Source organism: Streptomyces sp. NPDC053427 (assembly GCF_044544985.1).
Taxonomy (GTDB): domain Bacteria; phylum Actinomycetota; class Actinomycetes; order Streptomycetales; family Streptomycetaceae; genus Streptomyces.
In genome coordinates, this window is record NZ_JBITYA010000002.1 from 752,991 (window position 1) to 797,505 (window position 44,515).

Consider the following 44,515-nt stretch of genomic DNA (forward strand, 5'->3'; position numbering starts at 1 on the left):
TCCCATTGCGCCCTGGGAACTGCCCGCGCCCCCAGGGAATCACGGGAAACTATCCCGCATTTCGGCATAGCAAAACGAACATGTGGGACATATCCCTTAGAGTGAGTCCCGGCGATCTTGATCTTGGAGCTGGAGACCGCGGCAACCGTGAGACCGATCATCAGGCGCCTGGCCGCCCCCGGGCTCGCGGCGCTGCTGTCGATGGGGGCGTACTGTCTGGCGCTGGCGCTCCACGGCGGCTACCCGTTCGGGGGGCGCTCGCGCGCCGTCAACGACCTGGGCAATCAGTTCGTTCCGTTCCACGCCCGGCTGTGGGATCTGCTGCACGGCACCACCAGCGGCGATCTGTTCTTCAACTGGAGCAGCGGGTACGGCGTCCCGTTCCTGGCCGACTTCCTGACGTATCTGATGAATCCGTTCTCGTGGCTGGTCGGGCTCTTCCCGCGCCATCTGGTCGAATTCCCGGTCTTTTTGGTGACGTTGCTGAGCATCGGGCTCGGCGCGGCGCTGATGACCGTCTTCCTCGGGCGGCTGCGGCCGGGGCCGGGGCTGCTGCGGGCGCCGCTCGCGGTGGGCTACGGGCTGTGCGCCTGGGTGCTGCGCGACGGGTTCGCCGATCCGATGTGGATGTGGGGGCTGGTCTCGCTGCCGATGACCGGGATCGCGGCGGACTGGTGCCTGCACCGGCGGCGCTGGGTGGCGGGCACGCTGCTCGTCGCGCTCGCCTGGGCGGGCAATTTCTATACGGCGGCGATGGCGAGCCTCGCGACGGCGCTCGTGCTGCTGCTGCGGCTGGCGCTGGCGTCCGGGACGCCGGTCCGCGACCGGCTGCGGTCGCTGGGGCGGGCCGTCTCGATGGCGGCGGTGGGCATCGCGCTGGCGGCGCCCGCGCTGACCGTGACCCTGGAGGCGAGCCGGGCGGCGCAGCCCGCGCCCGCGGTGTCCTACCCCGGACCGCCGCAACTGCTCGACCAGTTGGCGCAGCTGCTGCCGGGCGGCGGGCGGGGCGCCCAGGAGCTCCCGGACGTCTTCGTCGGGATGCCGGGGCTACTGCTGGTAGCGGCGTTCCCGTTGGTGCGGGCCGTGCCGGTCAGGGCGCGGGTGGGGTGGTGCGTCCTGGCGGCGGCGGTGGCCGGTTCGTTCGTGTGGGAGCCGACGATCCTGCTGTGGCACGGGTTCGCGCTGCCGAACGGGAGTCCGTTCCGGGCCGCCTTCGTCCTCAGCGGGATCCTCGTCATGATCGCCTGGCTGGCGCTGGCGCACCGGCCGCGGGCCGGGGAACTGGCCGGGGGTGCGGCGCTGGTGGCGCTGCTCGCCTGGGCGTGCCGGGACCGGCCCTCGGTCGGTACCCCCACCTGGGTTCTGCTGGCGGGCGGCGGCGGTGTCGTGCTGGGCGCGCTGCTCGCGCTGGCGGCCGCCCGCCGCCGCGCCGTCCCGGGCGCCGTAGGGACCGTTGCGCCCGCCGCGCTGGCCTGCGCCGTGCTGTTCGGCTCGACCTATGCGGCGTACTCCCTCGCGGCCCTGCGGGACGAGATCGCCTGGTTCCGGCCGAAGGCCACGCTGGGCCCGCGGGCGCTCGCCGCCCGGCAGGGGCTCGCGGCCCGCGACGACTGGCCCCGTTCGCGCAGCGACCCCGGCCCGCACGAGTTCGCCGACAACGATCCGCTGCTGATCGGCGGCGAGGGCGGCTCGTACTACAGCAGCTACGTGCCGGCCGCGACCGCCCGTACGCTGCGCGGCCTGGGCGCCGGCTGGTACATCAACGGGCGGCACACGCTCAGCCTCGAGGACCCGGTGGGGCGCGCCCTGATAGGGGTCAGCAGCTATCTGGCGCCGCGCGGCCCCGGCCGGTTCGCCGTCCGGCCCGCCGCTCCCGGTCCGTTGCTGACCGTACGCGGCGACATCGCGTCGGCCGGTCCGGGCGAGCGCCGGACGGACGGATCCGGCAGGCCCCGGGCGGCACGTGCCGAGAGCGTCTTCGCCCGCCAGGAGCGCGCCCTGGGCGCCAAGGTCTACGAGGTCCCCGCCCTGGCCCCCGCCGCAGGCCCCGCTCCCGTGCGCACCCTCGGCGGCTGGACGCTGCCCGCCGCCGGACCCCCCGCGCCGGGCGGCGGCCCCGACGATCCCTACGGCCCCGGCACCACCTTCACCGCCCGCTGCACCCCGGGCGGCACCGCCGTCTGGTACGCCCCGTGGTTCTACGGGAAGGTCAGCGCCCTGGGCGGGTGGAGCTGGGCGATCGGGCGGCGCGACGGCACCACCGCGAACCCGGTCCGCACCCTGGGTGCCGTGCCCGCCGACGGCACGCTGTCGGTCCGCTTCGCCGGACCCGGCCGGCAACATGTCCCCGAACACCCCATCGGCTGCCTCCCCCCTCGCGGACTGTCCGCCGCGGTGGCCGCCCGGCGCGCCGGCGGCCCCGTCAAATGGAACACCAGCGGCCATGGTCTGGTTGCCGAGCTGCCGCCGGGCAGCTCGGGCAGCGCGCTGTTCGCTCTTCCGGCGGTGCCCGGGTGGGGCTGTTCGGTGGACGGCGGGCCGTCGCGCGGGGCGGGTTCGTTCGCCGGTCTGCTGGCCGTGCCGCTGGGCTCCGGCGCCTCGCGGCTGTCGTGCGTGTACACCCCTCCGGGCCTGGTACCAGGGCTGGCGGCGAGCGGGGCGGGCGTGCTGGCGCTGGCCGCGGTGGCCCTCCTCGCCCCCCTGCGCAGACGCCGCGACGCACCGTTCGACGCGTCGCCCCAAATCGTGACAATCCACCAGATTTGCCAGAATCATCCCTCGGGGGACGGCGACCGGGCCGCCCCCTGACCCTCGGCGGAACACCGGCGAAAAGGCGCGCCCATGAAGCTCTCCATCGTCGTCCCCTGCTACAACGAAGAGGCCGTCATAAGCCGGTTCGACGACCAGGTCCGCTCGGTCCTCGGCGGACTCGCCGTCGAGTACGAGCTGTGCTACGTGGACGACGGCAGCGGGGACGGCACCCTGCCCCGGCTCCGCGACCTCGCGCAGCGGTACCCCCGCACCACCCGCTATCTCTCCTTCAGCCGCAACTTCGGCAAGGAACCGGCCATGCTGGCCGGCCTCAAGGAGGCCACCGGCGACGCCGTGATCATCATGGATGCCGACCTCCAGCATCCGCCCGAGCTGATCGAGAAGATGCTCGACCTCTACCAGCTCGGCCACGACCAGGTCATCGCCCGGCGCAGCCGGGACGGCGACAAACGGCTGCGCACCGCCCTCAGCCGGTTCTACTACCGCGCCGTCAACACCTGGGTGGACGTCGAACTCGCCGACGGCGTCGGCGACTTCCGGCTGCTGTCCCGCACCGCCGTGGACGCGCTGGTCTCGCTGCCGGAGTACAACCGCTTCTCCAAGGGCCTGTTCTCCTGGATCGGCTTCGACACCATCACCTTCGACTACCGCAATGCCGCCCGGGAGGCCGGGGAGACCAAGTGGCGCCTGGGCGGCCTGGTCAACTACGGCATCGACGGCATGCTCTCGTTCAACTGCCGTCCGCTGCGGGCGGCCATCTACACCGGGCTGAGTCTGGCCTCGCTCGCCGCGCTCTACACGCTGTGGGTGATCGGCGCCGCCCTCGCCGGCGGCATCACCGCACCGGGCTATGTGACGCTGGTGGCGATCATCGTGGGCCTGGGCGGAGTCCACATGGTGATGCTCGGGCTGATCGGCGAGTACATCGGGCGGATCTACTACGAGACCAAGCGGCGGCCGCACTTCCTGGTCAAGGAGGCCGACGGGGCGACGCGCCCGCGCACCCGGGCCAACGGGACGGCGGCCCCTCCGCGCACCCCGGCGGACGCCGCCACCGCCACCATCGCCGCCCCGTCCCAGGCCGGCTGATGCCGCTGCGCATCCGGCGGGCGCTCCCGGCGGTCCCCGAGTGGGGCCAGATAGTCCGCTTCGTCGTCGTCGGCGGGGTCAACACCCTCACCTTCTACGCCTGTTATCTGCCGCTGCACCGCGCGCTGCCCTACTTCGCGGCGTACACCGTCGGCTTCCTGGCCGGTATGACCTGCTCGTTCTTCCTGAACACCTACTTCACCTACCGCACCCGGCCGACCTGGAAGAAGTTCCTGCTCTTCCCGCTGACCCAGGTCACCAACTATGTGACGCAGAGCGTGGGGCTGGTGGTGCTGGTGAGCTGGCTGGGAGTGAACAGCAAGGTGGCACCGCTGGCGGCGGCGCTGCTGGCGATCCCGTTCACCTTCCTGGTCTCGCGGCGGATACTGCTGCCGGGCCGCCGGTCCGGTCAGTCCGCGCCCCGCCGCCCCCGCGAACCGGTCTGAGCCCGGGGCTCCGCCCGCTCCCAGGCCCCGAAGGGCGCGCCCGGCCCGGCCGCCCGCTGCCGGGCCGCGTACAGCCGGCCGTCGTTGCCGAGCGCCACCACCACCGCGCGGCCCGCGGCGTCCTCGGCGACCCCGGCCGCCCCCGAATGCGGCACCCGCCCCGTGTGCCAGGGCCCCGGGACGTCCCGCGCCGTCGCGGCCCGCACCCCGCCCGCGTCGTCCCGCGCCGCGAGCACCATCCGGTCGCCGGCGCCGCCCGGCGCCGCGGCCACCCGGCCGTAGCCGCCGACCGGTGCGCACTGCGCCGCCACCCGCCAGCTGCCGATCCGCTTGCGCCGCTCGGCGATCAGCACCTGCGCGGTACCCACCCGGCGGAAGAGCGCGCGCACCGCGCCGTCCTCCAGGGGGACCAGGCTGACCGGCCCGGCGGCCTCCGGCAGCCCGGTGGCGGCACCCGGCCGCGGGAGCTGCCCGGCCTCCTTGGACACCCAGTGGTGGACGGTCCGGCCGCTCGGCGCGACCAAATGGATCATCCCGTCGGAGTCCACACAGGCGTCGATGCCGTCGTCGATGGCCGGTGAGACCTTGAGGGCGCCGACCGGGCCCTCCAGCCGCCGCCAGGGAGTCCACGGCCCGCCGTCCGGGCCGGCGCGGTGCGCCAGAGCGCCGTCCCAGGTCCGGACGAAGACATGCGCCGTGCCGTCCGGGGCCGCCACCGCCGCCGGGAAGCCGGTCTCCAGCGAGCGGACCGGGTCCGGGTCGGGGGAGCCCAGCGGCTCCCAGTGCGGGAAGAGGGGCGCGCCGTCGCGGGCGGTGCCGGCCTGGCGGGCGGTCAGCAGCTCACGGCGGTGGGCGGTGTTCCGGCCGGGCAGCACGGTGCGGGCGGCGAACAGCCGCAGGCTGCCGTCGGGATGCCGTACGGCATGGATCTGGCCCTCCAGCGGAGCGCCGCCGAGCAGGACGGGGCCGGTGAAGCGGCCGCTGCCCGGACCGGTCTCCGTCCAGCAGTGGGCCCGGCCGGCCAGCACCGCGAAGGCGGCGAGCCGGCCGTCCGCCATGGGCCGGAGCCAGGCGTTGGAGCCGGGCGCGCGCAGCCGGGTGCTGCGGGTCCAGTTGCGGGAGCCGCCGCGGTAGGCGCTGTCGCCCACCTTGCGGTCGCCGCAGCCCGCCGGATCGCCGCAGCGGCGGCCGCCGGACCAGCCGTAGACGGAGAGCAGCCGGGCCTTGCGGCGGGCCGCCTCGGGGTCGAGGTTGTGGGGCAGCGCGCCGAGTTCGTAGCCCAGGTAGTTCTCCACCACGGCCGGGGGGCGGTGCGCGCGTTCCCAGTAGCGGGCCAGCGCCGCCTGCGCGAAGTAGGCGGAGGCGGTGTGGTCCTGGTGGTCGAAGTAGCGCGGCCCGGCCAGCCGGGGGTCCGGGGCGGTGAGCGGGGCCGTGGGGCGGTGCACGGCGTGCGGGTCCAGGGTGCGCACCACCGAGGGCCGGACCCGTTCGAGTACCGCCGTCAGGGTGCGGACGACCTGGTCGCGGGTGTAGCGGTAGGCCGACGGTACGGGCGTGCCCGTGGGCCGCAGGGTGGGCAGGGTGCCGGCCGCCCCCAGCCAGAGGCCGCGCAGGCTGGCCGCGCGGGGCGCCGAGACGGCCCTGGCCTCGACGAGTTCCAGGAAGATCAGCTGGTTCTGCGGGGCCTCGCGCAGGGTGTGCAGCTCCACCTGGAAGCCCGGGAGCAGGGACATCGCCTCGAGGTCCCAGGGGCTGCCGGCGTCCCCGGTGGCCATCAGGGCGTGTGCGGCGCGCAGCCCGTTGGTGCGGGCGCGGGCGAAGGCGGGCCGGTCGTGCGGGACGCGGTCGGCGCCGGGGGTGTCCCGGCCGGCGTTGCGTCCGTCCGCCTCGCCGCCGGTGAGGCAGACGGTGACCGAGCGCGCGCCGCTGCGGATGGACTGCTCCAGGTTCGGGTTCATGAAGTAGAGCGCATCGTCCGCATGGGCGATGACGTGCAGAAATGTCTGGTTCTCGGCGGCCACCGGGGACCGCTCCGGGCGGGCGGGTCCGGCCGGCCGGGTGAGCCGCTCCCCCGGGGCGAGCCAGGGCCAGGCGCCCGCACCGGCCGTCGCGGCCAGCACACCACCGCCGGTCACCTGAAGCAGCCGGCGGCGGGATATACGGGGCGGGTGACCGGGCAATATCGGCTCTCCTCAATGAGCCCCATCCAAGGAAGATGACACTTACCCAGTATTTGGTTGCCTCGAGAATCCCGCGCGTTCGGAAAGTCACCACTTTCTTCGGGACGCACTGTGTTCTACAGAACTTTCAGGTTACGAAGACCAACCTTTTTGGGTGAACGGGAGTCGGATGACCGACAATGGAACCCGCCCTTTAGGGCTTTTTTGCGTTCTGTACTCAGCTCGTCACGAGGAGTAGTACCGCATGTCCGAGATAGTCCGCGACGCCGCCGCACCCCGCTTCAGCGTCATCGTCCCGTGCTTCAGAGTCCAGGGGTATCTGCGTGAATGCCTGGACTCCGTGCTGACGCAGGACTTCCCGGACTTCGAGCTGATCGCCGTCGACGACCGCTCGCCCGATGCCAGCGGCGCCATCCTGGACGAGTACGCCGCACTCGACGACCGCGTCCAGGTCCTGCATCTGCCGGAGAACGTCGGACTGGGCCTGGCCCGTAACGCCGGCCTGGAGAAGGTCACCGGCGACTACGTCCTCTTCCTCGACAGCGACGACACCCTCGTGCCCGGCGCGCTCGGCGCGCTCGCCGAGCGGCTGGCCGCCACCGAGGACCCGGAGATCCTGATCTTCGATTACGCGCGGACCTATTGGGACGGCTCGGCCCGGCGCAATGCGCTCGCCGACCTGCTCAGCGAATCCGGCGCCCCTTCCTTCTCGCTGGCCGACCGCCCCGAGATCCTCGATCTGCTGCAGATCGTCTGGAACAAGGCCTACCGCCGCGACTTCATCGAAGAGCACGGATTCGCATTCCCGGTCGGTTATTACGAGGACGCCCCGTGGACGTTCTGCACGCTGATCACCGCCGAGCGGATCGCCGTTCTGGACCGGGTCTGCCTGCACTACCGCCAGCGCCGCCAGGGCGGCAACATCCTGCGCACGACCAGCCGTAAGCACTTCGATGTCTTCGACCAGTACGGCCGGGTCTTCGGCTATCTCGACGCACATCCCGAACTCGCGCGCTGGCGCCCGCAGATGTTCCGGAAGATGATCGACCACTATCTGACCATCCTGGACAAGCCCGGACGACTGCCGCAGAACGCCACGGCCGAGTTCTTCCACCGTGCCGCCCGCGACTACCGCCTGCGACTGCCCGCCGGATTCGTGCGCCCCGCGGGCATCGCCGGCGGCAAGTACGCGCTGCTCGCCAAGGACGCCTACCCGGCGCTGGCCGGCCTCAAGGTCGCCGGCAAGGTGCAGCGCACGGTCCGCAAGCACGCGGGCAAGCGCGTGAAGCAGGCCAAGAAGAAGGCCATGGACCTGCGGTACCAGGCGCTGCTGCGGCAGCCGCTGGACGAGAACCTCGCGGTCTACTCCGCGTACTGGAACCGCCTGCCCGCCTGCAACCCCCTCGCGATCTACGAGAAGGCCAAGGAGCTGGCGCCGCAGGTGCACGGCGTCTGGGTCGTCAAGCAGAACATGGCCGACCAGGTCCCGGCCGGCGTCGATCACGTCGTGCTGAACTCGCCGCGCTACTGGGAGGTCGTGGCCCGCGCCAAGTACCTGGTCAACAACGTCAACTTCGCGGACGGCGTGGTCAAGCGCGAGGGCCAGGTCCACCTCCAGACCCACCACGGCACCCCGCTGAAGTCGATGGGCACCGACCAGAAGCGCTACCCGGCCGCCGCCAAGGGCATGAGCTTCCGCAAGCTGCTCGCCCGCGCCGACCGCTGGGACTACTCGCTCTCCGCCAACCAGCACACCACCGAGCAGTGGGAGCGCGTCTACCCCTGCAACTTCGCCTCGCTGGATGCCGGTTACCCCCGTAACGACGTCTACTACCGGGCCACCGCGGAGGACGTCCTCGCCCTCCGCGAGCGCCTGGGCATCGCCCCCGACAAGACCGCCGTCCTGTACGCGCCGACCATGCGCGACTACCAGGTCGGCTACGTCCCCCGCCTCGACCTGGAGAAGATCTCCCGCGAGCTGGGCGAGGACTTCGTCCTGCTGGTGCGCACCCACTACTTCTACGACCAGGACCCGGCCCTGCAGGCGCTCCAGGAGCGCGGCGCGCTGATCGACGTCTCCGGACACCCGGTCGTCGAGGAGCTGTGCCTGGCCGCCGACGCGCTGGTCACGGACTACTCGTCGATCATGTTCGACTACGCCAACCTCGACCGGCCGATCATCAACTACGCCGACGACTGGGACACCTACGTCCGCTCCCGCGGCGTCACCTTCGACCTGCTCTCGGGCAAGCCGGGCGACACCCCGGGCGTGATCGCCACCACCGAGGACGAGCTGATCGAGGCGTTCCGCAGCGGCCGCTGGGACGACGAGCGGGCCACCGCGCTGCGGGCCGCCTTCCGCGCGCGGTTCTGCCAGTGGGACGACGGGCACGCCGCCGAGCGCGTGGTGCGCCAGGTCTTCCTCGGCCAGGAGGCGGGCCCCGAGCCGGAGCCGCTGGACGAGCGCACCGTGGCGCCCCGGCCGCGCGCGGCGGCCGCCGCGGCCGGGCTGGTCAAGCTGCCGGCGCCGCGGAAGGCGGGGGACGACCGGGCACCCGGCACGGACGCCTCGGACGCCTCCGGCATCGAACTGGCGGGCTGACGACGGCCCTTGGTCCGCAGACGGAACGACCCCCCGGTCAGCTCGTGACCGGGGGGTCGTTTTCTCTCTTCGAACAGGAGGTACGGGCCGCCGTCCGTCCTCACTCCGCCCCGAGGGCCGCCGCCACCGACTGTGCCAGCGCGTCGAGATACCCCTCGGGCAGGTCGTCGCGGACGACCACCAGCCGCCAGTAGAGCGGCCCGGTCAGCAGGTCCAGCGCCAGCCCGCCGTCGACACCGGCCGGGATCTCCCCCCGCTCGACGGCCCGCGCCACCATCGCGGCGGCGACGCCCTGCTGGCTGTCGTGCAGGGCCGCCTTGAGCGCCTCGGCGAGCTCCGGGCTGCGGGCCGCCTCGGCCAGCAGGTCCGGGAGGATCTGCGAGGCCATCGGGTGCCGCAGCGCGCGGGCCGCGACCTCCAGCAGCATCCGGACGTCGCCGCGCAGCGACCCGGTGTCCGGCGTCGGCAGGCCCGCGGCGGCCACCGCGGAGACCACGTCCAGGACGAGATGCAGTTTGGAGCGCCAGCGCCGGTAGACCGCGGTCTTGCCGACGCCCGCCCGCCGCGCGATGCCCTCGATGGACATCCGGGCGAACCCGACCGCGGCCAGCTCCTCGAAGACCGCGGCGCGGATCGCGGCGGTCTTGTCCTCCCGCAGTACGGCGGCGCCGGCCGGCGTCCGGCGGCCCGTCGCACTGCCGTCCGGTACCTCGTCGTGTTCCCCGTTCTTTGCCATGGCTTGAGCATAGCGTCACGACGCTACGATTGCGTCTCGACGTGAAATCCCTTTAGTGTCGACAGCGTCGCGACGATACGGACCCGTTCCGTCGTTGCACGGCACCCGTTCCGCCGCCCCCGTACACAAGCGAAAGCGGCCCTCATGCCCCAGACCCTCGCCCCGCCGAGCCCGGCCCCGGCGCCCGCCCGGAAGCCCGGCCCCGGCGCATCCCCCGACCCCGAGCTGCGCGCCCTGGCCGAACGCCACGGCCTCGCGGTGAGCGGTGTCCGCCCGTCGCTTCCCGAGTACACCCGGCGGCTGTGGCGCCGGCGGCACTTCATCACCTCGTTCGCCACCGCCAAGCTCACCGCGATGTACACCACCGCCAAGCTCGGCCAGCTGTGGCAGGTGATCACCCCGCTGCTCAACGCCGGCGTCTACTACTTGATCTTCGGCGTGCTGCTGGACACGCGGAAGCACGTCCCCGACTTCATCCCGTTCCTGGTCACCGGCGTCTTCATCTTCACCTTCCTGCAGAACTCGGTGATGGCCGGAACGCGGGCGATCTCCGGCAACCTCGGCCTGGTGCGGGCGCTGCACTTCCCGCGCGCCTGCCTGCCGATCTCGTTCTGCCTGGCGCAGCTCCAGCAGCTGCTGTACTCCATGGGCGTGCTGGCGGTCATCCTGCTGTGCTTCGGGCAGCTGCCGACCTGGTCGTGGCTGCTGGTCGTCCCGGCGCTGACGCTGCAGTTCGTCTTCAACACGGGCCTGGCGATGATCATGGCGCGGCTGGGCGCGCGGACCCCGGACCTGGCGCAGCTGATGCCCTTCATCCTGCGGACCTGGATGTACGCGTCCGGCGTGATGTTCAGCATCAGCGTGATCCTCCAGGGCAAGCACCTCCCGAAGATCGTGGAGGTCCTGCTCAACGCCAACCCCGCCGCCGTCTACATCGACCTGGTGCGCTTCGCGCTGATCGACAGCTTCACCGAGCAGCAGCTGCCGCCGCATGTGTGGGCGTTCGCGGCCGGCTGGGCGCTGCTGGCGGGCGTCCTCGGCTATGTGTACTTCTGGCAGGCCGAGGAGCGGTACGGACGTGGCTGAGAACAACAACGGCGGCCGGCCGACGGCGCCCACCCAGGAGCGGGTACCGACCGTGATCGCCGACGATCTGCACATCGTCTACCGCGTCTACGGCACCGGCGCCGGCAAAGGCAGCGCCACCGCGGCGCTGAACCGCATCGTCCGCCGCAAGCCCTCGACGGGCGTGCGCGAGGTGCACGCCGTCAAGGGCGTCTCCTTCACCGCCTACCGCGGCGAGTCGATCGGCCTCATCGGCTCCAACGGCTCCGGCAAGTCGACGCTGCTCAAGGCGGTCGCCGGCCTGCTGCCCGCCGAGCGCGGCCAGGTCTACACGCACGGCCAGCCCTCGCTGCTGGGCGTGAACGCGGCCCTGATGAACGACCTGACCGGCGAGAAGAACGTCGTCCTCGGCGGTCTGGCGATGGGGATGTCCCGCGAGCAGGTGCGCGAGCGCTACGACGGCATCGTCGACTTCTCCGGCATCAACGAGAAGGGCGACTTCATCTCCCTTCCCATGCGCACCTACTCCTCCGGCATGGCGGCCCGGCTGCGGTTCTCCATCGCGGCGGCCAAGGACCACGATGTGCTGATGATCGACGAGGCGCTGGCCACCGGCGACCGCGCCTTCCAGAAGCGCTCCGAGGCCCGCATCCGCGAGCTGCGCGAGGAGGCCGGCACGGTCTTCCTGGTCAGCCACAACAACAAATCGATCCGGGACACCTGCGACCGGGTGCTGTGGCTGGAGCACGGCGAGCTCGTGATGGACGGCCCGACGGACGACGTGATCAAGGCGTACGAGGCGCACCGCTAGGCGGTGTCCGCAAGGTCCCGTCGTCCGCCCGGAGGGCGGGGCTCGCGGCGTCTGGTGCGTGCGATCGCAAGGCGGAGGGTCGTCCTCGTAGTGGGCTACGTGGACGATCCCGACAACGCAGCGAGCGTGCGTGCCAGACGCCGCGAGCCAGGCGGGACTTTGCGGACACCACCTAGGGCGGCCCGGGCGCGCGGAAACGGGGACGGCCCCGGAGCCTTGAGCTCCGGGGCCGTCCGCCGTGCCGTTACCGGGCGTCAGCTGTGCGTACGGAGCAGCGTACGCATGGTCCGCATGGCCACCGAGAGGTTCGCCAGGTCGAAGCCCTCCGACCCGTGGATCTCCTCCAGCGTGGCGCGGGCGCGGCTGAGGATCGCCGCGTTCGCCTCCTCCCAGGCCTTGAACCGCTGCTCGGGCGTCGAGGTGCCGTTGCCCACCGACAGCACATCCGAGGTCAGCGCCGCATGCGCCGCGAAGAGGTCCTCGCGGATGGAGGCGCGGGCCATCGACTGCCAGCGGTCGTTGCGCGGCAGCTCCAGGATGCGGTCCAGGAGCTGGTTGATCCGCAGCCGGTCGCCCAGGTCGTAGTAGACCTCGGCGACGGCCAGCGGCTCCTTGCCCGTACGGTCCGCGATCGCGACGATGTCCAGCGCCGGGAAGACGGAGGAGAACCCGGCCACCTGGACGGCCAGCGTCTCGGGCACTCCGCTGTCCGTCAGCTCGTCCCGGATCGTCTGGTACCACTCGACGTCGCTGCCCTGGAGCAGCTTCGGCAGCTCCGCCCAGACCTGGGCGACCCGCTCGCTGAAGAAGTCGATGGTCCCGGACAGCTCCAGCGGCTGCGGGCGGTTGTTGAGCAGCCAGCGGGTGCCGCGCTCGACCAGCCGCCGCGAGTGCAGGCGGATCCGGGTCTGGACATCGGCCGCGACGACATTGTCGAGCGCCTCGACGTCGTCCCAGACCTGGTTGAGCCGGAAGATCGCACGGGCCGCGGTGTGGGCCCGCACGACCTCTTCGAGGGAGGCGCCGGTCTCTTCCCGCATGCGGTGCAGGAAGCTCGTACCGCCGGTGTTGACGGTGTCGTTGACCATGACCGTCGTCACGATCTCGCGGCTCAGGGCGTGCCCGTCGACCTGCTCGGGGAAGCGGTCGTAGAGCGCCGAGGGGAAGTAGGCGTGCAGCAGCCGCTGGAGGTAGGGGTCATCCGGCAGCCCGGTCTGGATCAGCGCATCGGCCACCGTGATCTTGGTGTAGGCCAGGAGCACCGCGGTCTCGGGCTGGGTCAGGCCGCGCCCGGCGTTCAGCCGCTCGCGGATCTGCCGGTCGGTGGGCAGGAACTCCAGCGCCCGGTCGAGGTCGCCGTCGCGCACCAGGCGGCGCATGAAGCGCTGCTGGGCGTGGAGCATGCTGGAGGACTGGGCGAGGGCCAGTGCCAGCGCGGTGTTCTGCGCGTAGTTGTTGCGCAGCACCAGCTCGCCGACCTCGTCGGTCATCTCGGCCAGCAGCTTGTTGCGCTGCTTGACCGTCATATCGCCCTCGGCGACGACCGCGTTGAGCAGGATCTTGATGTTCACCTCGTGGTCGGAGGTGTCCACACCGGCGCTGTTGTCGATCGCATCGGTGTTGATCTTCCCGCCGGCGCCGGCGAACTCGATCCGGCCCAGCTGGGTCAGGCCCAGGTTGCCGCCCTCGCCGACGACCTTGACCCGCAGGTTCTCGCCGTCGACGCGGATGGCGTCGTTGGCCTTGTCGCCCACGTCGGCGTTGGACTCCGTCGAGGACTTCACATACGTGCCGATGCCGCCGTTCCACAGCAGATCGACCGGCGCCTTGAGGATGGCCCGCATCAGATCGGCCGGCGTCATCTTCTTCACGCCGGGCTCGATGCCGAGGGCGGCCCGCACCTGCGCGTTGATCGGGATGGACTTGGCCGAGCGCGGGTGGATGCCGCCGCCCTGCGAGAGCAGCTCGGTGTTGTAGTCCGCCCAGGACGAGCGGGGCAGCTCGAAGAGCCGGCGGCGCTCGGCGTACGAGGTCGCCGCGTCCGGGTTGGGGTCGATGAAGATGTGCCGGTGGTCGAAGGCGGCGACGAGGCGGATGTGCTCGCTGAGCAGCATGCCGTTGCCGAAGACGTCGCCGGACATGTCGCCGACGCCGACCACGGTGAAGTCCTGGGTCTGGGTGTCGTGGCCCAGCTCGCGGAAGTGCCGCTTGACCGATTCCCAGGCGCCGCGGGCGGTGATGCCCATGCCCTTGTGGTCGTAGCCGGCGCTGCCGCCGGAGGCGAAGGCGTCGCCGAGCCAGAATCCGTACGACTCGGCGACCTCGTTGGCGATGTCGGAGAACGTCGCCGTGCCCTTGTCGGCCGCGACCACCAGGTAGGTGTCGTCCTCGTCGTGCCGGACGACGTTCTTCGGCGGCACGACCTCGCCGCCGACCAGGTTGTCGGTGATGTCCAGCAAACCGGAGATGAAGGTCTTGTAGCTGGCGATGCCCTCGGCCAGCCAGGCGTCCCGGTCCACCGACGGGTCCGGCAGCTGCTTGCCGACGAAGCCGCCCTTGGCGCCGACCGGCACGATGACGGTGTTCTTGACCATCTGCGCCTTGACCAGGCCGAGGATCTCCGTACGGAAGTCCTCCCGGCGGTCCGACCAGCGCAGACCACCGCGGGCGACCTTGCCGAAGCGCAGGTGGACGCCCTCGACGCGCGGCGAGTACACCCAGATCTCGTACGCCGGGCGGGGCGCCGGCAGGTCCGGGATCGCCTGCGGGTCCAGCTTCATGGACAGGTAGGCGTGCGGCCGGCCCGCGCCGTCCTTCTGGTAGTGGTTGGTGCGCAGCGTCGCCTTGATGACGGTGAGGAAGGAGCGCAGGATGCGGTCCTCGTCCAGGGAGGCGACCTGGTCGAGTGCGGCGTCCAGCTCCTCCAGCAGGGCGTCGGTCAGCTCGGTGCCGGCCCGCTGGCGCTCGGGGGCCATCCGCGCCTCGAAGAGCGAGACCAGCAGCCGGGTGGTGTGGACGTTGTTGGAGAGGGTGTCCTCCATGTACGTCTGGCTGAAGGTCGCCCCGGCCTGCCGCAGGTACTTGGCGTACGCGCGCAGCACCATCGCCTGGCGCCAGTTGAGGCCGGCCTGGAGCACCAGCTTGTTGAAGTTGTCGCTCTCGGCGGCGCCCGTCCACACCGCGGTGAACGCCTCCTGGAAGCGCTCGCGGGCGTCGTCGCCGGCGACGTGCTCCGGCATCCGCAGGCCGAAGTCGTAGATCCAGGCGATGGTGCCGTCCGCGCGGCGCAGTTCGTGCGGGCGCTCGTCGACGACCTCGACGCCCAGGCGGTTCAGGCCCGGCAGCACCCGCGACAGCGAGACCGGCTCGCCCGTGCGGTAGATCTTGAAGCGGCGCTCGCCGGGGCCGGCGCCGACCGGCTCGTACAGGCTGACCGAGAAGTCGTTGCCGGGCTTGCCGGTGAGCTTCTCCAGGTGCTGGAGGTCGGCGACCGCGCTGCGCGGGGAGTTGTCGGCCTTGTAGCCCTCGGGGAAGGCGTGGCCGTAGCGGCGCAGCTGCTCGGCGGCGCGCTCCTCACCGCATTCGGCGGTCAGCGCCTCGGCGAAGCCGTCGGCCCAGGAGCGGGCGGCCTCCACCAGGCGGCTCTCGATGCGGTCCGCATCGGCGTCGGTGAGGTCGGGCAGGCTGGCACCGGGCTCGACGCGGACGACGAAGTGCAGTCGGGAGAGGATCGACTCGGTGTTCCACGCCGTGAAGTCGACGCTGGTGCCGCTCAGCTCCTCCTTCAGGATGTCGATCAGCCGCAGCCGGACGCCGGTGGTGTAGCGGTCGCGCGGCAGGTAGACCAGCGCGGAGTAGTAGCGGCCGTACTCGTCCTGGCGGAGGTAGAGCCGCAGCCGGCGGCGCTCTTGGAGGTAGAGCACGCTGGTGGCGATGGCCTGGAGCTGGTCGACCGGGGTCTGGAACAGCTCGTCGCGCGGGTAGGTCTCCAGGATCTGGAGCAGGTCGCGGCCGTCGTGGCTGTTCGGGGTGAACCCGGCGCCCTCGAGGACCTCGGTGACCTTGCGGCGGATGACCGGGACCCGGCGGACGGACTCGGTGTAGGCGGCCGACGAGAACAGGCCCAGGAAGCGCCGCTCTCCGACGACGTTGCCGTCCTTGTCGAACTTCTTGACGCCGACGTAGTCCAGGTACGAGGGGCGGTGCACGGTGGCCCGGCTGTTGGCCTTGGTCAGGATCAGCAGCTTGTGCTCGCGGGCCTTGGCGCGGGCATCGGCGGGCAGCCGGTTGAAGGACGGCGAGACGGGGTGGCCGATGTCGCTCTCGCGGTGCTTGGGGTCGGCGCGCAGGATGCCCAGGCCCGTGCCGGGCACGGCGGTCAGGACGTCCTCGTCCGCGCCGCCGTCGCCGGGCGCGGACGCCAGCTCGTACTCGCGGTAGCCCAGGAAGGTGAAGTGATCGTCGGACAGCCAGCGCAGCAGCTCCTGGGCCTCCTCGATCTCCTGCTCCCGCAGGTCGTCGGCGACCGGCTCGTCGGGCAGCTCGGTGGCGATGCGCAGCGAGGCGGCGCGCATCTTGTCCCAGTCCTCCACGGCCTCGCGGACATCGGAGAGCACCCGCAGCAGATCGGCGGTGATCTGCTTGAGGTCCTCCCGGTCGGTCTCGCGGTCCATCTCGACGTGGATCCACGACTCGGTCACCGCGTCGTGCGGCAGCTCGGCGCGCTTGCCGTTGGTGCCGTTGCCGCGCGTGTCGCCGTTGGCGTCGATGATCTCGATGAGCTTGCCCGTGACGTCCCGGCGGACGATCACCTGCGGGTGGATCACGACATGGATGCCGCGCCCCTGCCGCGAGAGCTCATTGGTCACCGAGTCGACGAGGAACGGCATGTCGTCCGTCACGACCTCGACGACGGAGTGGCTGCAGGTCCAGCCGTTCTCCTCGACGGTCGGGGTGTGCACCCGGACGTTCGCGGTGCCCTGCGGGCGCATCTCCGCCAGGCGGTAGTGCGAGAGCGCGGCACCGAAGACGTCAACCGGGTCACGGTCGGCGAGGTCCTCGGGGGCGGTGTGCAGGTAGTAGCGCTGGAGATATCCCGTCAGGGTCTCCGGGTCGAGGCCGCGTACCGGGAGATGTCCCCCGGCCGGGCTGTTTTCAGCGACCCGGGCGGCCCTGGCGAGCAGCTCGGTCTTGGCTTCGTCCAGCTTGGTCTGCATGTCCTCTGGCTCCTGTCGCGCGCCGTTGCGTGACGTCGTGGAAGAACTTTGTGGAAGCCGCACAACGCCGCCGCGACGCGGGGTGTCCTGTCGATGTCGACGCTATGCCGCAATGGGAGAAGGCCGTGCCGTGTTCGACGAGTTTTGTCACAGTCGACATGGGCCCTTGGCCGCAAAGACCAGCGACCGCCCGGTCACGGTGGTGTCCCGGGCGCACGGCGGGGGCCTCGATGCCCCCGCGGGTTATCGCGCTGATCACGGTGCAAGGCTATCGCTCCCGGCAGGGGTGCCGTCATGGGCCGTGTACGTACAAAACCCCACTCCGAACTTAGACCATCCGGACAACGTCTGGCCCGTCCGGATGTGCGATGGCACGACGCGCGGGGCACGACGCCCGCGCGGCACCGCCAGGGGGGAACGACGCCCGCCCGGCACCGCCGGCTACCCGGCGGCTGCGCCCCGCGCCAGCTCCGCGGCCGTCTCCACCGCCTCGGCGAGCGTGTCCACCACCGGCACCCCGGCGGCCTGCAGACTTCCGCGGCTGTGCGAGCCGCCGGTGTAGAGCACCGCATGCGCTCCAGCGTCCCGCGCGGCCACCGCGTCGTCCACCGCGTCACCGATCACGACCGTACGCCCCGGATCCACGTCCGTCAGCGCCGCCAGATGCCGCACCATGTGCGTGCTCTTGCCGCCGCCCGACGGTCCGGTCCTGCCGTCCACCCGCACAAAACGCGCCTCGATCCCGAAGCCGCGCACCAGCGGTATCAGCTCGTCGTGCCCGTACATGCTGAGAATCGACTGGCTGTGCCCGGCCGCCTGCCAGCCCTCCAGCAGCAGATCCACGCCCTCGGCCAGATCGCACCTGACCCGGTGCTCGCTGTAATGGCGGTGAAAGGCATCGTCCATCACCAGCCACTCGGCTTCCGTCGGCATCCGCCCCAGCAGCCGCTCGTAGAACCGCGGGATGGGCACGCAGTACAGCTCTCGGTACCGCTCCAGCGAGATCGGCTCCAGCCCGATCTCCGCGAAGGCGGAATTGGTCGCCCCGATCACCGCGTCGGTGTCGTGGAACAGCGTGCCGTTCCAGTCCCACACGATGTGCGACGCGCGCCGCGCCCCGTCACTCCTCATGTACGCCCCCTTGTGCGACCCCATGAAGAAAAAATACCTGCACCCACCGACAACGCCGCAGAACGGAGCGAGGGGGCGCCGGCACCTCAGCCGATCACGTGCGGGATCTCCTGCACCCCGAACCACATCAGGTCGTGGTCCTGCGCACCGTCCACCACGAACTGCGCGTCGTCATCGCCCTGATCCGCCGCGCCCAGCGCCGCCGCGGCCGCCGCGACATCCGCCTCGGCGTCGTCGGCGTCCACATGCACCGCCGCCGCCTTCGTCAGCGGCACCGGCCCGGCCAGCCGCACCTCGCCCAGCGCCGACTCGTCGAGCCCGCGGTCCGGATCCGCCACGGCCACGCCCTCCGGCACGTCCACGGCCACCACGACCCGCCGGCGCGCGACCTGCGGATTCCCGGCGAGCTGCCGCAGCGAGGCCTGGGCCGCACGGTTCAGCGCCGCGTACTCCAGCTCCTCGATGTCGTCCGAGACGTACCACTCGCGCAGCGCGGGCGTGACGGCGTACGCGTCCAGGGGCCCGGGACCGAGCTCACCGCTTCTGTGCGCCTCTGCGAGACCGGAAAGGGTCAGGGGGACATAGACGCGCATGGCAGTCGCTTCCGCTCGATTCGCTCGACTCTGGAGAATGCCCCGCCAGCATACGGGCGGGAGTCCCCCATCGGGTCGCCCGCATCGCCCCCGCGCCGCCCGCCGCGCGCCCCCACCGCGCCCCTCTCCCAAGGCCATTTTGCAAGCCCCCGACACGGACGGGTGAACTCTCCGGCCTCCGCTCGCCCGCCCGCTGCCGCCTTGCCGCCCGCCCCGCGCCGCCGATAGGAAATCCACCGAAGCTACCGCCGGGTAACCGATCGACCCGGCACAAGGGGGCACCACCATGACGGACACCGACCCGACCCGAACCGCCGGCGCACCCGCAGAACCCGGCCCCGGCCGGACGCCCCGCGACGCCGCCGCCACCCACGGCACGCCGCCCGCCGACCCGCCCGGTACCCGCGTCCCCCGGCCCCGCTCCGGGCGCGGCCCGGGCGCCGGTCCCGGTCCCGGGCGCGGCCGCGGCCCCGCACGCACCCGCCCCGGCAGCCCGTCGACCACCGGCCGCAGCACCCCGGGGCGCTCGCTCACCGGCCCCGCCGCCGCAGCCGCCGCAGCCACCGCCGCCGCCCGCCTGCCGACCGTCGGCGCCCAGCGCCGCGCGCACGAGCGGCGGCCGCACCACTGGTTCGCCCGTCAGCTGCTGCTCACCCTCAGCGGCCAGAGCCCCGTACACGCCCTGCTGGGCCACGCCCTGCCCGGCGCCTACGACCGGCTGGTCGAACTCGCCCCGCAGGCCCCGCTGCGCCCCCTCACCGCCCCGGGCCGCCGCGCGCCCCTCCCCGCCCTCCACACGTGCGGCCTGTGCCGGCCGTGCACCGGCGTCATCGAGGCATTCGCCCGCATCACAGCCGGCGACCGCCTCCGGGCCCTCGCCTTCCGCCTGGAACTGGGCGCCGACACCCGCTGGCGCTGTGCCGCCTTCGACATCGGCCCGACGCCGACGCCATGGGTCCCGGCGCCCCGCTCCTAGGGGGTGTCCGCAAAGTCCTGTCGTCCGCCCGGAGGGCGGGGCTGGCGGCGTCTGGTGCGTGCGATCGCAAGGCGGAGGGTCGTCCTCGTAGCGGGCTACGTGGACGATCCCGACAACGCAGCGAGCGTGCGTGCCAGGCGCCGCCAGCCAGGCGGGACTTTGCGGACACCACCTAGGCCGGAGCCGCACGACATCGGCCCGCACGGCACCGGCGCCGCGCAACGGAGCCCCGGCACGCAAAAGCGCCCCGGCCGTCACAGCCGGGGCGCCTCGTTCTGCGTGCCTACTTCTTCCGGCGGCGGCCGCCGCCCTTCTGCGCCTTGCGCCGCTCCGCCCGGGTCAGCCCATCGGCCTCGGAGCGGGCCGGGCCCTCGCCGTCCTCGTCGCTGATGAAGTCGCCCTCGATGACGCTGCCGTCGCCGTCCACCTTGGGCGCGGTGAAGTGCAGCCGGTCCGGACGCTGCGGGGCCTCCAGGCCCTTGGCGTGGATCTCGGGGCGGCCGGCGGCGGCCGGGACGACCTCCTGCTCGGCCTTCTCCAGAGAGGGCCGCTCGGCCGTCTCCTGGACCGGGACCTCCTCGACCTGCTGCTCAACCTGGACCTCCAGGTTGAACAGGTAGCCGACGGACTCCTCCTTGATGCCCTCCATCATGGCGGTGAACATGTCGAAGCCCTCGCGCTGGTACTCGACCAGCGGGTCCTTCTGGGCCATCGCCCGCAGGCCGATGCCCTCCTGGAGGTAGTCCATCTCGTAGAGGTGCTCACGCCACTTGCGGTCCAGGACGGACAGCACGACGCGGCGCTCCAGCTCGCGCATGATGTCCGAGCCGAGCTGCTCCTCGCGGGCGGCGTACTGCTCGTGGACGTCATCCTTGATCGCGTCGGCGATGAACTCGGAGGTCATGCCCGCGCGGTCGCCGATCTCCTCCTCGAGCTCCTCGACGGTCACCTTGACCGGGTAGAGCTGCTTGAAGGCGCCCCACAGCCGCTCCAGGTCCCACTCCTCGGCGAAGCCCTCGACGGTCTCCGCCTGGATGTAGGCGTCGATGGTGTCTTCCATGAAGTGCTTGATCTGGTCCTGCAGGTCCTCGCCCTCCAGGACGCGGCGGCGCTCGCCGTAGATGACCTCGCGCTGGCGGTTGAGGACCTCGTCGTACTTCAGGACGTTCTTGCGCGTCTCGAAGTTCTGCTGCTCGACCTGCGACTGGGCGGACGCGATCGCCCGGGTCACCATCTTGTTCTCGATCGGTACGTCGTCGGGGACGTTGGCCATCGCCATGACCCGCTCGACCATCTGGGCCTTGAACAGCCGCATCAGGTCGTCACCGAGGGAGAGGTAGAACCGCGACTCGCCGGGGTCGCCCTGACGGCCGGAGCGACCGCGCAGCTGGTTGTCGATACGGCGCGACTCGTGCCGCTCGGTGCCCAGCACATACAGCCCGCCGAGCTCCTTGACCTCCTCGAACTCCGCCTTGACCGCGGCCTCGGCCCGCTCCAGGGCGGCGGGCAGCGCGGCGGCCCACTCCTCGACGTGCTCGACCGGGTCCAGGCCGCGCTGGCGCAGCTCCGCCTCGGCGAGGTCGTCGGGGTTGCCGCCGAGCTTGATGTCCGTACCGCGGCCGGCCATGTTCGTGGCGACCGTCACGGCGCCCTTGCGGCCCGCCTGGGCGATGATCGGCGCCTCCCGGTCGTGCTGCTTGGCGTTGAGCACCTCATGGGCCACGCCGCGCTTGTTGAGCTGCTGGGAGAGGTACTCGGACTTCTCGACCGAGGTGGTGCCGACCAGGATCGGCTGGCCCTTCTCGTGCTTCTCGACGATGTCCTCGACGACCGCGTCGAACTTCGCGGGCTCGGTGCGGTAGATCAGGTCGGCCTGGTCCAGCCGGACCATCGGGCGGTTCGTCGGGATCGGGACGACGCCGAGCTTGTAGATCTGGTGGAACTCGGCGGCCTCGGTCATGGCCGTACCGGTCATGCCGGAGAGCTTGTCGTAGAGGCGGAAGAAGTTCTGGAGGGTGATCGTGGCGAGCGTCTGGTTCTCGTCCTTGATCTCCACCCCTTCCTTCGCCTCGATGGCCTGGTGCATGCCCTCGTTGTAGCGGCGGCCGGCGAGGATACGGCCGGTGTGCTCGTCGACGATCATGACTTCGCCGTCGATGACGACGTAGTCCTTGTCGTTCTTGAACAGCTCCTTGGCCTTGATCGCGTTGTTGAGGTACCCGACGAGTGGGGTGTTCACCGACTCGTACAGGTTGTCGATGCCCAGCCAGTCCTCGACCTTGCTGACGCCGGACTCGTGGATGCCGACCGTGCGCTTCTTCTCGTCGACGTCGTAGTCGCCGGTCTCCTCGACGCCGCGCTGCGGGTTGGCGGCCTCGCCCTTCTTGAGGCGCTGCACCAACTTGGCGAAGTCGCCGTACCACTTGGTGGCGGAGTCCGCGGGACCCGAGATGATCAACGGCGTACGGGCCTCGTCGACGAGGATCGAGTCGACCTCGTCGACGACCGCGAAGTTGTGGCCACGCTGGACGAGTTCGTCCTGCGACCAGGCCATGTTGTCGCGCAGATAGTCGAAGCCGAACTCGTTGTTCGTGCCGTACGTGATGTCGCAGCTGTACTGCTCGCGGCGCTGGGCGGGCGTCATGTCGGCGAGGATGCAACCGACCGTCAGACCGAGGAATTTGTGGACCCGGCCCATCATCTCGGAGTCCCGCTCGGCCAGATAGTCGTTCACCGTGATCAGGTGGACGCCCTTGCCGGACAGCGCGTTGAGATACGTCGGGAGGGTACCGACGAGGGTCTTGCCCTCACCGGTCTTCATCTCGGCGACGTATCCGAGGTGAAGGGCCGCGCCACCCATCAGCTGGACGTCGTAGTGGCGCTGGCCGAGCACGCGCTTGGCGGCCTCACGGACCGTGGCGAACGCCTCGGGCAGCAGGTCGTCCAGGCTCTCCCCGTCCGCGAACCGCTCTTTGTACTCATCCGTGAGCGCCCGCAGCTCGGCGTCGGAGAGGGCCGCGAAGTCCTCTTCGATGGAGTTGACCTGGCCCGCGATGCGGTGCAGTTTGCGCAGGATCTTTCCTTCGCCTGCACGCATGAGCTTGTTGAAGACGGACACTTGGGCTGGTCTCCTTGCCGGTCGGGCCTGGCACGGTCGGGTGCGCGGGGCGCGGCATTTTTCCAGGGGCAGGCCCCGCCGCAACGGCCATCGTAAGGGAGGACGCTGTCGGGCCGGGAGGTCCGCCGCAGCGACGGCAGGCCTGCCTTCCCCAGGTGAACGCCTGAGCGGGCGAGAAGGTGCCGGGAATCACCGCGAAATCCCGTCGCGGTCGCCCCCGCCGCGCCGCACACTCGCTCCATGGAGCCCGTCATTCTCACCACCGAGCGTCTTCTCCTGCGCCCTTTCGAGGCGTCGGACGCGGCCACCGTATACGCCGCCTGTCAGGAACCCGACATTCCGCGCTGGACGAGCATTCCCTCGCCGTACGGATTCGAGGACGCGGAACTGTTCACCGGCACCACCTCTCCCGAGGGCTGGCACACCGACACGAGCTATTCCTTCGCGGTGCTCTCCCGGTCCGACGGCTGCCTGGTCGGCTCCATGGGCCTGATACGGCTCGACCGGCTGCACCCCCCGGAGCGGCAGGCGGAGCTCGGCTACTGGACGGCCAAGGAGCACCGCGGCAAGGGATACACCGTCGAAGCGGCCCGCGCGGTGGTGCACTGGGCGTTCGCGGATCTCGGGGTGGAGCGGATGGAGTGGCTCGCGGAGGCCGGCAACGAGGGCTCCCAGGCGGTGGCCCGCAGGGTCGGCTTCCGGATGGAGGGCACCCTGCGCGCCAAGCTGATCCACGCGGGCACCCGCCGGGACGCCTGGATCGGCTCCCTGCTCCCGTCCGATCTGCCCCGGGAGCCCGAGCCGGGCTCCACCGCCGCACCGGCCACGGACGCCACGCCGTACCTCCCGTACCAGGGCTGAACGGCAGGGCGGCGGCGCGCCCGGGTCCGTTGTCAGTGGCCGCCCCTACCCTTTCCGCATGACCGCAGTGCCGCGCACCCAGCCTTCGCCGCCGCCCCTGACCTCGCTCTCCCGGGACGACGCCCGGCGCATGGCGCTACGGGCCCAAGGCCTGGTGGGCGCACCGGACCGGCGGGCGGGGGTGGGCGGGGTGCTGCGGCATCTGGGCGCGGTGCAGCTGGACACGATCTCGGTGCTGGCGCGCTCGCACGAGCTGGTGCCGTACGCCCGCCTCGGCGCGGTCGGCCGCACCGCCGTCGAAGGGGCCTACTGGACGGACACCCGCAGCTTCGAGTACTGGTCGCACGCCGCCTGCATCCTGCCCATAGAGGAGTGGCCGCTCTTCGCCTTCCGCCGCCGGGCCTTCCGCGCCAAGGGCCACCGCTGGCACATCATGAAGGACTCCGAGCGCTCCTGCGCCGCGGTCCTGGCGCGCCTCTCGGCGGACGGCCCGCTGACCACGTCCGAGCTGGGAGGCGGCCGGAAGGGGGGCGAGTGGTGGGACTGGTCCGAGACCAAGATCGCGGTGGAGTGGCTGCTCGACACCGGCCAGGTGGTCTGCACGGAGCGCCGCGGCTGGAAGCGGGTGTACGACCTCGCCGAGCGCGCCGTCCCCGATGCCCTGCTGCACGACGATCTGGACGACGCCGAGTGCATCCGCCGCCTCGTCGCCCAGGCGGGCGCCGCGATGGGCGTGGCCACCCGCGCGGATCTCGCCGACTACCACCGCCTCAAGGGCGAGCAGGTGGACGCCGTGATCGAGGGCTCGGGGCTGGTGCCGGTCGACGTCGAGGGCTGGGGGAAGCCCGCCTGGGCCGATCCCGCCGCCCTGGCCGCCCCGCCCCGCGGCCGGCACCGCACGACCCTGCTCTCGCCGTTCGATTCCCTGATCTGGGACCGCCCGCGTACGGAGCGGATCTTCGGCTTCACCCACCGTCTGGAGGCCTACGTCCCTCGCCCGAAGCGGATACACGGCTACTTCGCGATGCCTCTGCTGTCGGGGGGCCGCCTGGTGGGCCGCGCCGATCCGGCCCGCGAGGGCGGCACCCTCATCGCCCGTCAGGTCTCGCTGCAGGGCCCCAAGGCCGTCCGCCCCATGGCCCAGGCCCTGCACGAGGCCGCCGGCTGGGTCGGCTGCGACTCCGTACGCCTGGAGCGGTGCGACGACCCCACGCTCGCCGAAGCCCTCCGCGCGGAACTCACTCACACGAGTGATGGCTCCGGCTGAGTCCGCCGACGCCGCCGGGGGCTCGCACAGCCCCCGGTCCGACGGCCGCGGCCGTCCGCTCAGCGGATCTCGAGAATCTTCTCCCGCATCGCATACACCACGGCCTCCATCCGGGAGTGCAACTGCAGCTTCTCCAAGATGTTGCGGACATGGTTTTTCACGGTGTTTTCGGAAATGAAGAGCTCTTTGGCGATATCGCGATTGTTCATGCCCGTGGCGACAAGCTTGAGGACCTCGAGCTCGCGGTCGGTGAGCCGGGGCGCGGGCACCAGCCTGCGCTCGTCCGTGCGCTGGATCATCGACTTGAACTCGGTCAGGAGCTTGGACGCCATCGACGGGCTGATCTGCGACTGGCCGTCCGCGACGGCGCGGATTGCGGTGGCCACCTCGTCGGTGGAGATCTCCTTGAGGAGATATCCCGTGGCGCCGGCCTTGATCGCGTCGTAGAGATCGGCCTCTTCATCGCTGATCGTCAGCATGATGATCTTCGCGCTGGGAGCCACCTCCTTGATGGAGGTACAGGCCTCGATACCGCCCCGTTTGGGCATCCGTACGTCCATCAGCACGATGTCGGGCAGCAGGTCCGCGGCCTTGTCGCACGCCTCTGCGCCGTCCCCGGCCTCGCCGACGACCTGGATGTCCTCTTCCTGGGCCAGCACGATCTCCAGGCCCCGCCGGAAAAGCGCGTGATCGTCCACAACCAGGACCCGGATCGGCTCCTTGCGCGGCACGCTCGCGGCGGCTGCGTCCCCGATACCGCTTCCCTCGTCGTCCGCGCCGTCACACACGGGCCCGAAACTGTCCCCCATTGTTCCTCCCCGTCAACTACTCGGCCGAAGGGCCAGAGCTTGGAAATAAGGCTGGTTGACAACAGCCCCGCGCGGCCAGCCTGATCAATGCCATACGACCGTCTCCCCGGCAAGTAGCCGTTTCACGTCCACAAACTCCCTGGCTGGCACAAACACTATACGGCTTCAACTCCTGCTTTCTTCAGGCACGATGGTGCCCCCGGCGTACGCCGGGGGCACCGAGCGGATGAGTGTCAGCCTCCGAGCGCGCCGCCTGCGCCCCCCGGTTCTTCCTCCCCGAACGAGTCGGGGTTCAAGTGGATGACGCCGTAGTCGTATGCATGCCGCCGGTAGACGACACTCGGCTGCTTGGTCTCGGCATCGACGAAGAGATAGAAGTCGTGGCCGACCAACTCCATCTCGTAGAGCGCCTGGGTGAGCGTCATCGGCGCCGCCGAGTGGGTCTTCTCGCGGACGATCAAGGGTCCTTCGCCCTGGACGTCGAGCGAGCCCATCTTCGTGATCGGCACCGTCGGCTCGGTCTCGCTCTCGGTGGCGAGCTCACCGTTGGTGTTCAGATGCGCGGCGTCGGGGACGCTGACGGCGACATCACTCGCCGGGATGCGGCCGTTGCCGCGACGTGAGTGGCGCTTGTCGTGCTGCTTCCGCAGTCGCGCCTCCAGCTTGGCGGTAGCCAGGTCCAGCGCGGCGTACGGGTCGGCTGCGGCCGCCTCGGCCCGGACCACCGGGCCACGGGAGCGGAGGGTGATCTCCACTCGGTCGGAACGGTCGGCCTGCCGCGGGTTGGGCTCCTTGGACACCTCGACGTCCAGGCTGATCACCTTGCCGTCGAGCTTCTGGACTTTGTCCAGCTTCAGCTTCTCGGCCACGTGCTTGCGGAACCGCTCGGGCACCTCGGTCTTGCGGCCCTTGACGACGATGTCCACGCAGAACTCCGTTCCCGGATCGCTCCGCTACGCAGAGGGAGCGACTCCTTCTTGCACCAGGCTCCGGTAGGTGCCGAAGCCTCGGACTTGGCGACTTTCACCTCCTCCTCCCCCGAGGACAAGCTCTCCACTCCAACGTTTTCAGGTTCGCCTCAATAGCCCCCAAGCGCATACATCGCGACATCCGAGGCAAAGCGGCCACCAAGTCCTCACAACCGAACATAGCTCTCCTGGATGGGTGTCGGCACCCCCTTGCGACCACCAGCTCCGTTTGGGTGAATTTTGTTGCCCATTACCTGCACCGATGAATTTTCTTGGTCAGTTCCGGTTCCTTTCAAAAGCCCTGGGAGACGCCGCGACCACCGCCGCCCCGGCCACCCGGCCACCCGCCGCGGCGATCGCCCGCGCCGCCTCGGCGAGCGTGGCACCCGTTGTCACCAGGTCGTCCACCAGCACCACTGACGCCCCCGCCAGCAGCCTCCCACCCGCGCCCCGCGCCTCCAGTGCACCGGCCACATTCGTCAGCCGCTGCGGGGCGCTCAGCCCCGCCTGGTCGGCCACCGCGCGGCCCTGCCGCAACGCCGCGAGCACCCGCGCCCCGGCGCCGCTCCGCCGCAGGTCGGCCGCCGCCGCCAGCGCGATCCTGCGTACCGGATCATGGCCCCGGCCGGCCACCGATCTTCGGGCCGACGGCACGGGTACCAGCACGAGCGGCCCGCCGCCCCGCCGCTCGCCCACCGCCCCGCCACCGGTCTGCACCCGCCGCACCGCCCCGGCCAGCGCCGCACCCAGGGGCCGCGCCAGCCGCAGCGCCCCGCGCTCCTTGTGGGCCAGCAGTACGGCCCGCACCTCGTCGGCGTACGGCGCACCGGCCCACACCCGGGGCAATCCGACGGGTCCCGGCTGCGGCCTCACCCGTCGCGCACCGCGCCCGTCACGCGACAGCGCCCGGCGACACTGCGCACACAGCTCCGTACGCGGCCTGCCGCACCCCGCGCAGTCGACCGGCAGCACCAGACCGGCCAGTTCCCGCCACACACCCTGCATGACTCCAGGGTCCCGCCGACGGCGCCCGGCCACCACCCCTGTGGAAAACCGCGGCGCCCCACGCCGTGACCTGGGCCGTCACCCCGGATAGACCGGCGCGGTCCCCTCCTTGGCCACCGTCTTCCAGTTCGCATCCGGAGGCAGCCGCACGATGCCCTCGGTGGCGTCGGCGATCAGCGGCCGGGTCTCGTCCTCCGAGGCGGCCACCGCCTTGACGCCGTTGACCCCGGGCAGCGTCTGCGCGTTGGATGCCGAACCGTCGGTCTCCATGAACTGCATCTGCTGCACCCCGCCGGACTCCCGCCCGACGACCACCAGCCGGCTGCCGCCCGCCCACGAGGCGGCCACCACGTCCTCCAACTGCGGGGCGATCGGCCGCAGTTCCTCCACCGACAGCACCGGGTGCGCCGACGAACCACCGCGCTCGACCCGGCCCAGCTGGAGCGTCGTACGGCCCTTGTCCTCCACCAGCATCGCGATCCGGATGCCGTCCGCGGCCACCCGGATCGCCTTGATCCGCCGCTTCCCCAGGCCCGGCACCGCGACCTCTTCGGGCGCGCTCTTCCCCTCGCGCATCCGCAGCAGCCGCGAGCCGTGGGAGTTGCGGTCGGCGATCCACAGATCGCCGAGACCGTCCCAGCTCGGCGCGGTCAGCCCCTCGTCCGGGTCCTTGGCCGAGCCCGTGCTGGTCAGCAGCGGGGCACCGCGCGGGACGCCGTCCTCCAGACCGGCCACGTACAACGACCGGCCGTCGCCGGACACCGCGGCCGCGGTGGTCTCGCCCCGGGAGATGGCGACCGAGCGCAGCGGGGTCCTGCCGGTGCCGAACGGGCCGCGCACCGGCGTCGGTTCGGTGGCGGAGTCGGACATGGAGACGACCTTGTGGTCGGCGTCGATGAAGTACTCCTGGGCGGAGTGACCGGTGAGCCGGGTCGGCGAGAAGTCGCGTTCGGCCTGCTCCTGGGTCAGCGCGCACAGGGAGTTGCCGTCGTGGTCCTGGAGGTCCACCTCGCTGACCTTCGAGGCCCGGGTCATGTCCTGGACGGTGAAGAAGAGTTGGGCCGCCATCCGCTTGCACTGGCCGGTGTCGGTGTTGACCGCCTGCTTGCTCAGCTTGACCCGCAGCGCGTTGGAGTCGTCCAGCGACAGATCACGCGCGGCGAGCCGGGTGCCGGACGGGAAATCCGACGACGTCACTTGACTCAGCCAGTCCGTGGGCCCGGACAGCAGCGCCTCCACACTGGCCGTGATCGGCTCTATCCGCTGGCGCAGATACACCGGGTCGGCCACCAGGACGTTCCGGCTCGCCTTCGGATCCGGGGTCTCCGACTGGTAGGACGCGAAGTAGTACTTGTTGACGGAGCGGTAGATCCGCTGGAAGTCGGACTGCCCGAGCACCAGGCCGTTGGGCAGCCGGTCGATGCGCCACTGCCCGTCCTCCTTGATGAGGTGGATGGTCCGGCGGTACTTCTTCTCCTCCGGCGTGTAGGCGTGATTGGCGTCCACCTTCGCCACCTGGCTGCCGGAGAGCACGACCGTGTAGCCGTTGCCGTCCTCGCGGTTGGGCTGCGCCTGCGGCTCGGACTTGGGGCGCTCCTGAAGCACATCGGTGCCCCGGAACGGCTGCCACTTCTGCCTGGCTGACTTGGCCAGGTACTGGCCGGCCGTACGGAAATCCGCCTCGTCGCTGGTCGTCGCGTCGAGGAAGCTGCGGACGATGTTCGTCGGCTGCGCGCCGTCCTGCGGGGGGACGCCGTAGACCCGCACCTGCGAGTCCCCGTCGGCGCGCGGCGACTGGTCGACCGCCTTGACATCGCCGCTGTCCGGCATCGAGGCACACCCGGCGAGCAGTACGCCCGCGCAGCCCAGCAGCGCCGCCTTCCGCGCCCGCCCGGCTTCCCTACGGGTACGTGTACGGGACATGTGCCCCACCTGACCCTCGCCTCCGCGCTCAGTGTCCACGCAGCCCGCCTTCTTGCTTGCCGCCCCGACCGGCTTCCCGCTCGGGCCCGCCGACGACCGGCCTGGCGACGGCCTCGCCGCCACGGTCCGACTCACCGGCGCGCGTTTCCTCACCGTGCGCCGTCGCTCCACTCCGCGCGCGCCCGGTCTGCGGCACCACGCGGGCGCCGTCGCCGGGCAGCGCCGCCGGATCGGCCGCGGGGCGGGCCCCGGCGTGCGACACCGCGGCGCGCGGCTGCGCCGGGATCGTGGACGCCTTGCGGTCCGCACCGGCGCCCGACTGCGCCGCCTCGGTCAGGTCGCGGTTGCGCCGCGAGTCCTCCGGCTCCAGCGGTATCGGGGAGCCACGCAGCCCCTCGCCGGCCGTACGGGGCAGCGTCAGCCGGAACTGCGAGCCGCCGCCCGGCTCACCCCAGGCCTGCAGCCAGCCGCCGTGCAGCCTGGCGTCCTCGACGGCGATGGACAGGCCCAGGCCCGTACCGCCCGTCGTCCGCGCCCGCGCCGGATCCGCGCGCCAGAAGCGATTGAAGACCCGGGTCGCCTCACCGGGCTTGAGACCGACACCGTAGTCACGCACCGCGACGGCCACCGCGCCACCGGAGTGCCCGCCGCCGGACGCCAGCCGCACCACGACGTCCCGGCCCTCACCGTGCTCGACGGCGTTGACGACAAGGTTGCGCAGCACCCGTTCCACCCGTCGGGTGTCCGCCTCGGCGATCACGGGCCGCTCCGCACCGCGCACCACGAAACGGGTGCCCTTGGCCTCGGCCAGCGGCTCCGCGCCCTCGAGGACGCGGTGGACGACATCGCGCAGGTCGATCGGCTCGGCCTCCAGCGCGGCGGCGCCCGCGTCGAACCGGCTGATCTCCAGCAGCTCGGCGAGCAGCGACTCGAAGCGGTCGAGCTGTCCGCGCAGCAGCTCCGCGGAGCGCGCGGTGGCGGGGTCGAACTCGTCCCGCACCTCGTGGATGACATCGGCGGCCATCCGTACGGTCGTCAGCGGCGTCCGCAGCTCGTGCGAGACGTCGGAGACGAACCGGCGCTGCATCCGGGACAGCTCCTCCAGCTGCTGGATCTTGACCTGGAGGTTCTGCGCCATCTTGTTGAAGGACTCGCCGAGCCGGGCGATGTCGTCCTCGCCGGTGACCTTCATCCGCTCCTGGAGGAGGCCCGCGGCCAGCCGCTCGGAGATCCCCGCGGCCATCCGTACGGGCGTGACGACCTGCCGCACCACGAGCCAGGCGATGGCCCCGAGCAGGATCACGACGAACACCCCGGCCGTCGCGAGCGTTCCCGTCACCAGCTTCAGGGACTCCTCTTCCTGACTGAACGGGAAGAGGTAGTAGAGCTGGTACTGGTTGCCGTTGACGTCGTTGAGGCGCTTTCCGATGATCAGCGCCGACGTGCCGTCGTCCGACCCGATGCGCTTGATCTTGGTGTACTCGCGGAACGTCCCGGACTTGGTGTCCAGCTTCCGCCGCAGCTCGGCGGGCACGCTGCGCTCGGGGTCGACGTCCCCGGAGGCGCGCGGACCGCGGGTGCCGGGGCTGGAGTCGCCGAACGGTTCGTCGGAGTCGGAGCTGAGCGCCACGACGGAGAAGACGCCCTGACCGCCACTGGCGAGCTGTTCGACCAGGCCGGTGAGCCAGGTCGCGGAGTCCTGGGTGCCGCGGTTGCCGGTGCGGACGGCGTCGTCGGGCCGGGTGTCGTCGGCGCCGTCGGCCATCTTCTGGGCGACGCCGAAGCCGCCCACGGCCTGGCTCTGCGCGGCCTGCGCCTTGGCGGTGAGCAGGCCGTTACGGACCTGTCCCACGACCACCACACCGAGCAGCAGCACCACCGCGAGCGACATCAGCAAGGTGGTCGCCACCACGCGCAGCTGGATGTTGCGCCGCCACAGCCGCAGGGCGGGCAGCAGCGGCCGCCGCACCCAGCGGCTGAAGAGCCGCAGCAGGGGGTGCACCGGTCCGCTCACGGCGCCGTCGGGGAGCAGCTGCCCACCGCGCAGCAACCAGGCGGACAACCTTCCTGAAAAGGACATATCACTCGCCGGGCCGACGGAACGCCCCCGCTTTCCCTCCGGGGCCGCACCGTCCCGGGTCATCTCAGCTGGGCCCGGCCTTGTAGCCGACCCCGCGCACGGTCACCACGATCTCCGGACGCTCCGGATCCCGCTCGACCTTGGAACGCAGCCGCTGCACATGAACATTGACCAGCCGGGTGTCGGCGGCATGCCGATAGCCCCAGACCTGCTCCAGCAGCACCTCACGCGTGAACACCTGCCACGGCTTGCGCGCCAGCGCCACCAGCAGATCGAACTCCAGCGGGGTCAGCGCGATGGACTGCCCGTCCCGCTTCACCGAGTGGCCCGCCACATCGATGACCAGGTCACCGATCGCCAGCTGCTCGGGCGCCGGCTCCTCCGAGCGCCGCAGCCGCGCCCGGATCCGGGCCACCAGCTCCTTGGGCTTGAACGGCTTGACGATGTAGTCGTCCGCGCCCGACTCGAGCCCGACCACCACATCCACGGTGTCGCTCTTGGCGGTCAGCATGACGATCGGCACCCCGGACTCCGCCCGGATCAGCCGGCACACCTCGATACCGTCCCGTCCGGGCAGCATCAGGTCGAGCAGCACAAGATCGGGCTTGGTCTCACGGAAGGCGGCAAGCGCCTTGTCACCGTCCGACACGAACGACGGTTCAAAGCCTTCGCCGCGCAGCACGATGCCGAGCATCTCTGCCAGTGCGGTGTCGTCGTCGACGACCAGGACGCGTCCCTTCATTCGGCCATCATCCCATTACCTGATCGTGACTTACTCCATCGTGACGTGGAACACACCTCGGCGAGCGCATCCCGAGTGACCGGGGAGATCACTCCGGCCTCCGTGACGATCGCCGTCACCAGCTCCGGAGGAGTCACATCGAACGCCGGGTTGTAGGCCTGCGCGCCCAACGGCGCCACCGCGATGCCGGCGCCGGCACCCCCTTCGACCCCCTGCCCGGGCGGCAACGAGAGCTCCGTCACTTCACTGCCCGGCCGCTGCTCCACTTCGATGTCCGCCCCCTGTTCCGTCTCCAGATCCACCGTGCTCGTCGGGGCCACCACCACGAACGGAACGTGGTGATAGCGGGCCAGCACCGCCAGCGGATAGCTGCCGACCTTGTTGGCGACCGAGCCGTCCGCCGCAATCCGGTCCGCGCCTATCAGCACCGCGTCCACCTCACCCGCGGCGAACAGCGACCCCGCCGCCCCGTCCGCCAGCACGCTGTACGCCATGCCCGCACGCGCCGCCTCGTACGCCGTCAGCCGCGCCCCCTGCAACAGCGGCCGCGTCTCGTCCACCCACAACCGTTGCAGCTCACCCGCCCGGTGCGCCGCGCGCACCACCGCCAGGGCGGTCCCCTCCCCACCGGACACCAGCGCCCCCGTATTGCAATGGGTGAGAATCCGGTGGCCACCACCCGGGAGCAGCTCTCCCAGCAGCGCCAGCCCGTGCCCGGCCATCCGCGCGCTGGCCTCGATGTCCTCCGCATGTACGGCACGCGCCTCGGCCAGCGCCGCCGCCGCGGCAGCCTCCGCGCCGGCCCCGCGACCGGCGGCCTCTCGGTAGGCGCCCGCCGCCCGCCGCACGCCGTACCCGAGGTTGACCGCGGTCGGCCGGGCATGCGCCAGCGTCTCCGCCGCATCGTCCACATCGAACCCACGCGCCGCGGCCAGCGCGACACCGTACGCACCCGCGATGCCCAGCAACGGCGCACCGCGCACCGCCAGCGTCCGGATCGCCTGAACCAGCGCCGGTACGTCCGTGCAGACCAGCTCGGCCTCCTCCGCAGGCAGGCGGGTCTGATCAAGGAGGACCACAACCGGCCCTTCCGGTGGCTCCTCCCAGCGCAACGACGGGATCGCGAGCGACTGAGCGCCCGCCTCGGATACCTCGTACTGATCGGCCATTGGTTCAGTCTGCCGCCGACACCGCCCCGAACAGAAGGTCCTCCACTGCTCAGGGCTCCGGTACACAGAGCCACCGGCCATGACACGATGACTGACACCGCGGACCCCGGACCCCGGCCGCCCCGGCGGATCACGGGCAGCAAGAAGGAGCGAAGATGAACGACTCTCCGGGCTGGGCCTCGCCCGGATCCGCACCCTCCGACGAGCCGGACCGCGGCACCCAGGAGCAATCCGCCCAGCAGACCGCCCCGGAGGAACCCGCCGCCGAACGGCCGTCCCCGCCGAACTGGTCCAAGCAACAGCCGCCCGCCGGCCACTGGTCGTCCCCCACCGGGATCCCCGGCCAGGGCGGCCCGGCCGACGAGAACACCGAGGCCGGCACCCGCGCCCGCGCCGGCACCACCATCCCCGGCCAAGGCGGCTGGAACGGTCCGGCGGGCGGCGGCCCCGGATGGAGCACCGGCTGGGCCCCGACGCCACCGGCCGCCAAGCCGGGCGTCATCCCGCTGCGCCCGCTCGGCGTCGGCGAGATACTCGACGGCGCCGTCTCCACGATGCGCGCCCACTGGCGCACCGTCCTCGGCATATCGCTGATGATCGCGGTGGTCTCGCAGACCCTGATCACCGTCGTCACCCGACTGTGGCTCAAGAGCCCCGGCCGGCCCACCGCCATAGGCCAAGGCACCCGGTCGGCCATGGCCGAGGCCATGCACGCCATGCTCCAGACGCTCGTCGCGAACGCCGCCACCGCGCTGATCGGCCTCCTCGCCACGCTCTTCGCCACCGGCCTGCTGACCATGGTCACCAGCCGCGCCGTCCTCGGCCGCTCGGTCACCACCGCGCAGGCCTGGCAGGACGCCCGCGGCCGGCTCCCGCACCTGCTCGGCCTGCTGCTCCTGCTTCCCGTCATCCTCATGGCCATCGCGGCGATCGGCCTGGCTCCCGGGATCCTCCTCCTCTCCACGAGCACGCAGGAGATCGGCCTGCTTTTCATCGTGTTCGGCGGACTGGCCGTCAGCATCGTCAGCGTCTGGCTGGCGGTCCGCTACAGCCTCGCCTCCCCCGCGCTGATGCTGGAGAAGCAGGGCGTCATCGCCTCCATGCGCCGCTCCGCCAAGCTCGTACGAGGCTCCTGGTGGCGAGTGCTGGGCATCCAGCTCCTCGCCTACCTCCTGGTCGCCCTCGTCGAGTTCATCATCCAGATCCCGACCACCCTCATCGCCTTCGTCGTCGGAGGCGAGAACCTGATGGACTGGGCGAACGGCACCAACAGCACCACCAGTTGGAGCTTCCTGGCCGTGATGGGCATCGGAGCCGTCATCAGCTCCGCCCTCACCTTCCCGATCAGCGCGGGCGTGACCGCGCTCCTCTACATGGACCAGCGCATCCGCCGCGAGGCCCTCGACCTCGAACTCGCCCGCGCCGCCGGCCTCCCCGGCTACGGCACGGACACCGCGGGAACGGCCGCCCCCGGCGCCCCCGCAGACGCCCCCACCGACACCACTCCGGGAAGCTGATGCAGTGACAACAGGGGGGAAGGCGGCCGCGCTCGGACGGCTCCTGGCGCGCGCCGGCGATGACATACCGGTCCGGACTCCGCGCGTGCCCGCACGCGAAGCGGCAGAGCGCGAACTGTCCGATCCCCGGTACCACCAGCACGATCCCAACCCGCTCCAGCAATGCCTCAATTGGTTCGGGAACCGCATCGACGACCTGTTCAAGGCGGCCGCCGGCGCCACCCCGGACGGCTGGTTCGGGCTGCTCACCGTCATCACGGTGGTGCTGCTGCTGATCGTCGCGCTACGGCTGCGCCTCGGCGCGATACGCCGCACCGCGACCACCAGCCGCGCGCTCTTCGCCGAAACCCCCCGGACCGCCGCCGAGCACCGTTCGGCCGCCGACCGGCACGCCGCCGAGGGCCACTGGAGCCAGGCGATGCAGGAACGGATGCGCGCCATCGTCCTCGCCCTCGAAGAGCGCGCGCTGCTCACGCCCGGCCCGGGCCGCACCGCCGACGAGGCCGCCGCCGCGGCCGGCCGTGCCTTCCCCGCACACGCCGGCCAACTGAACGCCGCGGCTCGCGCCTTCGACGACGTCACATACGGCGGCCGCCCTGGCACCGAGCGGGAGTACGCCCTCTTGACCGCCCTCGACAGCGATCTGCGGGACGCCAGGCCCCACCTCGCCGCCCCGGCCGGGAGCCGCGCATGACCACGGCCACCACGGACACCATCGCGCCGTCCTCCACCCCCGCCCGCCATCTGTGGCGGCGGTCCCGAGGACCGCTGCTCGCGCTCCTCCTGCTCGTCGTCACCGGGCTGATACTCACGGCGCTGCAGTCCGGTGAGCGGTACGGCAGGCTCGACCCCCGCTCGGCGGACCGCACCGGGAGCCGGGCCCTCGCCCAACTCCTGGCCGCCCAAGGAGTCACCACCCAGGTCGTGACGACCTCCGAGGAGGCCGCCGCCGCAAGCGGCCCCGACACCACGCTCCTCGTCACGGACCCCGACCTCCTCACCACACGACAGCTGACCGGTCTGCGCACGGCAACCGCGCACACCTCCGGCCGCATCGTCCTGCTCGCCCCAGGTCCGATCGCCCTCAAGGCCTTCACCCCCGGCGTCACGACGGCCTCCCAGGCCGACAACACGGCACGCCGACCCGCCTGTTCGCTGCCGGCCGCCCGACGCGCAGGCGATGCCCTCCTGGGCGGCCGGCGCTACGTCGCCCCCGACGGCACGGCCGACCGCTGCTACCTCAGCGGCGGCCTGCCCACCTTGCTGCGCCTGCCGGCCCCCGACGCAGGCCGCGACACCGTGCTCCTCGGCTCCCCCGACTTCCTCTACAACCACCGCCTCGCCGAGCGCGGCAACGCCTCGCTGGCCCTTCAACTCCTCGGCGCGCACAAACATCTGATCTGGTACCTCCCCTCCCTGAGTGACCCGGCGTCGAGTGATCCGGCGTCCGCCCAGGACGACCAGCGCGGTTTCCTCGACCTCATCCCCTCCGGCTGGAGCTGGGGCCTGCTCCAACTTGCCTTCGCCGCCGTCTTCGCGGCCCTCTGGCGCGCCCGCCGCCTCGGCCCCTTGGTTCCCGAACGACTCCCGGTCACCGTCCCGGCCGCCGAGACGACCGAAGGCCACGCCCGCCTCTACGAACAGGCCAACGCCCGCGACCGCGCCTCAGCCGTTCTCCGCGCAGCCACCCGTACACGGCTCGCCCCGCTCATCGGCGTGCCTCCCGCACACGCCCACACCCCCGACATCCTTCTGCCGGCCGTCCAGGCCCACTCGACCACCGCACCCGCTGCCGAAGACGGCCTCCACGCCCTGCTCTTCGGCCCGGCCCCCGCGGAGGACAAGGCACTGGTGCAACTGGCCGACCAACTCGACGAACTCGAAATCTCGATCGTTTCCCAAGAGAGGCACGCCCCCCGTGAGCACCCCGACCGCTGACAGCGCCCGAGCCTCCCTCGAAGCTGTCCGCACCGAGATAGCCAAGGCCGTCGTCGGCCAGGACCCCGCCGTCACCGGCCTGGTCGTCGCACTGCTCTGCCGCGGCCATGTGCTCCTCGAAGGCGTCCCCGGTGTCGCCAAGACCCTGCTCGTACGGGCCCTGTCGGCCACCCTCGAACTCGACACCAAGCGCGTCCAGTTCACCCCCGATCTGATGCCGAGCGACGTCACCGGTTCCCTGGTCTACGACGCCCGCAGCGCCGAGTTCTCCTTCCAGCCCGGCCCCGTCTTCACCAACCTCCTTCTCGCCGACGAGATCAACCGCACGCCTCCCAAGTCCCAGGCATCCCTCCTCGAAGCCATGGAGGAGCGCCAGGTCACCGTCGACGGCACCGCCCGGCCCCTCCCCGAACCGTTCCTCGTGGCCGCCACCCAGAACCCCGTGGAATACGAGGGCACTTACCCGCTCCCCGAGGCCCAGCTCGACCGGTTCCTGCTGAAGCTGACGGTCCCGCTCCCCGCACGCCAGGACGAGATCGACATCCTCACCCGCCACGCGGACGGCTTCAGCCCCCGCGACCTCGACGCGGCAGGACTACGCCCCGTAGCCTCCGCCGCCGACCTCGAAGCGGCCCGGGCCGCGGTCGCCAAGACCGCCGTCTCCCCCGAAGTCACCGGCTATATCGTCGATATCTGCCGCGCCACCCGTGAATCCCCCTCGCTCTCCCTCGGCGTATCCCCCCGAGGCGCCACCGCGCTGCTCTCCACTTCCCGAGCCTGGGCCTGGCTCACCGGCCGCGACTACGTCACCCCGGACGACGTCAAGGCCCTTGCACTCCCCACGCTCCGCCACCGCATCCAGCTCCGCCCCGAGGCGGAGATGGAGGGAGTCTCCGCGGACTCCGTGATCAACGCCGTGCTCGCCCACCTCCCCGTCCCCCGCTGAGGCGACGCCGTGGCCCTCACCGGACGCACCGCACTCATCGCCGCAGTCGGAGCTCTCTTCGTCGGCTTCGTGCTCCCCAGCTGGCTCGGCATCCTCACCGTCCAACTCGCGCTGCTGATAGCAATTTTGTGCGATCTCGCGCTCGCCGCGCCAGTGCGAAAGCTCCATTTCACTCGTACCGGTGACACAACCGTTCGACTAACAGGCGAAGCCCACACACACCTCACCCTCACCAACCCGGACCGCCGCACCCTGCGCGCCCAGATCCGCGACGCCTGGCCCCCGAGCTCCTTCCAGCCCGGCACGGACGTCACCGCATCCCGCCACACCGTCCGCATCCCCGGCGCCGAACGCAGGCGCCTCACCACCACGCTCCACCCCAGCCGCCGCGGTGATCACCACGCAGTCCGCGTCACGGTCCGCTCGTACGGCCCACTCGGCCTGGCCGCCCGGCAGGGAAGCCGCCACGTCCCCTGGACCCTGCGCGTCCTGCCGCCCTTCACCAGCCGCAAGCACCTCCCCGCCAAGCTCGCCAGACTCCGCGAACTCGACGGCCGCACAAGCATCCTGACCCGCGGCGAGGGCACCGAATTCGACAGCCTCCGCGACTACACCCCCGGCGACGACACCCGCTCCATCGACTGGCGCGCCACCGCCCGCCAGCAGACCCTCGCCGTCCGCACCTGGCGCCCCGAACGCGACCGCCGCATCCTGCTCGCCCTGGAAACCGGCCGCACCTCGGCCGGCCGCGTCGGCGACATCCCCCGCCTCGACGCCTCCATGGACGCCGCCCTCCTCCTCGCCGCCCTCGCCTCCCGCGCCGGCGACCGAGTGGACCTCCTCGCCTACGACCGTCGCATACGGGCTTCCGTACAAGGCCGCACCGCCGTCGATCTGCTCCCGGCCCTGACCGACGCCCTGGCTCCCCTCGAATCCGAACTGGTCGAGGCGGACGCCCGCGGCCTGGCCGCCACGATCCATCGCAGCACCCCGCGCCGGTCCCTCATCGTGCTCTTCACCGGCCTCGACAAGGCCCCCGTGGAGGAGGCCCTGCTACCGGTCCTCCCGGGCCTCACCCAACGCAACGAACTCATCGTCGCCGCCGTCTCCGACCCCCGCATAGAAGAAATGGCCGCCGGCCGGCACACCCCTGAGGCCGTCTACGCAGCCGCCGCCGCGGAACAGACCCGCGCCGCCCGCCGCCACACCGCAGACCGCCTCCGCCACCAGGGCATCACGGTCATCGACTCCACCCCGTCCCGACTGGCCCCGGACCTGGCCGACGCCTACCTCACCCTGAAATCCTCCGGCCGCCTCTGACAAGTGGCTTTGTTCATGAGCTACGGCAGCGCCGTAGCCGATGCTCAGTGGCGGTACGCGGCTGTCGCGATCTCGATGAATGAACGGATCAACGGGTTGGCGTCTCCTTCGTTCCACACCGCCACCACTCGGCTCGGCGCCATGTCGCTCAGCGGTACCACGGTCAACTCCGTGGGCAGGTCGTGTCCGAGCGGGGCCAGGCCGACCGTGCCGTTCCACAGCACAGCCTGCAGGCATTCCTGGACGGCGCGCACCACTGGTCCCTCGCGCGGCCTGCCACCGTTCCAGTACGACTGCCAGATGGGGTCGGTGCCCTGCGGAAACTGGAACCAGCGGCGGTCGCGCAGCTCGGCCAGCCGCAGCCCATCGCGGCGGGCCAGCGGATCGTCGGCGCGCAGAACCACGCCGACCGGATCGGTCCGCAGCGCACGCACCGTCAGGGCGGTCTCGTCGAAGGGCGCCCGGGTGAGGGCGACGTCGACCAGTCCGGCGCGCAGTCCGCACGTCGGGTCGGTCAGATCGGTGTCGCGGATGCGGATGTCGATGCCGGGGTGGTTTCGGCGGTAGGCGGCGGCCAGCCTGGCCACTCCGGGGTCGGTGCCGTCGCCCAAGATGCCGACGGTGAGGGTCGCGACGTCGGCTGCTGCGCTCACGCGTACCCGGACGCGGTCGGCATGGTCGAGTAGGGCTCGCGCCTCGTCGAGCAGCACCGTGCCCACCGGAGTGAGCGTGACGCCGGTGGTCGAGCGGGCGAAGAGCAGAGCCCCGACCTCGGCTTCCAACTGCTTGATCGCCCGGCTCAGCGGCGGCTGACTCATATGCAGCCGGGTGGCGGCCCGGCCGAAGTGGAGTTCCTCGGCGACCGCCACGAAGTAGCGCAAGGTCCGTAGCTCCACGCTGCAACGATACCCATGAGGTATCGGCGCTGCTGAACAGGTCTTGGACACCGAGGAGGTCCCGGCGGTGCACTCGTGAACATGACCGAAGAAACCAAGACCGGCGAGCCGCAGTCCGACCCCGCCGTATCGGTGGTGGGTCCCCGCGACGGCGAGACGATCGTTCTGGGCACCACGCGCATGCGCGTTCTGGAGGACGGCAGCCACACCGGGCACCGCCTCGCCATCGCCGAGTCCGTCCTCGCCCCGCACACCCAGGGTCCACCGCAGCACCGCCATGGCCAACACGACGAGGGCTTCTACGTCCTCTCCGGCACGGTGCGGTTCACCGTCGGGGACGAGGACTACGAAGCCACCGCGGGAACGCTCGTCATGGTTCCGCCCGGCACCCCGCACACCTTCGCCAACCTGACCGACCAACCCGCCGTCATGCTCAGCACATTCACACCCGACCTCTACGTGCAGTACTTCCGAGACCTTCAGGAGGTGCTCGCCGGCGGCCGGCCGCTGACGCCACAGGCCAACATCGACGCGATGAGCCGCTACGCGACTCAGCCCGCCACCGACCCCGCCTGAAGCGGACGGACGGAACGGCTCGGCCCCCCTCCTTCGACAATCGACAGGCCCCCGCGAACCGGGGCCCATGAACGGGAACCATGAACATCGCCTATTGGATCGTCGCGGGACTGCTCGCGCTCTTCTACTTCTACGCAGGCACGCTGAAGGTGATCCGCAGCCGCGATCATCTCCGACCGATGATGGCCTGGGTCGACCGCATGCCCTTGCCTGCCCTCAGGGCGCTGGGGGCGGTCGAAATACTCGGCGCGGCCGGTCTGATCCTGCCACCGCTGACCGGCACCGCTCCCTGGCTGGCGCCGGCCGCAGCCGTCGGCTTCGTACTCCTGCAGACCGGTGCGATCGCCGTTCACCTGACCGGCGAAGACCGCAGGATCACACTCAATGTCGCACTCACCGCCACAGCGGCCGTGACCGTCTGGTTGGCCAGCAGGCCGTGATCGTGGCTCAGTCCTCGACCGGCGGAGGCGACTGCTGGGCCGGCCGCCTGACGGCGGCTGTCACTTCTCAGGTTCTGGATCAACTTCTGTGGTGTCTCTACGCCCTGTGACTGTTGATCTTGGTGGCGTCTTGCGGGAACTCGTCCGTTCGGCGGGAATGTCATAGACGTGGTCTAGCCTGCCGGACCATGGATCTCGATCTTGCGGGGCGGCGCGCGTTGGTCACGGCGAGCAGTGGGGGCATCGGTGCGGCGATGGCCCGGCGACTGGCCGATGAAGGGTGTGCCGTTTTGGTGCATGGCCGCGACCCGGTGCGTGCCGACGAGGTGGCAGCGGAGCTGAGCGCCGCCGGCGGAGTGGTGGATGTCGTGCTGGGTGACCTCACTGATGACGATGCCGCCGGTCAGGTGGCCCAGCGGGCTCGTGAGTGGGGTGTGGAGGTGCTGGTCAACAACGCCGGTCCGTTTGTCGAGCATGACTGGGAGACTGCGGGGCCGGCCGCATGGTTGGAGGCAGTGAACGGCAACGTCGTATCGGCAGTGCGGATGATCCGAGCCCTGGTGCCTCAGATGCGTGAGCGCGGATGGGGTCGGGTTGTCAATGTGGGCAGCCGGGCCGCGACGACTCCGTTGCCGAACATGGTTGAGTACTCGGCGGCGAAGGCCGCGGTGGTCAACATGACCACGAGCTTGGCCCGGCATCTGGCCGGATCGGGTATCACGGCGAATACCGTGAGCCCTGGGGTGATTGTCACCGACGGAATGCGGCAGATGTTCGAGGATGGGGCGGCTGCGCGGGGCTGGTCGGGGCAGTGGGCGGAGCTGGAGCCGCTGGTCGTAGCCGAGTACGCGCCGAACCCGGCCGGGCGGCTGGGCACTGCGGAGGACATTGCGGCAGTCGTTGCGTTTTTGGCCAGTCCGCTGGCTGGCTACATCAACGGGATCGACCTGCGCGTCGACGGAGGCATCGCCTTGGTGCCGTAACAGCTTCCTTGGGCACACGTTCAGCTGACTTCCGTGTACGCGAGGCTGCCGCGCCGAGCGGGGACTTGATGCAGGACAGAGGTCGGGCAATCGGCGGTGAGCGTCACGACAACAGGACGCGTTTCCGGAGGAGTTGGAAGCCGGCTCGGCCGAACATCTGGCGCTTGAGCATCTCGATCCGGTTTACGTGCCCTTCGACCACGCCGGAGTTCCAGGGAAGGGCGAGTCCGGCGATGACGGCGTCGCGGTCGCGGTCGATGGCTGCGGCGAGAGTGTGGAGGCCGGGCAGGGCGTCTTGCCGAACGGCGTCCAGCCACTGCGGGAGCAGTTCGCCCTGGCGTTCGGTGAGCATCCGGGCGAAGGAGCGGACGTGTCCGGTGAGGGCATCCAGTTCGGGGCAGTGGACCAGGACCGCCTTGAGTCGAAGCTGTTCGACCTCGGTGAGGGCGTCGGGGCGGCGGAGTATCCAGCCGGCGACGGTGCGGGGCGATGGCGGGGGTGCGGTGACCGGGGTCTGTCGAGAGGCGCTTGGTGCGGCAGTAGGCGCGAACTCGCTGATAGCTGCCGGTGTAGCCGAGCAGCACGATCTCCTCCCATGCCTTCCAGGCATTGGTGCAGCCCTGGTTCCAGCGGTCATCCAGGTAGGGCGTGTACTCGTCGAGGACGGACGGGCGGCTCTGCCACTGGCCGCGGAAGAGGTCTTCGGGGGCGCGGCGTCCGCGAGGCGTTTGACGGTGCGGTAGGTCATGCCGAGCTGTCTTTCGATCGAGCGTCGGCTGTGGCCGGCTGCCAGCAGTGCGTGGACGGCAGCATGACGGTCGCGGGTCCGGTCGGCGAAGCGGTGACTCCTGAGCCATGGCGAGCCGGCGTCATCCGCAGGTTCTCCGGGCTCCAGGATCTGCTGGGGTGGCTCAGGCTCATCGGCCCGCAGGCAGCCGCGGTGGTCGGCGACGCACCGCTCGGCGGCCTCGCTGAGGTTGTGCCACAGGTGCCAGCGGTCGGCGACCTGCACCGCCTGCGGTGCTCCAGTGGCAGCGCCATCAGCGAAGAACGCAGCCCGATCCCGGCAGACCACCTCGACGCCAGGCCGCGTTGCCAGCCATGCGGCCAGGCTCGACGCCTCCCGGTCGGGAAGCAGGTCTACTGGCCGACGGGTCTCGACATCGACCAGCACGGTGCCGTAGTTGCGACCCTTGCGCGTCGCGTACTCATCGACGCCGACCACCCGCGGGGCCGGTACTTCCGGTTCTGGCAGGGCGTCGACCATCCGCAGCACCGTGCTGCGGCTCACGGACACCCCGAAGGCGCCGGCCATCCGGGCGCCAGCCCGGCCAGCCAGCGCGAGACCGACCGCGGCCAATGTTGAGCGCAGCCGCTCGGTCCACTGGCTGTACCGCCGGGTCAGCCCTGGTACCTGCTCGACAAACGTTCGCCGCGCACACGAAGCGAGCGGGCAGGCGAACCGGCGGACCCGCAGACATAACACCACCCGCCGCCCCGCGCTGGGTACATCGGCGGGAAACCGCAGGTAGGAACTGTGAACCCGACTCGACCACCTACCGCAGCCCGGACAAGCAGAGCCAGCCGTCGTACGGCGAGCCTCGATCTGTACCGCATCGCCGCTGACGTCCACCGACAGTACCGCCACGTCCGCGACCGCCGGGAACAGCAGCTCCTCCAGCCGGAGCACCTTCTCTTCCACGGCCCCGAACTGTCAGCCACCCAAGATCGCCGCGGATCATTTTCAGGCAACTTTCCGCAGGTCGGCAGGACCTCCAGCGGTTACTGACCGTGCCCGCGTCACGGAAGTTGAGCCAGAACCACTTCTCATGAACATCGAACACGCCGCCGTCCACGCGCTGCCCGCACACGTTCAGAGGCAGTGGTGCTGTGCCGAGTCGCCGTCCAGCAGCCGGCCGGACGGCGACTCGGCACTCTCGGACTCTGGCAGCACACCCACAACGCCATTGCCCCGAACCACCTCCTGTCTCTGAGTGCGGTACGGGAACGTGCCCGCGCCACCATCTGGAGGTCGCATATCTCGGTGACGAGCAGGTGGGCTGCAGCACCGTTCGCCCGCCGTCGGACGAGACGCTGATGGCCACAGTCATCACCCGCGTGCTCGCCGCCCACCGGATCGAATTGCGCCTCGCCTGACCCTCACGTGCCTGGGCTCGTTGACCGCACGGTGCGGGCCGCGCATCACAGTCGCCCCGATATCGCCAGGGCCCGCCCTAAGCACCGTGAACGCGGAAAAGCCCCGCACCATAAGGTGCGGGGCTTCCCACAAAGATTGTTCGGCGGCGTCCTACTCTCCCACAGGGTCCCCCCTGCAGTACC

32 protein-coding genes are annotated in these 44,515 nt (G+C 71.1%); 17 read left to right on the top strand and 15 right to left on the bottom strand.

Translation table 11 applies throughout. From position 1 onward, the window contains the following. The first annotated feature begins 147 nt into the window (after positions 1-147). From ACIGWZ_RS07965 to ACIGWZ_RS07975, 3 genes are read left to right on the top strand one after another with little or no spacing between them, the layout of a single operon-like run. On the top strand, positions 148-2,808 hold the full coding sequence (locus ACIGWZ_RS07965; RefSeq protein WP_400061927.1) for a YfhO family protein: 2,661 nt from the start codon (positions 148-150) through the stop codon (positions 2,806-2,808). Between the two features lie 33 nt (positions 2,809-2,841). After that, complete coding sequence (locus tag ACIGWZ_RS07970; RefSeq protein WP_400061928.1) at positions 2,842-3,861, top strand: glycosyltransferase family 2 protein; 1,020 nt, start codon at positions 2,842-2,844, stop codon at positions 3,859-3,861. Then, complete coding sequence (locus tag ACIGWZ_RS07975) at positions 3,861-4,307, top strand: GtrA family protein (protein ID WP_400061930.1); 447 nt, start codon at positions 3,861-3,863, stop codon at positions 4,305-4,307. Before ACIGWZ_RS07970 ends, ACIGWZ_RS07975 begins: the two co-directional genes overlap by 1 nt. On the opposite strand, the gene ACIGWZ_RS07980 is transcribed toward ACIGWZ_RS07975, so the two are convergent. Further along, a complete protein-coding gene (locus ACIGWZ_RS07980) occupies positions 4,271-6,442 on the bottom strand; it encodes a PIG-L family deacetylase (RefSeq protein WP_400061931.1) in 2,172 nt (723 codons plus the stop codon). The genes ACIGWZ_RS07975 and ACIGWZ_RS07980 overlap by 37 nt on opposite strands. 289 nt (positions 6,443-6,731) lie before the next feature. Here ACIGWZ_RS07980 and ACIGWZ_RS07985 point away from each other — a divergent pair, with 289 nt between their 5' ends. Beyond that, on the top strand, positions 6,732-9,089 hold the full coding sequence (locus tag ACIGWZ_RS07985) for a CDP-glycerol glycerophosphotransferase family protein (RefSeq protein ID WP_400061933.1): 2,358 nt from the start codon (positions 6,732-6,734) through the stop codon (positions 9,087-9,089). Between the two features lie 100 nt (positions 9,090-9,189). Here the strand turns inward: ACIGWZ_RS07985 and ACIGWZ_RS07990 are convergent, their stop codons facing one another. After that, the gene (locus tag ACIGWZ_RS07990; RefSeq protein ID WP_400061935.1) at positions 9,190-9,825 is read right to left on the bottom strand and encodes a TetR/AcrR family transcriptional regulator; all 636 of its coding nucleotides are present in this window, start codon (positions 9,823-9,825) and stop codon (positions 9,190-9,192) included. Between the two features lie 144 nt (positions 9,826-9,969). Here ACIGWZ_RS07990 and ACIGWZ_RS07995 point away from each other — a divergent pair, with 144 nt between their 5' ends. Then, entirely contained in the window at positions 9,970-10,911 is a 942-nt protein-coding gene (locus ACIGWZ_RS07995; RefSeq protein WP_400061936.1) for an ABC transporter permease, read from the top strand. Further along, a complete protein-coding gene (locus ACIGWZ_RS08000) occupies positions 10,904-11,701 on the top strand; it encodes an ABC transporter ATP-binding protein (RefSeq protein ID WP_400061938.1) in 798 nt (265 codons plus the stop codon). Before ACIGWZ_RS07995 ends, ACIGWZ_RS08000 begins: the two co-directional genes overlap by 8 nt. Positions 11,702-11,955: 254 nt before the next feature. On the opposite strand, the gene ACIGWZ_RS08005 is transcribed toward ACIGWZ_RS08000, so the two are convergent. The 3 genes from ACIGWZ_RS08005 to ACIGWZ_RS08015 form a co-directional block, all read right to left on the bottom strand. Next, on the bottom strand, positions 11,956-16,917 hold the full coding sequence (locus ACIGWZ_RS08005; RefSeq protein ID WP_400061940.1) for an NAD-glutamate dehydrogenase: 4,962 nt from the start codon (positions 16,915-16,917) through the stop codon (positions 11,956-11,958). Positions 16,918-17,358: 441 nt separating this feature from the next. Further along, the gene (locus ACIGWZ_RS08010; RefSeq protein WP_400061942.1) at positions 17,359-18,072 is read right to left on the bottom strand and encodes an HAD family hydrolase; all 714 of its coding nucleotides are present in this window, start codon (positions 18,070-18,072) and stop codon (positions 17,359-17,361) included. A 62-nt stretch (positions 18,073-18,134) separates the two neighbouring features. Continuing rightward, entirely contained in the window at positions 18,135-18,641 is a 507-nt protein-coding gene (locus ACIGWZ_RS08015; protein WP_400061944.1) for a DUF6912 family protein, read from the bottom strand. A 286-nt stretch (positions 18,642-18,927) separates the two neighbouring features. Here ACIGWZ_RS08015 and ACIGWZ_RS08020 point away from each other — a divergent pair, with 286 nt between their 5' ends. Continuing rightward, the gene (locus tag ACIGWZ_RS08020; protein WP_400061945.1) at positions 18,928-19,617 is read left to right on the top strand and encodes an Rv3235 family protein; all 690 of its coding nucleotides are present in this window, start codon (positions 18,928-18,930) and stop codon (positions 19,615-19,617) included. Between the two features lie 283 nt (positions 19,618-19,900). Here ACIGWZ_RS08020 and secA read toward each other — a convergent pair whose 3' ends face one another. After that, the gene (gene secA / locus ACIGWZ_RS08025) at positions 19,901-22,735 is read right to left on the bottom strand and encodes a preprotein translocase subunit SecA (RefSeq protein WP_400061947.1); all 2,835 of its coding nucleotides are present in this window, start codon (positions 22,733-22,735) and stop codon (positions 19,901-19,903) included. Positions 22,736-22,975: 240 nt separating this feature from the next. On the opposite strand from secA, the gene ACIGWZ_RS08030 reads away from it, so the two are divergent. Continuing rightward, a complete protein-coding gene (locus ACIGWZ_RS08030; RefSeq protein WP_400061949.1) occupies positions 22,976-23,596 on the top strand; it encodes a GNAT family N-acetyltransferase in 621 nt (206 codons plus the stop codon). A gap of 58 nt (positions 23,597-23,654) precedes the next feature. Next, on the top strand, positions 23,655-24,863 hold the full coding sequence (locus ACIGWZ_RS08035) for a winged helix-turn-helix domain-containing protein (RefSeq protein ID WP_400061951.1): 1,209 nt from the start codon (positions 23,655-23,657) through the stop codon (positions 24,861-24,863). 59 nt (positions 24,864-24,922) lie between these two features. Here the strand turns inward: ACIGWZ_RS08035 and ACIGWZ_RS08040 are convergent, their stop codons facing one another. The 7 genes from ACIGWZ_RS08040 to mtnA all read right to left on the bottom strand — a co-directional run bounded on the left by ACIGWZ_RS08040 (position 24,923) and on the right by mtnA (position 33,559). Beyond that, entirely contained in the window at positions 24,923-25,672 is a 750-nt protein-coding gene (locus ACIGWZ_RS08040; RefSeq protein WP_400061953.1) for a response regulator, read from the bottom strand. Between the two features lie 233 nt (positions 25,673-25,905). Next, a complete protein-coding gene (gene hpf, locus ACIGWZ_RS08045; RefSeq protein WP_400061955.1) occupies positions 25,906-26,598 on the bottom strand; it encodes a ribosome hibernation-promoting factor, HPF/YfiA family in 693 nt (230 codons plus the stop codon). Positions 26,599-26,916: 318 nt separating this feature from the next. After that, entirely contained in the window at positions 26,917-27,645 is a 729-nt protein-coding gene (locus ACIGWZ_RS08050; RefSeq protein ID WP_400061956.1) for a ComF family protein, read from the bottom strand. Between the two features lie 78 nt (positions 27,646-27,723). Beyond that, the gene (locus tag ACIGWZ_RS08055; RefSeq protein WP_400061958.1) at positions 27,724-29,568 is read right to left on the bottom strand and encodes an LpqB family beta-propeller domain-containing protein; all 1,845 of its coding nucleotides are present in this window, start codon (positions 29,566-29,568) and stop codon (positions 27,724-27,726) included. 28 nt (positions 29,569-29,596) lie between these two features. Continuing rightward, a complete protein-coding gene (gene mtrB / locus ACIGWZ_RS08060) occupies positions 29,597-31,711 on the bottom strand; it encodes an MtrAB system histidine kinase MtrB (RefSeq protein ID WP_400061960.1) in 2,115 nt (704 codons plus the stop codon). A gap of 1 nt (position 31,712) precedes the next feature. After that, positions 31,713-32,390 (bottom strand): two-component system response regulator MtrA, encoded by a 678-nt coding sequence (gene mtrA, locus ACIGWZ_RS08065; protein WP_030416996.1) that lies wholly within the window; start codon positions 32,388-32,390, stop codon positions 31,713-31,715. Beyond that, positions 32,387-33,559 (bottom strand): S-methyl-5-thioribose-1-phosphate isomerase, encoded by a 1,173-nt coding sequence (gene mtnA / locus ACIGWZ_RS08070; RefSeq protein ID WP_400061962.1) that lies wholly within the window; start codon positions 33,557-33,559, stop codon positions 32,387-32,389. Before mtnA ends, mtrA begins: the two co-directional genes overlap by 4 nt. Positions 33,560-33,714: 155 nt before the next feature. Between mtnA and ACIGWZ_RS08075 the strand changes: the two genes are divergently transcribed. The 5 genes from ACIGWZ_RS08075 to ACIGWZ_RS08095 are packed head-to-tail and all read left to right on the top strand — an operon-like array spanning position 33,715 to position 39,280. After that, complete coding sequence (locus ACIGWZ_RS08075) at positions 33,715-35,076, top strand: hypothetical protein (RefSeq protein ID WP_400061963.1); 1,362 nt, start codon at positions 33,715-33,717, stop codon at positions 35,074-35,076. Between the two features lie 4 nt (positions 35,077-35,080). Beyond that, positions 35,081-35,770, top strand: coding sequence for a DUF4129 domain-containing protein (locus tag ACIGWZ_RS08080; RefSeq protein ID WP_400061965.1), 690 nt, complete (start codon positions 35,081-35,083; stop codon positions 35,768-35,770). Further along, on the top strand, positions 35,767-37,014 hold the full coding sequence (locus ACIGWZ_RS08085) for a DUF4350 domain-containing protein (protein WP_400061966.1): 1,248 nt from the start codon (positions 35,767-35,769) through the stop codon (positions 37,012-37,014). The genes ACIGWZ_RS08080 and ACIGWZ_RS08085 overlap by 4 nt, the downstream gene beginning before the upstream one ends. Beyond that, positions 36,995-37,960 (top strand): AAA family ATPase, encoded by a 966-nt coding sequence (locus tag ACIGWZ_RS08090; RefSeq protein ID WP_400061968.1) that lies wholly within the window; start codon positions 36,995-36,997, stop codon positions 37,958-37,960. Before ACIGWZ_RS08085 ends, ACIGWZ_RS08090 begins: the two co-directional genes overlap by 20 nt. A gap of 9 nt (positions 37,961-37,969) precedes the next feature. Next, positions 37,970-39,280, top strand: a complete 1,311-nt coding sequence (locus tag ACIGWZ_RS08095; RefSeq protein ID WP_400061970.1) for a DUF58 domain-containing protein — start codon at positions 37,970-37,972, stop codon at positions 39,278-39,280. Between the two features lie 44 nt (positions 39,281-39,324). Here the strand turns inward: ACIGWZ_RS08095 and ACIGWZ_RS08100 are convergent, their stop codons facing one another. Beyond that, a complete protein-coding gene (locus ACIGWZ_RS08100; RefSeq protein ID WP_400061972.1) occupies positions 39,325-40,176 on the bottom strand; it encodes a LysR family transcriptional regulator in 852 nt (283 codons plus the stop codon). 81 nt (positions 40,177-40,257) lie between these two features. Here ACIGWZ_RS08100 and ACIGWZ_RS08105 point away from each other — a divergent pair, with 81 nt between their 5' ends. The 3 genes from ACIGWZ_RS08105 (at position 40,258) to ACIGWZ_RS08115 (ending at position 42,175) form a co-directional block, all read left to right on the top strand. Beyond that, the gene (locus ACIGWZ_RS08105) at positions 40,258-40,752 is read left to right on the top strand and encodes a cupin domain-containing protein (protein WP_400061974.1); all 495 of its coding nucleotides are present in this window, start codon (positions 40,258-40,260) and stop codon (positions 40,750-40,752) included. An 80-nt stretch (positions 40,753-40,832) separates the two neighbouring features. Continuing rightward, a complete protein-coding gene (locus tag ACIGWZ_RS08110; RefSeq protein WP_400061976.1) occupies positions 40,833-41,192 on the top strand; it encodes a DoxX family protein in 360 nt (119 codons plus the stop codon). Between the two features lie 188 nt (positions 41,193-41,380). Further along, positions 41,381-42,175 (top strand): SDR family NAD(P)-dependent oxidoreductase, encoded by a 795-nt coding sequence (locus tag ACIGWZ_RS08115; RefSeq protein ID WP_400061977.1) that lies wholly within the window; start codon positions 41,381-41,383, stop codon positions 42,173-42,175. A 103-nt stretch (positions 42,176-42,278) separates the two neighbouring features. Here the strand turns inward: ACIGWZ_RS08115 and ACIGWZ_RS08120 are convergent, their stop codons facing one another. Beyond that, complete coding sequence (locus ACIGWZ_RS08120) at positions 42,279-43,877, bottom strand: ISL3 family transposase (RefSeq protein WP_400061979.1); 1,599 nt, start codon at positions 43,875-43,877, stop codon at positions 42,279-42,281. Positions 43,878-44,515: the final 638 nt, after the last annotated feature.

Coding starts and splice junctions, on each gene's coding strand:
- ACIGWZ_RS07970 (WP_400061928.1), top strand. CDS start 2,842: ATGAAGCTCTCCATCGTCGTCCCCTGCTACAACGAAGAGGCCGTCATA.
- ACIGWZ_RS07975 (WP_400061930.1), top strand. CDS start 3,861: ATGCCGCTGCGCATCCGGCGGGCGCTCCCGGCGGTCCCCGAGTGGGGC.
- ACIGWZ_RS07985 (WP_400061933.1), top strand. CDS start 6,732: ATGTCCGAGATAGTCCGCGACGCCGCCGCACCCCGCTTCAGCGTCATC.
- ACIGWZ_RS07990 (WP_400061935.1), bottom strand. CDS start 9,825: ATGGCAAAGAACGGGGAACACGACGAGGTACCGGACGGCAGTGCGACG.
- ACIGWZ_RS07995 (WP_400061936.1), top strand. CDS start 9,970: ATGCCCCAGACCCTCGCCCCGCCGAGCCCGGCCCCGGCGCCCGCCCGG.
- ACIGWZ_RS08005 (WP_400061940.1), bottom strand. CDS start 16,917: ATGCAGACCAAGCTGGACGAAGCCAAGACCGAGCTGCTCGCCAGGGCC.
- ACIGWZ_RS08010 (WP_400061942.1), bottom strand. CDS start 18,072: ATGGGGTCGCACAAGGGGGCGTACATGAGGAGTGACGGGGCGCGGCGC.
- ACIGWZ_RS08015 (WP_400061944.1), bottom strand. CDS start 18,641: ATGCGCGTCTATGTCCCCCTGACCCTTTCCGGTCTCGCAGAGGCGCAC.
- ACIGWZ_RS08020 (WP_400061945.1), top strand. CDS start 18,928: ATGACGGACACCGACCCGACCCGAACCGCCGGCGCACCCGCAGAACCC.
- ACIGWZ_RS08030 (WP_400061949.1), top strand. CDS start 22,976: ATGGAGCCCGTCATTCTCACCACCGAGCGTCTTCTCCTGCGCCCTTTC.
- ACIGWZ_RS08035 (WP_400061951.1), top strand. CDS start 23,655: ATGACCGCAGTGCCGCGCACCCAGCCTTCGCCGCCGCCCCTGACCTCG.
- ACIGWZ_RS08040 (WP_400061953.1), bottom strand. CDS start 25,672: ATGGGGGACAGTTTCGGGCCCGTGTGTGACGGCGCGGACGACGAGGGA.
- ACIGWZ_RS08050 (WP_400061956.1), bottom strand. CDS start 27,645: ATGCAGGGTGTGTGGCGGGAACTGGCCGGTCTGGTGCTGCCGGTCGAC.
- ACIGWZ_RS08055 (WP_400061958.1), bottom strand. CDS start 29,568: ATGTCCCGTACACGTACCCGTAGGGAAGCCGGGCGGGCGCGGAAGGCG.
- mtrB (WP_400061960.1), bottom strand. CDS start 31,711: ATGACCCGGGACGGTGCGGCCCCGGAGGGAAAGCGGGGGCGTTCCGTC.
- mtrA (WP_030416996.1), bottom strand. CDS start 32,390: ATGAAGGGACGCGTCCTGGTCGTCGACGACGACACCGCACTGGCAGAG.
- mtnA (WP_400061962.1), bottom strand. CDS start 33,559: ATGGCCGATCAGTACGAGGTATCCGAGGCGGGCGCTCAGTCGCTCGCG.
- ACIGWZ_RS08075 (WP_400061963.1), top strand. CDS start 33,715: ATGAACGACTCTCCGGGCTGGGCCTCGCCCGGATCCGCACCCTCCGAC.
- ACIGWZ_RS08085 (WP_400061966.1), top strand. CDS start 35,767: ATGACCACGGCCACCACGGACACCATCGCGCCGTCCTCCACCCCCGCC.
- ACIGWZ_RS08105 (WP_400061974.1), top strand. CDS start 40,258: ATGACCGAAGAAACCAAGACCGGCGAGCCGCAGTCCGACCCCGCCGTA.
- ACIGWZ_RS08110 (WP_400061976.1), top strand. CDS start 40,833: ATGAACATCGCCTATTGGATCGTCGCGGGACTGCTCGCGCTCTTCTAC.
- ACIGWZ_RS08115 (WP_400061977.1), top strand. CDS start 41,381: ATGGATCTCGATCTTGCGGGGCGGCGCGCGTTGGTCACGGCGAGCAGT.